This window comes from Candidatus Enterococcus testudinis (assembly GCF_002140915.1).
Lineage (GTDB): Bacteria > Bacillota > Bacilli > Lactobacillales > Enterococcaceae > Enterococcus_D > Enterococcus_D testudinis.
This window is the reverse complement of sequence record NZ_NGKU01000001.1, coordinates 3,116,674-3,174,344: the sequence shown is the minus strand read 5'-3', so window position 1 is coordinate 3,174,344 and position 57,671 is coordinate 3,116,674. Positions and strand designations below refer to the sequence as shown.

The window sequence follows — 57,671 nt, the reverse complement described above, 5'->3', positions numbered from 1 at the left end:
AGAAGCATTGGTCAAAGAAATCAATACCGGCACCTATTGTTTTGACAATGAATTGCTCTTTGATGCCTTGTCAAAATTAGACACAGACAATGCCCAAGGGGAATATTACTTAACAGATATCATCGAAATTTTAAAAGAAGACGGCAAAATCATTGCTGCTTATCAAACAGAAGATTTCAATGAGTCGCTGGGTGTCAATGATCGTTTGGCATTGGCTGAAGCCAACCGTTTGATGCGGGCGCGAATCAATCAAGCCCATATGCGTAATGGCGTGACATTGATCGATCCCGCTGCGACCTATATCGATGAAGGTGTCGTTATCGGATCGGACACATTGATTGAAGCAGGTGTTGTTATCAAAGGGCAAACAACGATTGGTGAGGACTGCGTCATCACAGCCTCTTCGCAAATCATTGACAGTCAAATCGGCAACAATGTCACCATCAAAGCATCCGTAGTGGAAGAAAGTATTGTCCATGCCAAAGCTGATGTCGGCCCGAATGCCCATTTGCGTCCGAAAGCTGAAATCATGGAAGCGGCCCATGTCGGCAACTTCGTGGAAGTCAAAAATGCGACGATCGGTGAAGGCACCAAAGTGGGGCATTTGACTTATGTCGGTGATGCTACATTAGGCAAGAACATCAATGTCGGTTGTGGCGTTGTCTTTGTCAATTATGATGGCAAAAACAAATTTAAAACGACAGTCGGCGACAATAGTTTCATCGGATCAGGTTCAAATTTAGTGGCTCCTCTGACGATTGCAGAAGAAACGATGATTGCAGCTGGTTCGACGATCACACAAGATATTCCCAAGCATAGTATGGCGATTGCCCGTGCCCGTCAAGAAAATAAAGCGGATTACGCAAAAAAACTGCCTTATCTAAATGAGAAATAGCGAAATGACTTGATTTATTTGAAAAAAATGACTACTATTTATTAGGAAGAAGATTCTAGTAAATAGTCGTCATTTTTTATTAGTTACACGTAAAGAAAGTGGAGGTTCTCATGTCAAATCATTATTTTGATCCAAGATTGAAGATTTTTTCTCTGAATTCAAATCGTCCTTTGGCGGAAAAAATCGCAGCTGCAGTAGGTGTCGAATTAGGGAAGTGTTCCGTAAAACAGTTCAGCGATGGCGAAATCCAAGTGAATATTGAAGAAAGTATTCGCGGCTCACATGTCTATGTGATCCAGTCAACCAGCAGTCCTGTCAATGATAACTTAATGGAATTGTTGATCATGATCGACGCACTGAAACGCGCAAGTGCCAAGACAATCAATGTGGTCATGCCTTATTACGGCTATGCTAGACAAGACCGAAAAGCACGTTCAAGAGAACCAATCACAGCAAAACTTGTAGCAAATATGATTGAAAAAGCAGGTGCCGACCGGATGGTGACGCTTGACTTGCATGCTTCTCAGATCCAAGGATTTTTCGATATGCCAGTCGATCATTTGATGGGTGCACCTTTGATCGCCAACTACTTTTTAGAACGCGGCATTCAAGGCGATGACGTAGTCGTTGTTTCACCAGACCATGGCGGCGTGACCCGCGCGCGCAAATTGGCAGAATTTCTTAAATCACCAATTGCAATCATTGACAAACGTCGGCCAAAAGCCAATGTGGCGGAAGTCATGAACATTATTGGTCATGTGGAAGGCAAAACGTGTGTCTTGATCGATGATATGATCGATACAGCCGGTACGATCACATTAGCAGCGAATGCTTTGAAACAAGCCGGTGCTAAAAGTGTCTATGCCTCTTGTACCCACCCCGTATTGTCAGGACCAGCCTTGCAACGCATCGAAGATTCTGCGATCGAACATTTGGTTGTGACCGATTCAATCTATTTGCCAGAAGACCGCAAATCAGACAAAATCGATGAAATCAGTGTTGGTGCTTTGATGGGTGAAGCAATCAAACGGATCCATGAGAACAAACCTGTTAGTCCATTGTTTGAATCAAAATTATCGATCTAAGCGCCCCAAAGGTGCAAACAGATCAATCGCCTCTAGCAGGAATCATTTGCTAGAGGTTTTTTGATTTTCAAAAACAAACGCCGCATACGTTTAGAAATGGATCATAAAACAGCCCCGAAATGACTGATGCCGAAAGATAAAAAAAACATGTCATAGCACCGCAGATGCGGGTCATGACATGTTTTTGTCCATAAAGCCAAAAGCCAAATCTTCTTGATCGATATCTAATGTCCATTTCTTCTGATTGGCATAGTAGCGCAAGACAGCAATTTGGTCGAGGGAACTTTTGTTGACTTGGCTGCTTTTCAAGCCAGAGTCTTCCATCAAGTAAATCGGGATCGTAAAAGTTTTGTCGATCAATTGCTCTTGGCTCAAGCAAAATAAGACGCCTTCTTGCATCACGCTGCGCAGTTCTTTCAGCAGGTTGAAATCTAATTTTTCGACAGAAACAGGTTTTTTAAAAAAAGAGAGGCGGTCATTGATTTTTTCGAGGACCATGCGGGTGATCCGATCGCCTAAAATGCGGTAATATTCATCCAAATAGCGGTAGTACACGCGGGAACGTTCGTCTTTCAAATCAAAAAAGACAAAGTTGTTTTGCAACTTATAAAAAAACGGTGAGTGCAAATGGGTTTTCATATGACCAAAATATAACAGTTCTGAGATCTCCAAGGGTGTGAGTTCTTTCAACATGTCAAAATCGTTGAAATCGATCCATTTCATTTCCTCAGATACCCGGCCTTTATTCAATTGTTGAAAGAAGAGTTGCACCTGTTCAATGCCGCGAATCACTTTGAGTCCGGTATGACCATCAAATTCACCAAAGTCGCTGGAAGGATCAAGCAAAAGCAGATTCTTGGGCTGATGCACAATGCTCTTGTTGAAATCTTGGGGGGCAAGCCCACGGGTCAAGACGGCATTGCTGGTTGTATCTATATGTACGTAAATCGTATTGGACATGCCGGTTGATCCCTCCTATGTAATAAGTTCATTCTACAACAAAGCGCTGAAAAATGCTTGTATCTTTTCGTTTAAAGTTATATTACAAAATAACAGAAAAAACAATTTTTAAGTTCCAAAGATTTTGGTGGCGGCACAATTCTTTTCTTTTGCTAAAATAGACGAGCAAAATTGGCGCTATCATGAGCTTTTTGGTATGATAAAAGGAGATAAAAATTGGAGACGAACGAGATGAAAAAAAAGAAGAGAATCAGGCGTTGGCTGAGCAATCTGTTTTTGCTGTTATTGCTTTTGGTTGGACTTGCGCTGGTATTCAATAATCAAATCAAAAATTTCTTTATCAAGCAGACTGGCGATGCTTACGCGGTCAGTGAAATCAGTCGCGCCGATGTGGAAAAAAACATGGAGGCCGATACGACATTTGATTTCGATGCGGTGGAACCTGCCAGTTCTGAAGCAGTGCTTAGAGCCCAACTCAGCAACAAAGTGCTACCAGTGATCGGCGGGGTAGCGATCCCTAGTGTGGAGATCAATTTGCCGATTTTCAAAGGATTATCCAATGAAGCCTTGTTATATGGCGCTGGAACATTGAGTCCTACCCAACAAATGGGTGAAGGCAATTATGCATTGGCCAGTCATCGGGCACAGTCGCCGGAGCTATTGTTCACCCCTTTAGATGATGTCGAGATCGGTGCAACGATCTATATCACTGATTTAGAAAATATCTACACCTACACCGCGACGTCTTCTATCCGCGTCGATCCTACAGATGTCTATCTTTTAGATGAAGTAGAGGGACGTAAGATGATCACATTGATCACTTGCGGCGAAATGGGGGGGATCACAAGGCGGGTCGTACAAGGGGACTTGCAGGATGTGACCCCGGTCGAGGATGCGACAGCAGAGATGTTGGCTGCCTTTAATATGGCACAACGGACATTTTAACGAGAAGGATAGCGAGTGGTAGGTCAACAGCCGTGTCATTCGACTATTCTTTTGTTTTCTAAGGAGGTCTTTGGTGAAAGTCAAAAAAATAACGACCGTCGATTTCGTGCCGCAGCGCAAGGCATTCCAAGAAAGTCAGCTGACCTTTTCTTTCTTTGACAGCCATTCTGCAGGAAGGACTTATTTTCAAGAACATTTAGAAGCGCAAGGTTGGCAAATCAGTACGCGACAGGGCCGTTTATACCTCAGTTGCTGCTTTGAAGAAGACCAATTGATCATTTACGCGTTACTGCATGAGAGGAATACACAGTTTTCTTGGCAAAAATATATCGGCGTGATCGAAAGCTTCGCCCGTAGTCGGTTTGTCGCAAAGGTATGCTGGCAAATACCCGACAATCCAGTTTTGTCAGATTTCTTTGCCAAACAAAGCTATCAAAAAGTCACAGACGGCTTTCAAAAAACATTGGTTTATAATACAGCGCTGGTGTTAGGTGGCGGTGGCGCCCATGGTGCCTATCAAATTGGGGTTTGGCAGGCGCTGCAAGAACGCGGCATCCGTTTTAACTGGATCACCGGTACATCGGTCGGCGCTTTGAACGGTGCATTGATTTTGATGGATGATGTGGAAGCAGCCGTCCATTTATGGGCCAATATCTCGAGCGGGCAAGTCCTGCAATACCCATTGGCAGAGGCCAAGGCGCAAACGTTGCGGGAGATGATGAATCAGACCCATTCCCTAGTGACGACTGCATTAAAGACCAATGGCGCCAGTACAGAACCATTGGCCGCTTTATTAGCAGCAACCTTTGACCAAGAGAAATTTGATCAGACTGCAAGACAGTTGCTGATTTGTACTACGCGACTGCCTGATTTCAAAGAGACAGTGCATGCCTTTGATCCAGCAGATGCTGCTGAAAACCTGCAATGGTTGCTGGCTTCTGCGTCGTTTTATCCTGCGATGCAAGCCCAGCAAATCAATGGCACCTATTATATCGATGGCGGCTACCGCAATAATCTGCCTATCGATGTAGCGATTGCACAAGGAGCCACAGAGTGTATCACGGTAGATGTCCAAGGCCCTGGGATCAACAAGAAAATAGCGGTTTCAGAAGACATTGCCCAAATCGCCCTCGGCTCCCCGTGGACCATGGGCAGTTTCTTGATCTTTGATGCCCAACGCTCTCTAGACAACATGACCTTGGGCTATTTAGAAACGTTGAAAACGTTTGGCAAATATCAAGGCTATTGGTATACCTTTGAGAAGGATGCGCCGTTTCAAAAACCATGGCGACAGTATTTGCACTGGCTCAAGCAAAACCACGAGTACCTCTATGAGGAAATCAAAAAAACAGCATTCTTAAAAAAATTGCGTAAATTTTATCGAGGGTCGATTCCGGTAGATGCTTGGGGGCGGATCTTGTTGGAATGTACCGCCAAGATCCTGCATTTGTCTCCCACGGTCATTTACGAACAGACAACGATGGTTCAAGGGATTGGCAAAACAATTGCCCAAGAAGTCATGAACGAATCTGACGCATGGTCGATCAGTGAATGGCTGACCTTTTATAAAGACCGCTTCTATCTTTTATCAGAGCAAAATCGGTTCTTGTTTTTTTATCGGACACAGACCTTATCGACACCAGCATTACAGCAAATACGCCGACGCTATCCTTTGTTGGCGACACTTGCTGCGTATAGTTATTATCTTTTGGAAGGAGAAACAGATGGATAAATTTTCGTATGAAATCGTAGAAGAAATTGCCGTTCTTTCAGAAAACCCGAAAGGCTGGCGCAAAGAATTGAACTTGGTCAGTTGGAGTGGACGCCCACCGAAGTTTGACTTGCGGGATTGGGCGCCGGATCATGAAAAGATGGGCAAAGGCATCACATTGTCCAATGAGGAATTTGAAGGATTGAAAAAAACATTGTCGGCTATGTAATAGCGGCTATCTAAAACAGCGATTGACTAGAAAAGATACAATCAAGAGAGGATGTGACAAGATGAAAAGTATGACGGGTTTCGGTAAAGGCAGCGCAGAAACAGCGGCCGGCCAAATCGAAGTAGAGATCAAAAGTGTCAATCAGCGCTTTTTTGACTTACAGTTACGCATGCCCAAACAGTTGAATACCATCGAAGGCATTATTCGGCAGCAAATCAAGCAGACCTTGCAACGGGGACGGATCGAACTGTATGTGACGATCAAAGAAGCAGTGACGCAGCAAAAACAGATCAGTATTCAATGGGATCTGTTGTCTGCGGTGATGGCTGAAGTTGAAACAGAAGCACAGCAGCGTTTTGGTCTCACAAATTTCCCTAAAGAAAAGGTATTAGAACAATTTTTGACCCATGAGGCTTTTTTATCAGTAACGGAAATCGAACCAGAGGAGAGTCAACTGGCAACGGGTGTCCTGGCTGCATTGACGGATGCGTTATCGGCTATTGAAAGCAGTCGCCAAGTGGAAGGGGCCGGTATCTTGCATGTCTTACAAGAGAACCAGCAACAACTGCAAGATAAACTGACAGAGTTGGCAGCATTTGTGGCCATCTATGAAGCCGATTATCAAGCCCGCTTTGAGAAAAAGCTAACCGCCTATCTTGGAGAGACCGTTGATCAAGAGCGTTTGCTGACAGAAATGGCTTTGTTATTGGAACGAGGGGATATCCATGAAGAAATCGATCGTTTGGGTATCCATTTGAACACAATGTCGAAATTATTGGCCACTGAAACACCGGTGGGTCGGGAGTTGGATTTTTTGATCCAAGAAATGAATCGTGAGGTCAATACTATCGGCTCAAAATCAGGTGCCATCACCATCAAGAATCAGGTGGTCCAAATGAAGACAATTATCGAGAAAATCAGAGAACAAGTGCAAAATATTGAATAGGAGGAAACAACCATGACATATTACGATATCACTTTCCATGAATTAAGCGGCAAAAGCATTATCAAACGGAGTATCCCTTCGGACAAACCAAATTTCGACGCTTGGCAAGATGCGTGTGCAGCTATCGAAGCAGATTTTTTGCATATTCTCGTGAATGGCGATGCTGTTTCACTGAATCGACGCTATATCGTACGTATCGATTGTCAAGAAGTGGCAGATCCAACTGAAAAAGCTATTACAGCCAAAGATGAGTTGGCTGGCGTCATCAATACATTGAGCAATATGGGCTTTTGATGAGAATCCTGCAGACTAGGGACTAGCTATTTCATAAAATTCCCATTATAATAAAGTAGTTCTTGAAAGTTGCTGAAAAAAAGTGCAAAATAGACGTTAAGCAAATGTCAGTGAAAGGACGTCATTATGTCAGAGCGAGGATTACTTATAGTTTTATCAGGGCCTTCTGGAGTAGGCAAAGGCACCGTTAGAAAGGCGATTTTTGAGCGTGATGATAACGATTTTCAATATTCGGTGTCAATGACGACGCGCCAACAACGCCCAGGAGAAGTCGAAGGTGTTGATTATTATTTCCGCAGCCGCGAGGAGTTTGAAGCCTTGATCGAGGCCGGCGAAATGTTGGAATATGCTGAATATGTCGGCAATTATTATGGCACACCATTGTCTTACGTCAGACAGACCTTAGACCAAGGAAAAGATGTTTTCTTGGAGATAGAAGTACAAGGGGCAAAACAAGTCAAAGACAAAGTACCCGATGGGGTCTTTATTTTCTTGACCCCGCCTGATCTGGCAGAATTACGCTCTCGTATTACAGGAAGAGGTACCGACTCTGCCGAAGTGATCGATGAACGCATGCGGGTCGCCCGCGAAGAAATCGAAATGATGGCATTGTATGATTATGCTGTTGTGAATGATGAAGTCCCTAAGGCAGTCGACCGGATCCGCGAAATTATTTCCAGTGAACATTTTCGCGTCGACCGAGTGATCGGCACCTATATCAAAATGTTAGAGGAGCTGTAAGAATAATGATGTTAAAACCTTCAATCGATTCATTGTTGGATCGTGTCAATTCAAAATATTCATTGGTGATCTTAGCCAGCAAACGTGCCCATGAGCTAGATGCCGGTGCCCAAGCAACATTAGAATCTTTTGACTCAGTCAAAAGCGTTGGCCAAGCATTAGAAGAAATCGAAGCAGAAATGGTCGTGAATGATCCGCATCCTGAAATCAAACGTGCCCGTTTGAAGATGGAACAAGAAGAACGCAAAGCGCAAAAAGATCAAGAACAAAAAGAATTAGAAGCGCGCATTCGTGACGAACAAAAGCTTTAAACAAAACAGCTGGAGCACGCCTGTGTTCCGGCTTTTTATTTGTTTTGCTGATCGTTAAATTTTTGTAAGGGATACAGACAAATAGACCGCTATTTAGTAAAATAGAGCCTAAAGGAGGAGCAGAGATGACGCACATAGCAGAAGTTATCGTGGATGTACCCACGATGCAGACCGATCAACCTTTTACATATGAAATACCCACTGAATTACAAGCTGTCATCGAAACCGGGATGCGGGTGGAGGTTCCTTTTGGCCAAGGCGATCGACATATCCAAGGATTCGTCGTCGGACTATCCGACGTATCTAATGTTGACCAGCCATTGAAACCCATTACCCGTTTATTGGATCTCTCTCCTGTTGTCAATGACGAGTTGCTCCAACTTGCGGACCACATGAAGCAAACCACATTCGCCTTCAAAATCACTTGCCTGCAAACGATGCTGCCAAGTGTCATGAAGGCCGAATATCAAAAGCAAATCGTCTTATTAGATAAAACCCATCAGATCCGCAGCTATTTTCCAGAAAGCGGCACTCTCAGCTGGCAAGAGGCGGAGGAAGCAGGTCTGCTGCCGCAATTAAAACCATTGCGGGCAGCTGCAGTAGTGGAAGTACAATACTTAGTCAAAAATAAGAACAAGGCCAAAATGATCCGCTATGTACAGCGGCAAATCGATCCAGCAACGATCCCTGAGGCCATTGATCAGTTGCGCAAGGGATCAACCCGCAAAGCAGCCCTCTTACAGATTTTGTCAAAGGAAGCCTATCTGCCGGTTTCCTTTTTTACCGAAAATGGTATTTCGACCGCTGTCTTGAATCAAGGGGAAGCAGAAGGTTGGTTGACCTTGACAGAAGTGGAAGCCTATCGAGATCCCTTCAAGGATCATGACTTTCAAAAAACCACCCCACTTGCATTAAATACGGACCAAGTGGCCGCCGTGACCGCCATTTCAACAGCGGTTCAAAACCAGCAGCCCCAGACCTTTTTGCTGGAAGGAATCACTGGCAGCGGCAAAACCGAAGTCTATCTCCAAACGATTGCTCAATTGCTGCAGCAAGGGAAAACAGCCATCATGCTGGTTCCGGAAATCGCCTTGACACCTCAGATGGTGGAACGTTTCAAAAGCCGATTAGGCGATGCGGTAGCCGTCTTGCATAGTGGTCTGTCGCAAGGAGAGAAATATGACGAGTGGCGTAAAATCGAACGGGGAGAAGCACAAGTCGTGGTTGGCGCTCGTTCAGCTATTTTTGCCCCATTAAAAAACATTGGTTTGATCATCGTTGATGAAGAGCATGAGGCAACGTACAAACAAGAAGAAGCACCTCGCTACCATGCCCGAGATCTAGCGATTTGGCGTGGGGCGTACCACCACTGTCCTGTGGTGTTGGGTAGTGCAACGCCTTCATTGGAGTCACGGGCTCGCGCGCAAAAAAACGTCTATCAGCTGTTGCGATTGAACCAACGGGCCAAAGCCAATGCGCAACTGCCGACTATTGAAGTTGTCGACATGCGGACCGAATTTGCCCAAAAGCAATACCAAACCTTTTCACGATTGCTGCAAGAAAAAATCGTTGATCGTTTGGCGCGTCAAGAACAAATCGTCTTGCTGTTGAATCGTCGAGGCTATTCTTCTTTTGTGATGTGTCGCGATTGCGGATACGTCTTACCTTGCCCGAACTGCGATATTTCTTTGACCTTGCATATGGATACCAAAACGATGCGCTGCCATTATTGTGGCCACGAGGAGCATATTCCTCATCGTTGCCCCAATTGCCAAGCAGACAAGATTCGCTATTACGGTACAGGTACGCAAAAAGTCGAAGAAGAGCTGAAGGAATTGTTTCCGGAAGCACGGGTACTGAGAATGGATGTCGATACGACCCGCAAAAAAGGCGCCCATGAGAAAATCTTGACGGCATTTGGTGAAAAGAAAGCGGATATTTTGCTGGGTACACAAATGATCGCCAAAGGGCTGGACTTTCCTGATATCACCTTGGTCGGTGTGTTGAATGCGGATACCGCCCTAAACTTGCCGGACTTTCGTTCAAGCGAGCGGACGTTCCAACTGCTGACCCAAGTCAGCGGTCGCGCCGGTCGCGCAGAAAAAACTGGTGAAGTGGTGATCCAAACCTTCAATCCAGAACATTATGCGATCCAATTGGCTCAGACCCAAGATTACGAAGACTTTTATCAAAAAGAAATGTGGGTCCGCCATCAAAGCGGGTATCCACCCTACTTTTATACCGTTAAAATCACCTGCAGCCACCCGGAAGAACAGGTAGCTGCGCAAAAAATGTTTGCTATCGCCCGCGACCTCAAACAAGAGCTGTCACCAGAAAGTGTCTTATTGGGGCCGGCACCAAGTGCGATTTTACGAATCAAAAATCGCTATTACTATCAGCTGATCATTAAATATAAACAGGAACCGCAATTACCAGCAATGTTGACCCGTCTGTTGGATCAAAGTCAAATCGATCAGCGCAAAGGGCTGTATGTTTCGATTGACCAAGAGCCGTTGAATTTTATTTAGAGGAGAAATTATGCGCTATCCAATTATTTTACATCCCGACGAACGTCTTCGTCGCAAAGCCAAACCAGTATCCGTGATCACAGACGAACTGGTCCAACTGCTAGATGATCTTTATGAAACCATGATTGCCCACGATGGCATCGGTATTGCTGCCCCCCAAGTGGGCAAAAATCTGCAAGTGGCTATCGTTGAAGTGGATGAAGAGGATCGGTTTGAATTGATCAATCCAGAAATCGTCACAGCCAAAGGAGAAACGTTAGATGTTGAAGGTTGCCTAAGTATTCCCCATACCTTTGGAACGGTGAAGCGTGCCGATGAGATCACTGTCCGCTACTATGACCGTGAAGGGGAAGAAATGGAAGTCGAAGCATTCGGCTATTTGGCCCGTGCCATGCAGCATGAAATCGATCACTTGAACGGTGTATTGTTTACCGATAAACTGATTGAACGTATTCCAGAAGAAGACCTAGAAAAATATATGGAGGAACACGACCATGACTAAAATCGTCTTTATGGGTACACCGGCTTTTTCTGTACCCATTCTTGAAGGCCTGTTAGATGCAGGCTATGAAATCGCTGCAGTTGTCACGCAACCTGATCGACCCGTCGGCCGCAAAAAAATCATTACACCAACACCTGTCAAAGCAGCAGCCCAAAAACACGGCTTGCTTGTTTTACAACCAGAAAAAATCAGCGGCTCGCCTGAAATGGATCAAATCAAAGCATTGGCGCCAGATTTATTGATCACAGCTGCCTTTGGTCAATTTCTGCCAAGCGCTTTATTAGCTGTACCGAAGTATGGTGCGTTGAATGTTCATGCGTCGCTATTGCCTAAATACCGTGGCGGCGCACCCGTCCACTATGCCATTATGGAAGGCGACCAAGAAACTGGCGTGACGATCATGGAGATGATCAAGAAGATGGATGCAGGTGGGATTTTTGCGCAAGAACGTTTGCCAATCACCCCGCAAGATGATGTCGGCACGATGTTCGATAAATTAAGTGCACTAGGCAAAGACTTGCTGCTCCAAACATTGCCAAAAATCTTGTCGAAAGAATTAACACCCACGCCACAAGATGAAGCATACGTCACTTATTCACCAAATATCAGTCGTGAACAAGAAGCCATTGACTGGAACAAAACAGCCCAACAAATCGATGCCCAGGTCAGAGGGATGCGTCCATGGCCCATCGCCTTTACGATGTATCAAGAGCAGCGGTGGAAGATTTGGTCAGTATCCCCTGTGGCTGAAACCACAACTGCTGCGCCAGGAACGATTATTGAACGCGGCAAAAAATCATTGAAAATCGCATGCGGATCAGGGAGCGTTTTAGCCATCGACTCTTTGCAGCCTGCAGGCAAAGGACAACAAGACATCGCTGCCTTTTTGAATGGTAGTGGACAACAGGTGCAAGTTGGCGAGAAGGTAGGTACGTATGAAGCGTGATGTAGGAGATATTCAATATACGGTCCGTTATGTTGCATTGGATGCTTTGTTGCGGATCGAAAAGGGCGGCGCTTATTCCAATCTTTTGTTGCGTGAATTGATCAATCAGGGGCGTTTGAACAGCAAAGATGGCCGTCTGTTGACAGAATTGGTCTATGGTACAGTCAGCCGGCAGATCCTGCTTGATTTTTACTTGGAACATTTCATCAAGGATGCCAAAAAAGTAGAAACATGGGTCAAATCTTTGCTGCGGTTGTCCTTGTATCAATTATTGTATTTAGATAAAGTACCTGATCACGCCATTATCCATGAAGCTGTAGATATCGCCAAAGCCAAAGGCAATCCGGGCACAGGCAAATTCGTCAATGGTGTTTTGCGTAATGTTCAAAGAAAAGGAGTACCAGCGGTCAAGGTGCTCAAAAAACCACTGAAACGCTTGGCAACAGAAATCAGTATGCCCAAATGGCTTACAGAACAATTGGTCGATCAAATCGGTATCGATGAGACACGAGAGTTGGGCTATTCATTATTTGAACCCAACCATGCCAGCGGGCGCATTGATTTGACCCGCATCTCTCAGAAAGAAGCCATCGCACAATTACAAGAAGAAGGCATCGATGCCCGACCAAGTGAGATCTCGCCTTATGGGATTGTCGCGGACAAAGGCTTCTTGGCCGGTTCGTCCTTGTATAAAGCAGGCTTACTGACCATTCAAGATGAAAGTTCAATGCTGGTGGCACCTGCTTTGCAGATTGCCCCTGAACATAAAGTTTTGGATGCTTGTGCTGCTCCTGGAGGCAAGACAACGCATATCGCTTCTTTCTTGTCCGAAGAAGCAGGCGGCCAAGTGACAGCATTGGATATCCATGAACACAAAGTCAAACTGATCCAGCAAAATGCGGATCGTTTGGATCTTGCTGCACGCGTCGAAGCAATGGTCTTAGATGCCCGCAAAGTTGCTGACACATTTCCAGCGGAATCCTTTGATCGGATTTTGGTTGATGCCCCTTGCTCTGGCTTAGGATTGATGCGCCGCAAGCCGGATATCAAGTACAATAAGACAGCTGCTGATTTCGCGCGCTTGCCGGTCATTCAACGGGCAATTTTGGAAAGTGTTGCCCCAACGCTGAAAAAATCGGGTATAATGGTGTACAGCACATGCACGATTCTTGCAGAAGAAAACCAACAAGTCGTGGCTGGCTTTTTGGCTGACCACCCTGAATTTGAGTTACACGAAATCAATGTGGACCCATTGGTTGCGTCATCAATCAAAGAAGGCTTATTGACGATCTATCCGCAAGATTTTATGACAGATGGCTTTTTTATCAGTTGTCTGCGCAAAAAGTAACGAGGTGAAAGAAATTGGAGATACGTTTTCAATCAGATGTCGGTAAACGGCGCAACACGAACCAAGACTTTGCAGCAACCTATGTCAACAAAGCCAATATCACATTGGCATTACTGGCTGATGGCATGGGCGGCCATCGCGCCGGCGATGTAGCCAGTCGACAAGCGGTCAGTGAGATCGGTACAGCTTGGGAACAAACGACGTTGACCGATAGTGAAAAAACTGCCCAATGGCTCATCCAAAAGATCCAGCAAGAAAGCCAGGCAATCTATCAAAAGGGCCAAACCCAAGAAGAACTCAGCGGGATGGGAACCACGATCATTGCCGTCGCCCTTTTTGGTGACCAATTTACCATCGCCAACGTCGGGGACAGTCGTGCGTATTTGCTGCGTAATCAGACGTTGACCCAAATCACCGAAGACCATTCGTTGGTCAATGAGTTGGTTAAATCGGGTCAGATCACAGCCGAAATGGCTTTGAATCATCCAAGAAAAAACGTCTTGACCCGTTCTGTCGGGATGCCTAGTGAAGTGGAAGTCGATGTGGCAATCCACTTCTTCGGGGCGCAGGACTATTTATTGCTTTGTTCCGATGGCTTGACCAACATGGTTTCCGACCAAGAAATCGCCGAGACGATCGAACAAACACCCGCCTTAGAATCTGCTGTCCAACAGTTGATCGATCAAGCCAACGCTAGAGGCGGCGTAGACAATATCACCGTGCTGCTGATCAAAGTCGGAGGAGAGGGCCTATGATAGAAATTGGCAAGAAAATCAATGGCCGTTATAAGATCATCGGCAACATCGGTAGTGGTGGTATGGCCAATGTCTTTTTGGCGCATGATTTGATTTTAGACCGCGAAGTTGCGATCAAAGTCTTGCGCTTTGACTTTCAAAATGACCAAAGTGCGATTCGCCGTTTTCAACGGGAAGCATTGGCAGCTACTGAATTGGTGCACCCTAATATTGTCACTGTCTACGATGTAGGTGAAGAAGATGGGATGCAATTTTTGGTGATGGAATATGTCAAAGGCATGGATTTGAAACGATACATCCAAACCCATTATCCAGTACCTTACTTGCAAGTGGTCGATATCGTTCAGCAAGTTCTATCGGCAGTCGCTTTGGCCCATCAGCACCGCATCATTCATAGAGACTTGAAACCGCAAAATATTTTGATCAACGAAGATGGCGTGGTGAAGATCACCGATTTTGGGATTGCGATCGCATTGTCGGAAACCTCTATCACACAAACCAACTCCATGCTAGGTTCGGTGCATTATCTGTCACCAGAACAAGCCCGAGGCAGTATGGCGACCAATCAATCGGATATTTACGCGATCGGGATCATTTTATATGAAATGTTGACAGGTAAAGTACCTTTCGATGGTGAATCGGCTGTAACGATTGCGCTGAAACATTTCCAAGATGAGATGCCTTCGATCCGAATTTATGACAAGAATGTCCCGCAATCAATTGAAAATGTCGTATTGAAAGCGACTGCCAAAGAACCAGCGGATCGCTACAAGACGGCAGACGAGATGCATGAAGATTTGGCCACCGTCTTGTCGCCAGACCGCTTGAATGAGCCTAAATGGACACCTCATGCATTAATGGATGAAACACGGGTGATCACACCGATCGAAGAAGCGGCAATCACAGCACCAGTCGAAACAGAACCAGTGGAAGAGCCTGAGCTAGAAACCAAAGAGAAACCGAAGAAGAAAAAACGCAAATGGTGGTTGATCTTCCCAATCTTGGTCGTGGCAGCCATGTTAGCAATCGGCGGATATTTTCTATTCGGCGGCGGTCGAGGCGATGTCGAGATCCCAGATGTGCGTGGAGAGACTGAAACGACTGCCCGTGCAACTTTGACGGATGCTGGATTGCAAGTGGCGGATGAAGTGGAAGAAATTGCTGACGACGAGATTGATATTGGTCAAGTCATCAAAACCGATCCGCCAGCTGGCAATGAGGTCAAAAGAAATGCGACGGTCACCATTTATATCAGTACGGGGACTCAGAAGATTGCTTTCAAAGACTATACCGGTCAAACCTTTGAAGATGTCAAAGCAGAATTAATCGATAAAGGGTTCTCTGAAGATCAAATCAAATCGGAAACCAAATCTGACGAAGAAGTAGCGGAAGGCGATATTATCAGTCAATCTCCGGCAGAAGATGAAGAGGTTTCACCGAAAGATGATACAGTCACATTTGTGGTCAGCAGCGGACCTGCTTCTTTTGAGATGGACAATTATTATGGCATGACTGAAGCCGCGGCCAAAGCGGACTTAACCTCCAAAGGTGTTGCTTCGAGCCAAATTTCGATTGTTTATGCTTCCAGTGATCAGCCTTCAGGAACTGTGATCGCACAAGCCCCTGCATCAGGGGGTGAAGTTATTGCTTCTAGAACAACGATTACTTTGACGATCAGCAGTGGACAAGAAATGGTCAATGTACCAAGGATCGTCGGCAAGAACCAAGCGGATGCTGAAGCGGACTTGAATGAAGCTGGCTTATCGTACGAGATTGAAGAAGCTTCTGATTACAGTGATACTCCTGCCGGTCAAGTAACAAAAGTTTCCCCCGGAGCAGGGACATCGGTCACTGTTGGATCAACCGTGACAGTCACTATATCAAAAGGACCAGAACCAGAAGAATCAAGCAGCAGTACCTCAACCAATTCTGACTCAACAACGGAACCCTCAACCAGTTCAACTGAATCGGATGATGAGTAACGCGTATATCGAGTGAGGTGTATCATATGTCGATCGACAGCTTCGGATCATCATCCGTGGCGTCGATCGATTTTTTTCGGTTGAACAGACCCAAAAGCAGCCAATCTGTTGTTTGACTTTAAAGATTCCTTTAGTAAACGTCTTCTAAAAGGCGTACGTCTTTGCAAGTGACTGAAATTTGGGTATAATGAAGGTCAGAATTAGTCAAGGGAGGGAAATGAATTGAGTCATCATAACACTTCCGATTTGATTGAGGCCTATTTGAAAAAAATCCTTGAAGACAGCGAGATCATCGAAATTCGCCGTGCAGAAATGGCCAACCTTTTCAATTGTGTGCCCTCACAAATAAATTATGTCATCAATACCCGTTTTACCGTGCAGCGGGGTTATACCGTTGAAAGCAAGCGAGGCGGGGGCGGATACATTCGGATAGAAAAAGTCAAAATCACAGATAGTCATCATTATCTAAAAGAAATCAATCAATTATTTGATGAAACGATTTCGGAAAAAGATGCGTATGCGATTATTCAAAAGCTGTATGAGGAAGGAATCCTGTCCAAGCGAGAAGGCAATTTATTATTGACTGTAATCGCGAAAGCAGTTCTAGGACGTTCTCCTTATGAAAATAGAACACGAGCAGATTTGCTCCATGCAATACTAGAACGATTAAGTTACGAAGACAGGAAGTGAAAGAGATGGATGAACTATTCACCCAACGCGCGAAAGCCGTTTTGGCGATTGCGCAAGAAGAAGCGAAATACTTTAAGCACCAAGCCGTTGGTTCAGAACACATCTTGCTTGCCTTAGTCATTGAACAAAATGGCATCGCCGGCAAAACCTTGCGGGAAATGAATATCGCGGAAAATGATATCCGGGAAGAAATTGAACATTTGACCGGTTACGGTACTGTACGCCACTATCCAGAAAATGCCTATTTGGCCTATTCTCCAAGAGCAAAACAGACCTTTGCATATGCTGGCGATGAAGCCAAACGCCTTGGCGCACCACAAATCGGTACGGAGCATTTGCTCCTCGGTCTTTTAAGAGATGAAGATATTTTGGCTTCTCGCATCATGCTGAATCTTGGCTTGAGTTTGGCCAAGATGCGCCAACTCTTAAAGAAAAAAATGGGTTTCAATGAAGCCAAGAGTGGTTCCGCTGGTCGGCGCCGTCCAGCACAAGGCAAAGCACAAGTACAAGGGACACCAACCCTAGATTCATTGGCGCGGGATTTGACCAAATTGGCCCGTGACAAACGGTTAGATCCGGTTGTCGGTCGTGCAAAAGAAGTCAAACGCTTGATTCAAATATTAAGCCGCCGCACCAAAAACAATCCAGTATTGGTAGGAGAACCTGGTGTCGGTAAAACGGCAATTGCTGAAGGGTTAGCCCAAAAGATCATCAACGGCGAAGTACCAGAAGATATGCAAAACAAACGCTTGATGATGTTGGACATGGGCGCATTGGTCGCAGGCACCAAATACCGCGGCGAATTCGAAGACCGGATGAAGAAAATCATTGATGAAATCTATCAAGATGGTCAAATCATCCTATTTATTGATGAATTGCATACATTGATCGGTGCAGGTGGTGCAGAAGGCGCAATCGATGCCTCCAATATCTTGAAGCCAGCATTGGCCCGTGGAGAATTGCAAACCATCGGGGCAACCACATTAGATGAGTACCAAAAATATATCGAAAAAGATTCCGCATTAGAACGTCGTTTCGCGCGGGTGCAAGTGGATGAACCAACGCCAGAAGAAGCAGAAGAAATTTTGCGGGGCTTACGTCCACGTTACGAGGAACACCATGGTGTTGAGATTTCTGATGATGCGTTGCACGCTGCTGTTCAATTATCCGTACGTTATATCAATTCTCGCCAATTACCTGACAAAGCGATTGATTTGATGGATGAATCAGCAGCCAAAGTCCGATTAGACCGTACAGATGAAAGCTCAGAACTGGTAGAGTTGCAAAATGACATTGCCAATTTGATTGAAGAAAAAGAAGCCGCTATTCGTCAACAAGACTTTGAAGCAGCCGCGCGTTTGCGGATCAAAGAGAAAAAGCTGACACAACAGCTGACCGAAGTGGCCTTCATGGAAGTCAAAGAAGCCTCAGGATACGCTGATAGCGTGACGGCTGAAGACGTCGCATCTGTCGTTTCACAATGGACCGGTGTGCCGCTGCAGCAAATGGAGAAAAAAGAAAGCGAACGCTTATTGGATCTGGAAAAGATCTTGCACCAACGTCTTGTTGGTCAAGAAGAAGCCGTTAAAGCCGTCGCCCGATCGATTCGTCGTGCGAGAAGCGGGTTGAAAGATCCAAATCGTCCCATCGGTTCCTTTATGTTCTTAGGACCAACTGGTGTCGGTAAGACAGAACTAGCCAAAGCATTGGCTGAAGCGATGTTTGGCAGTGAAGATGCCCTAGTACGGGTAGATATGTCCGAGTTTATGGAAAAATACAGTACCAGTCGTTTGATTGGTTCACCGCCAGGCTACGTCGGTTACGACGAAGGTGGACAATTGACCGAGAAAATCCGTTCTAAACCTTATTCAGTGATTCTGTTAGACGAAGTAGAAAAAGCCCATCCTGATGTCTTCAATATTTTGCTGCAAGTCTTAGATGACGGTCATTTGACGGATGCCAAAGGCCGAAAAGTCGATTTCCGCAACACGATCTTGATCATGACCTCAAACATTGGGGCTCAAGCCATTCGGGAAGAAAAAAGCGTCGGCTTCAATGTCACCGACTTAACAAAAGACCATCAAGCGATGCAAAAACGGATCCTTGAAGAGTTGAAAAAAGCGTTCCGCCCAGAGTTCTTGAATCGGGTCGACGAAACCGTGGTTTTCCAATCGTTAGGCGAAGGGGAAATTCATGAAATCGTCAAAATCATGAGCAAATCGATCATCAAACGATTGGCGACACAAGATATTCAATTGAAAATCACTCCATCAGCTATTGATGTGATCGGTAAAGCCGGCTTCGATCCAGAATATGGAGCACGTCCAATTCGACGGGCCTTGCAAAAAGAAGTGGAAGATCGCCTAAGCGAGGCGTTGCTCTCAGGACAAATTCACTTAGGAGACAAAGTCACTATTGGTGCTTCTAAGGGAACGATCACCTTGAATGTCAAAGAAGGCCAAGCCAAAGTCTTACAACAAGTATAATCAAAAAAAGGCAGCAGATAATCCTGCTGTCTTTTTTTTGCTGCTTATGTATGATTTGTATCAAAGGAATCTCACTTAAATTGAATGAATATTCACAGATTTTTTACCAGTAAAAACCTTATGATTAAGTATGTTAAGGTAGATATTTCTTTTTTTCGTGAAATAAAGACTAGGTCATACTATTGGAAACTACGGAGGTATGTGATACTATGAATGAGTTGAAAAAAGGAGGCGCACTATGGTCGAGATTATTGCAACGGTCGAATCGATCGAACAAGCGACGGCACTTATGCCCTATATCGATACTTTATTTTTCGGAGAAGAAACATTTGGACTGCGTTTACCAGCATCCTTTACCCGTGAGGAACAAGCCACACTGATTCAAATGGCGCATCAAGCTGGCAAAAAGGTGACGATTGCCGTCAATGGCATAATGCACCCAGAAAAAATGACGTTGATTCCTGAATATTTACGTTTTTTACGCGCACAACAGGTGGATCAGATTGCGATCGGTGATCCAGGTATCATTTATCGCATGCAACAGAATCCCGACTGTGCATTGCCATTTATATATGCAGGGGAAACTTTAGTTACCAGTGCCCGCCAGATCAATTTTTGGGGCCGCAAAGGTGCAATCGGCGCTGTGTTAGCCCGTGAAGTCCCTTTTGGCGAGATGAAAGTTCTGGCACCGCAAGTGGATCTGCCAGTGGAAGTTCTGGTTTATGGTGCAACGTGCATCCATCAGTCGAAACGTCCATTGCTGCAAAATTATTATAACTATACTCAACAAACAGAAGCCAAAGACCATGATCGCGGGTTGTTCCTCTCTGAGCCCAAAAAAGAAGAGACCCATTATTCTATCTATGAAGACAGCCATGGTACGCATATTTTTGCCAACAATGATCTTAATTTGATGGCGCAATTGCCTGAGTTAACAGCGCACGGTTATCATACATGGAAATTGGATGGCCTATACACCCGTGGTACAGCCTTTGTCCAGATTGCGGCTTTATTTGCCCAAGCGAAAGCAGCCATCGAAGGAGAACAATTGTCTCCAGCAGATGCAATCGCACTCAGTGACAAGGTCCAAGCCCTGCATCCGGAAAATCGCGGGTTGGATACTGGATTTTATCTCATCGATCCAGATGATATCAAGTAAGGAGCAAGCAGAAATGACAGTCAAACAAGCATTGAAACGACCAGAAGTCTTAGCACCTGCTGGTACGTTAGAAAAATTAAAAACAGCGATCCATTACGGTGCAGATGCTGTCTATATTGGTGGGAATGCCTATGGTCTGCGCAGCCGTGCCGGTAACTTCACTTATGAAGACATGGCGGAAGGTGTTGCTTTTGCCAAAGCCCACGATGCAAAGGTCTATGTGGCAGCAAATATGGTGACCCATGAAGGCAATCAAGAAGGCGCGGGTGAATTTTTCCGGGAGTTACGGGATGTCGGTATTTCAGCTGTTATCGTATCAGATCCAGCTTTGATCAGCATCTGTGCAGCAGAAGCACCAGGTTTGCCAATCCATTTGTCGACACAAGCCAGTGCCACCAATTATGAAACCCTTGAATTTTGGCGTGAAGAAGGACTAGAGCGTGTGGTTTTGGCACGGGAAGTCTCTATGGCAGAAGTTGCCGAGATCCGCAAACACACCAGTGTTGAGATTGAAGCTTTCATCCATGGTGCTATGTGTATATCATATTCAGGCCGTTGCACCTTATCTAATCATATGTCGATGCGCGATGCCAATCGCGGCGGCTGTTCACAGTCTTGCCGTTGGAAATACGACTTATTCGATATGCCTTTTGCAGGAGAACGCAACAGTTTGACCAAAAACGGTGCTGTGGAAGAAGAATATTCCATGAGTGCAGTAGATATGTCAATGATCGAACACATTCCCGATTTGATCCAAAATGGCGTCGATAGTTTCAAAATCGAAGGCCGCATGAAATCGATCCATTATGTATCAACAGTAGCCAATGTCTATAAAGCAGCGGTTGACAGTTATATGGCCGATCCCGATAATTATGTCTGCAAGCAAGAGTGGATTGACGAGCTTTGGAAAGTGGCGCAACGAGAATTGGCTTCCGGTTTTTACTACGATACACCAAGTGAAAACGAGCAATTGTTCGGCGCCCGCCGCAAAATTCCGCAATACAAATTTATCGGTGAAGTCATGGCATATGACCCAATCACTGAAACAGCCACGATTCGCCAAAGAAATCACTTTTCCGTAGGAGATGAGATCGAATTCTATGGTCCCGGATTCCATCACTTTCACCAAACCGTGGAAGTCATGTATAATGAAGACGGTGAAGCTATCGATCGGGCACCTAACCCTATGATGCTCTTAACGATGCCGGTCAAAGAACCAGTAGCTGTTGGAGATATGATTCGGAAGAAAAAATGAGGTCGAGCGCATTTCTCGGCCTTTTTGCTTGAGTAAAAATAGCAAACCAACACGTGATACATAGAAGAAGGAGGACATAAAATTTGGAAACATATGATTACATAGTGATCGGCGGCGGCAGCGGGGGAATTGCGTCTGCCAATCGTGCCGGTATGCATGGCGCCAAGGTATTATTGGTGGAAGGTAATGAATTAGGAGGCACCTGTGTCAATGTCGGGTGTGTACCCAAAAAAGTCATGTGGCAAGCCAGTGAAATGCTAGAGATGATCAAACGGGATGCACCAAGCTACGGTATTTATCCACATGTGGAAACATTTGATTTCGCTGAACTTGTGGATAAACGAGAATCATATATTGATTTTCTGCATACAGCCTATCAAAAAGGCTTAGACAGCAATCATATTGAAGTGGTTCGAGGTTATGCACAGTTTGTGGATAACCATACTGTAACAGTGAATGGCACCGCGTATATCGGGAAACATATCTTGATTGCCACCGGAGGCAAGCCAAGTAAAATGAGCATACCGGGTGGCGAATATGCGATTGATTCAAATGGATTCTTTGCGTTGAAACAAGCACCTAAGCGGATGATCGTCTTAGGCGCTGGCTATATCGCAGCGGAAATCAGTGGTGTCAGTCAACAACTAGGCAGTCAAGTGGCGTGGGCCTATCGTAAAGAACGACCATTGCGGACTTTTGACCATATGTTGGCGGATAACTTAGTAGAGATGTATCAAGAAGCAGGCATCGAGACATACGCGGGTTACACTGCATCTTCAATCAGCAAAGAAGAAGAAACCTTTACGGTGACTTTTGAAAATGGCGCTACATTGACAGGGGATTGTGTTTTATTCGCTGGGGGACGGGTACCGAATACCGATCAGCTAGGTCTTGACAATACCGATGTCACGCTAGATGAAAAAGGATTCGTTGTAGTCGATAAGTACCAAACGACAACCGTTGATCATATTTACGCTGTCGGGGACGTGATTGGCAAATTAGATCTGACCCCCGTGGCCATCGCAGCTGGACGTCGTTTGTCTGAGCGGTTGTTCAATGGACAAACAAATGCCTATTTGGATTATGATCTCGTACCGACGGTCGTCTTTACTCATCCACCGATTGCAACGATTGGTATGACCGAAGAAGCAGCCATTGCGGCACATGGAGAGGCAATCAAAGTCTATCGATCACGCTTTACGCCTATGTACTTTGCCCTAAATGACTATCGTCAAAAGTGTGAAATGAAATTGATCTGTCTAGGCAAAGAGGAAAAAATCATCGGCTTGCATGCCATTGGTGTCGGCGTTGACGAAATGCTGCAAGGCTTCGCAGTCGCAATCAAAATGGGCGCAACGAAAGCTGATTTCGATCAAACAGTCGCGATCCATCCGACTGGTTCAGAAGAATTTGTGACCATGCGCTAAACAAAAAAAGTTGTTGAGGATGATCCTCAGCAACTTTTTTTAATTTGTTCGCCCTAAGATTTGTTCTGTGATGCGATAGAGGTATGCTTTGCTCTGATCTTGGGTTTCAGGTAGCTTTTTGATGGCTTGCAGCGCGTTGTCCGTATACTTGGCGGCTAATGTTTGCGCTTCGATCAGTCCCTGGCCATTTTGCACTAGTTGATAGACTGCTTGGGTATCCGCATCAGTCATCATTTCTTTCTTGGCTAAGAGTGGCAGTAAGCGCGCGCGGTCCGTTTTTAATGTCATCAATAAAGGCAATGAATAGACCCCTTGGCGGACATCTTCTAACACTGGCTTACCAAGATGGTCGGCAGCTTGACTATAATCAAGGATGTCATCCATGATCTGAAAAGCCAGACCGATCGATTGGCCGATTTCTTTGGCTTGATTGGCAAAACGTAATGAAGCGCCGCTTTCGTAAGCACCAATGAAACAACTCAAAGCAAATAATTCCGCTGTTTTGCCGCTGATATTTTCTAAGTAATCCGCAACAGTCACATCAACATCGTAGCGTTTGCTCATTTGGCCCAGTTCACCAGACAATATTTTTTCCATACTGCGGGAATTCATTTGCAGACTTTTCATTGAGCTGGCATAATCCGCCATTAATTTGAAACAGCAGACGAATAAGTAATCACCTGCATAGACCGCTACGTCATTACCAAAAGTCGCGCGAATCGTGGGTAAGCGTCTGCGGGTATCTGCGTGATCGACGATATCATCATGAATCAATGAGGCGGTATGCAGCATCTCGATCGATGCCGCCAACGCGACTGCTTTTTCATGGTCTTTGTCACTGCCAAAAGAAGAGAATAAGAGCTGGTAGGCGGGACGTAATAACTTGCCCCCAGAATGAATCATAGCCAAAATCGCGTCTTCTACAGCTTTATTTTTTAATTTTAGAGATTTTTCCATCAATTGCAAGGAGGCAGACAAGTCAGCTTGCAGTGCTGGATATTCTTGCCACATCGGATGAAGTTTCATAATTCGCTCCTTTATTTTGAATCCGTGCTGCGCCATTTGACCTTTGTCTGACGCTCATAATCCAGTTGAAATCGCCGAAGTGTTTCAACCCGTTGTAATAAATAATTGGCGGCGATCCCGATGGCGATCCCGGATAAGATGCCAAAGAAAGACAAGACTGGCAGATAGAGCATCACACTCCATGATTGCGCAATCCAAGAGGCAGTCACCAATTGGCCCACATTATGCAAAAAACCGCCGGCAGCGCTGATCCCTATAATGCTGACTCGTTTAGGTCCGAGTTGTTTTACTAGCAGCATCCCGAAATAGCTGAGCAAAGAACCGCTCATGCTATAAAGGAAAGTGGAAACAGTTCCGCCGAGCAACGTCGTAAGGATCAGCCGCAACCAAATCAACAAAAAACTGTCTTTTTTTGGCATCGTGAATAAGGCAATGATCGTGATCAGATTTGCCAAACCCAGCTTGGCCCCAGGGGCAAATGCGAAAGGATACGGAATCATGTTTTCCACTAAACCAATCACGACACCTTGTGCCACTAAGAGGGAAATGAAAATTATTCGTTGTAATCGACTCATAAGCAAACGATCAATAAATCAGATCGTCGGTTTCACTCCCATCTGAAGCTTGGATTTCTATCACCATTTTGTGGGGCAGACAAACGATGGTCTCACCATTTTTGCTGGCCCAGCCGCGCCGGACACAGATTTGATCACCGCAATTGGCTTCTTTGATCCGGATTCGGTCACCATCTATTTCAAGTAAATTATAATCTCCATCTTCATCTTCATAAAGATAGGTATAGCTTTGTTGTCCTTCAACGAGATCAAAACGTGTGATCTCCGTGCCATCGACCCGCAACACCGCTTCTTTGGTTGCTGTTTGTGTTTGCCCAAAAATTAAAATCGGCAAAAACGAGCTAAGAATCAATAGGAGGATGATTACACCGTCCCATGGTTTCAAGTGGGCATTGCGGATAAATGTTTTTAAGTTTGTCATCATAAGACTCCTGTTCTGACATGGGATCTGTTTCATTCTAGCACAATCACCCATTCTTCTACTAGGTTTATCCACCGATTTATGTGCAGGAGTTTGGCAACGATCCGTTGCTTTGAAAAAGACTGAGACACTGATCGAAAATCAGGCTGCCTCAGTCTTTTCTCGTGCTATTGAAATGATCCGGAATGGATTATTTTTTGCCGTATAATGAACGCGGTGTACCGTACCACCACTTACCGACAGTTCGTTGCAACCATGGAATCACCCAACGGTCTAACCCAACCGCGCGCCCTGAACCGTTCATTAGGGCAAAGGCAACTGGAATGAACCAGATGTTGACCCAGTAGAACATGCCGGACATACAGAAAGTGATCACCAAGATGATGGTTGTTGCATTGACTAACCAAGTGAACAAACCAGCCATCAAAGCCAAAGCCAAAGCAATTTCAGCAAAGACCATGAATTTTTGGAAGAACATCGCAACATCGTTGTTTGGCATCATAAATTGCATGACTTTAGTAAACCAATCAGGTGATTTTTCGATCACGATCATTGGTTGTTCGCCGTAAGCATAGCTTAAACCGAAATGCGCAGCTTCACCAGCAGCTTCGCCGGCACCACTCGCAGCACTTGCAGCATCAGCGGCTTCACTTGCACCACTTGCTGCATCCGCAACAGTCTGATATTCCCATGTCCAAGGGAAAACACTGTTTCCTTGGAACCAAGAACCTTCACCAAACCAAGTGCCTGGTTTAAAGACTTCGCCATTATCGCCTAGGATTTTCGTGAAGGCTTCAATGAACCAAACCAAGCCATAGAAAATACGCAGAGGGACACTCCACAAGACATTCCCGTAACGAGAAGTATGGCCGCGAGCCACTGTCCGGTCGTCTTTGATGCGGAAAATTTCGTGCATCAAGTATTGGAACATGTAGTAACCTGAACGAATATCAAAGAAATATTTCAAGTTGACGATATGTTTCATAATGATAGCTAAGAAACCACTTAAATGAATCTTGTTGAATAAGTTGGCCACGCCCCATTTCGCGCCGATAGATACCATAAATCCTTGGTAGTTTCCCTTGAATGTATGTTTTTCGCCGCCTTTGATGGCTGCAACGATATTGCTTGCTGCTGTGTGACCTGTTTGTTCAGCTGCTTGCACGATTTGCGGTGTCGGTGTATTTGGGAATTCTTCAAAGTAGACCAAGTCACCGATGATATACATATTTTTGTCTTCATAGCCTTTGGCTTCCATATATTCATTGGCAACCAAGCGGAATCCACGAGCTGTTTCCAAACCAAAGTCTGCAGCATCGCTGGTACCTTTGACACCGGCAGTCCAGATTAAGGTATGGGTTGGAACAGTTGAACCATCTTTTAGTTTGATATGGTCAGGTGCGACTTCAACGATAGGCGCATTCAGTACCAAATCAACATTGTTTTTCTTCAAGTAACGTTCAGCTTTCGCAGCATCGTTACGATCCAACATGTTCAAGATCGTTGGCATTGCTTCAACGACTTTCAGACTGATTTCGCTAGGATCTAATTTATAATCCTCGGCTAAACGGTCTTTCCAATCAATCAGTTCGCCGATCATTTCGATCCCAGTAAAGCCAGAACCACAGACAACGAATGTCAACATAGCTTGACGCAATGCTGCATCAGGCTCGATGGCTGCTTTTGCCACTGTTTTTTCGATATGTTCGCGAATGCGGACCGCATCATCGAATGACCAAAGTGTAAAGCCATTTTCTTTGACACCAGGGGTACCAAAGTCATTTGGTTCGCCACCCATACCTAAAACAAGGTAGTCAAATGAATAGCTGCCTAATTTTGTTTGGACGGTTTTATTTTCTTTATCGATGCCAGTAACGGTATCGGTAACCAAGCGGACATTTTTCTTACGGGCGAACAAGCGTTGCAAGTCGTACTGGATCGCAGTTGGTTCAACGCGGCCCCCAGCGACTTCATGCAGTTCAGTCATCATCGTATGATAAGAGTGACGGTCGATCAATGTTATCTCAACATCATTGTCTTTTTTTAGCTTTTTTGCCATGTACTTTGTTGCAGAAACCCCTGCATACCCCGCACCGACAACGACAATGTTTTTCTTTGCCATTGCAAATCTCTCCTTAATAAAAAATAATCTATGATAATAATTACACAATCGCTCCTATTATATAGAGAAAAGTTCCATTTGTCTAACTATTATAGTGAAAAAAATGTTGATTTAATGAAATTCGTGAAAATTTACGGAAATCAAAAAAGAAAGTAAACTTATGTGAAAAAGCGTAAAGGAAGCGGTTGACATATAGTTATTTTCCGTTACAATGTTATATATATCACAAACTTTTTTGTGGAGAAAATAAATTAGTAAAAGGTGGATAATTATGAAAGCAAAGAAACTGATTGTAGGTATGGCAACATTTTCATTCGCAGTGTTATTGTTAGGGGGATGCGGATCAGACAACAGTAGTGCCGATTCTTCGTCAACTAACGAAAAAACATCACAAAGTTCTACAGTAGCGTCATCAACAGCAACAAGCGAAAGTGAGTCGACAGTGGTGGCTGGCGAACCGATGCAAGATGGCACGTACAAATTAGAAGAAAAGAACTATAAGAACGATTACCGTGTATCATTTGAGATCACAGTCGTTGATGGAAAAATCACTGAATCTAAGTATGACAACATCAATGCCGATGGCGAATCAAAAACAGAAAACACCGAGTACAATGAAACAATGAAAGAAAAAGCAGGCATTAGCCCAGAAGAATTCATTCCAAAATTCAACGAAGAATTGGTTGCAGCCCAAAGCCCATCTTCAATCGAAGTTGTATCTGGTGCGACTCATTCATTTGATTCATTCCAAAACTATGCACAACAATTGATTCAAGCAGCACAAGCAGGCAACACAGATACGATTGAAATCGACAATGGCGCTGACTTGCAAGATGGTACGTACACATTGGAAGAAAAGAACTATTCTAATGGCTACCGCGTGGCCTTCTCAATCACAGTTGCTGATGGGAAAGTATCAGAATCAAACTATGACTATGTTAATGAAGCTGGCGACTCCAAGAAAGATGACGCTGACTACAACGAAAACATGAAAGCAAAATCTGGTACCAACCCAGAAGAATTCATTCCGAACTTTAACGAAGAATTCGTGACGGCAGTGAATGGCGAAGACGGTTCTGTTGCTGACATGGATGTTGTATCAGGCGCAACCCACAGCTTCCACAGCTTTGTGATCTATGCACAACAATTATTGAATGCAGCTGAAAAAGGCGACCAAACACCAATCGAAGTGGACAACTTTGTCACTGAATAAATCTAAGTACAAAAAACGGCATCCTAAGGGGTGCTGTTTTTTTGTTCCTAGGAAGAAAGCCTTCTACATCAAATAGTTCACTAATAAGTGAATATCTTGATTTCCGCTTCATTTTTGTGGCGTGGTACATTATTCGTATGAAATATCCAGGGTATTATGTCTTTATACGTAAAGAATATATTCTAATTTGACTAAAAATGAAGATATGGCTATAATGATGTCAGATCTGCATATTCTTAAGACTAGTATTGGCCGTTAGTGAAGTTTCAGCCAATACTTTCTTTTTTTTATATAGGCCCAAATTAGTTGATTTATATAGTCGGGAGTCGCTATAGAATAATCAACAAGAGAAGGGCAGCAATGCGGATCGGATGTGAGAAAGACAAATAAATACCGGGAAAAGTGAACAACTTTATGCCGGAATAAATATACGAATATGCGCGAGCAGCATCCTAAGGGATGCTGTTTTTTTGTCTATCCAAAGCACGTAAGCAACGTTTGAGTAGGCCTAAACGTTGTCTTGACCCATTTGAACGACGTTCATGATTGAAACTAGATGTTTGACGAAAGAAACGCGTGTATTGAATGAACTTATATACAATAGAAGTAGTTAGGCAGATAAGAAAGGAGGTACGCATGGATGTTGTGCAAGTTTGAAGACAAATTAACAAGTATTCCTTTTACGTCATTTGAAATGATCGAACAGGCAAATGGTGAGCCAGTTGTCATACACGAAATTTTTAAGTTGCTTCATTGTAAGTATCAGAATAGGCAAGATAACATACAAGAGTATGATGCGGCACTCATCATCGTTGTAAACAACCAATTATTCATCAAGCAAAAAGTAAATGATCAGGTAGATGTTTTCTCCAATAAGCTTTTCAATCATTTAGATGGAAAAGGCCATTTCTTATTGTTCATTGAATCTGAGACTTCCAAAGAACGTATCGTGCTGCTAAAAGAACAGGTGAAGAATCTGTTGCGTGTCATGGATCGAAAATGGGTTGAAATACCGGATATGGAAGGTCCAGTGAGCGGACTGATTGTCGATAGGGTGATTGAGACAGAACTAGGACATTAGGATAGAGGGGAAAAGAATGGAAGAGAAGGCGCAATTACTAAACCTATGGCATATTGAAAAAAGAATGAGCTCATGGCTAGTTGGAAAATTACCCATCCATAAAGAGCATGATCAGCACTTATATATCAAAGTTTCATTTGGAGCAGATGTGTTGATGAACAACTTACTGAAGACATTGATTATCTATGGAATGGCGCTATATTTCGAGTTGTTTATGGTCACGCTGATCTTTCATGTGAGCTTTCTTCTGATACGCAGACATGCTTATGGCAGACATGCGAAAAATACGTTTCATTGTGTTTGTATCAGCATTCTACTGTTCATATGCATCCCCTATTTGATTCGCCAATGGGTTCTGCCATTGCCTATAATCATGATCCAAAATATCTTTTCACTTACGATTCTTGCAATATTTGCGCCTGGAGTGACAGCAAAAAATAAAATTCGTGATGAAAAAAAGAAGCAAGAATTGAGAAAGAAAGTAGGAATAACTGGAATAGTATTAATAGTCATTCAAATATTTTTACCACTCCTAATAGCTAATTTAATTGCAAGCGGAATGTTTCTTGCAACATGCCTAACAATAAAAAAGAAAGAGGTACAATACGATGATGTTAAAAGATAAGCTGATAGAGGCAATTATTTTCACTTTAAATAGAATTGGAGGTTTTGCTGTTTTGAGTTGTTGTTATGGGTTCGCAGACGAATATGAAGTGCCAGATGAATTATTATAGATATTTATCAAAAAACATATTTTAGATATGTTTTTTTTTTGCATTTTGCATTTTTGCAGATGTTTAATGATATAATGGATGAAATTATAAATGAAAGAGAGGTATATGACCTGTCTCTTATACACATCTAGATGTGTATAAGAGACAGGTATATGACTATGTGGCATCTCTATACATTCTATCAGTCGTTTTTATTATTTCTGATTTGTTATCTCTTAGATAATGATAGTCTTAAAAAAATGCCTTCAAAGCAAATATTTCTCGCCGTTATCCTGTGTGTATGTTCAGCGATATCAGGAATATTTCTCGGGATTTATGGCGCTTTATTTATGTTAATGAGTATATATTTTATAAACGTTCAACGAAATAAAAATTGGGTTCGATCGCTGGGAGTTACCTCGAATGCGTCAATCTTACTCATTATTTCGGATCATTTAACCTCCACATTAGGGATGCTTTTAGGAAGAGGCGATTCTAATTTTTTTTTATTTTCTAATCAAATGCACTACGGTATTTTCTTTGGTATACTCACAATGACTTTAGCAGTGCTTGTTTCTTCTATTGTAATTTATTTTAGAATAAATAAGCAGATTGATTTATTGAACAACACAATCTTCATTTTCGTCAATTTTTTCATTCTCATTACTTACTATTGCAATATTTTTTTGGTTTCTTTCCTTGGTAATACACCAGACTTGATTCGGATGAATTTCTTCTTCTTTTTATTATATCTGTGTTTATCTATCATGGCATTCAGTTTCTACTATCGAACAATGAAAGCGAAGGTTGAAATGATCAAAAAGGAGTCAGATTACCAAGCGTTGATGGAGTATACAGAATCAATGGAAAATCAGTACAAAGAAGTTCGAAAATTCCGACATGATTTTCAGAATATTTTAAATTCTCTGGATGATTATGTCTTATCCGAAGATTTTTCAGGGTTAAAGAATTACTACTTAGATGAAATCAAACCAACATCTGAAGAAATCACAGATATGAACTTTAAATTAACTGAATTACAAAATATGAAACAAAGAGAGATAAAAAGTGTTCTTGCTTTGAAGTTGATGACTGCTCAAAATGCTGAAATCGAAGTCGATCTAGAAGTAAAAGAAGTGATTGAGGATATTCCCTTGGATGCGATTGTTTTGGTTCGCGCGTTGGGTATATTGTTGGACAACGCCATTGAAGCATTAGAGGAATTGTCAATTGGCAAGTTGACGGTGGCCGTTTTTAAGAATAAACAAGAAATACAATTCATTATTCAAAATGACTGTAAAGATCATATGCCATCCATTCAACAGCTAAAAAAAGAAGGTTTTTCTACCAAAGGAGAAAACCGAGGACTTGGGCTTAGTAATGTGAAAGAGATGTTAACCAAATATCCAGACGTCGTGCTAAAAACAACCATTAAAGACCAATTATTTACTCAGCAGCTCATTATTACGAGGAGTGATTTGTGATGCTATCCGTTTATATATGTGAAGACAACAGTAACCAAAGAAAGAAAATGGAGCGGTTTGTAACCGAATTCATCATGATCGAAGCGCTAGATATGGAATTAGTGTTATCCACTGATGATCCGGAGGAAATGTTGACGTACGTCCAGCAGAATCCTGAAAAAGTTGGCTTATACTTTTTAGATATAGATTTAGGTCATCAAATGAACGGCATGACGTTAGCCTCTGCCATCAGAGAAATCGATGATTTAGGGAAGATTGTGTTTGTGACCACCCACGCTGAGATGTCTTTTTTGACGTTCACTTATAAAATAGAAGCGATGGATTTCATTATTAAAGAAGAAACTGATCAATTGCAGGCAAAAGTTCAAAGCTGCATCAAAACAGCTTACCAAAGATATATGACTGATCGTAGTGGTAAGAAAAAGCTGTTTCAATTAAAAATAGGTGACACCCAGCAAAGCTTGCCGATAGCTGACATTATAGCTTTTGAAGCCTCAACGTCAGCGCATCGGTTGATTTTATACACCCAGGACAGCGAAATAGAATTTTACGATACAATGAAAAATTTAGAAAAAAGACTGCCAAATTTCTTTAGGAGTCATAAATCCTTTCTCATTAATCTAGATCATGTGTCTCAGTTGAAGAAACAAGAGCGAGTAGTGGAGATGTCAAATGGGATGGAATGCTTTGTGTCCGTAAGAGCGATTCCTAGATTAGCCAAAATCTTGCGTCAAGAAAAATGAATAGGATGTGCGAAACCAAATAGAATAATAAAAGCAAAAGAGAAAGTCTTTTGCTTTTTTAGTTGGCATACCTATCAACTGTTTTTAATAAACAGATTAAGAATGGCGTTGAAGACGTCGTGACTGTTTTTAATTGAAAGCAATAAAGCGGTTACGCATATAATTATGGGTTTGAAGAAGGAAACGTATCTTGTGCTGATATCTAAGTATACTAATAAGTGTAAAGAAGAAATAAAAAAGCCAAACATTAAAAGTATATCTGCTAAAAAAATTTAATGTATAGCTTTGGAAGGAGGAACGGATAGTTACTAAGAGCATGAACCCTATTCGACAAGCAGAGTTGAATTGAAGATTTAATGAATGAAAACTAAAAAATATATAGTGAGGAGAAATATTATGAATAAAACAAGAAAAAAAATTATGGCATTTGCTTTTATGCTAACTTTAATCGGCGGTCCTATTGCTTCAGCACAAACATCATTGTCATCGTTTAGTACCACTACAGGTAAGCTCAATGGAAGTGGCTATACGGCATATCAAAAGAAAACAAATGCTAGTAACTCAGGGGATGTACAAAAATTTTATAACGGAGGATACAATGCAGACATCCGAATGAATAGTAGTGTAGGGAGTGGTACATGGAGACGCCAAATCGGAAGTCAATCTACTACAACTACTATTGCACCACATTCAAGTGTGAAATCAGGGACAAGTGTTAGAATACAGGTTTCTAATAATTTAACAACGACTGTAAACACACAATCAAGTGGGTCGTGGAGAGCGAGATAGAGTTAAAAGAATCGTTAGAAAAGAAAAATAAGGCAAATAGGATTTTATTTGCCTTATTTTTTTAAACCAAATATAAGTGAAGGCAGGAGCGATGATTTTATGATGAACGAAATAAAACAATTAAGATGGATAGCATTGATTTCCTTTTTCTGTGGTCTAGCAATAATTTTGATTTACTCTATGATTGTCAATAATAATTCAATGTTCGAAAGTAATCTGCAATTATGGGAAGTCAGTCAAGATTTTTTCAACTTTTTGTTTCCTTTATTTGCCACAATTCCTTTTTGTACGCTGCTTTTCTTAGAAGTCAAAGGGGGGTATCTAACCTTTGTACATAACAGAATAAAAATAAAAAAATATTTGAAGGTAAAATATCAAGCAGGAGCATTGCTTTGTGGCTTGAGTATTTTTCTCATTTCGTTTATCAGCTTCATTATCGTTGTCTATCTTATTCATATTCGCTTTCCAGCAACAGATGCTGAAGTTGAAATGAGGTACTTCTTTGATGGCATTCGACTGAATCAGCCGTTGATTTATGGTTTCTTATTATCATTGTGGCGCGGGTTACTTGGTATAGTGTATTACACGTTGACATTTCATTTAGTATTTTTTACGTCGAATATTTTTATTGTGTCAACAGGTGGGTTTATCTATTCTCTTATCGAAAACTTCATTTTTTCAATTTTGGGTAGACCACAATATTCGATGACTTCTTCACTTATCCCTACACGTGTGAACCCTGAATGGACGACGATTCCAAGCTTGCTGATTGGTCCTTTGATCCTTGTTCTTTTCATTGCAGCATTCATGCTCTTGCAAAGGAGAAGAGGGGTCTTCAATTGATGACAAGGAGTAGTCGATTTATGAATCATTCTATTTTTCGATATGATTTAGTCAAAGAATTGTATTCATGGAAAACCATATTCGTGATGATTCTTTTTTCCTTTTATGTGTCAACGTATATAAGTACAGGCTACCAATTAGAGTTAACGGCAATTGAATTTATGATTTTGTTGATCACAGACCATTATTATATCTTATACATTTTCCTTGCACTCTATATTTTTGCAGCAAACAATGTCAAAAAAAAGCAGAGAGCACTTGTAATGATGCGTTGTAAAAACTATCTATACTTTTGGCTCCAAGAATTATTGAATAGTGTTTTACTAGCAATTTTCATGGTTAGTATTCATTTGTTCACTATTGGTATGATCGGCTTCCTGCTCTTTCCGGCAACATTTGAGTTCAGAGGAATTCCATCGCCTGAGCTGCCATTAGATGTGTACCGAGAGACCTTTTCTGCACCAATCATTACCCTGGCTATTGTATCTTTGTTTTTGATTATGGGGCTGATTTTTTTCACTATCATCATTAGATGGATAGAACACTATATCTCCCAACGTAGTATTCATATAGTAACCTGGACCATTTATCTTACTGGTGTGATTGGGTTGCAAATGGGTTGGGATGAATACCTCCCTTATCTATTCATCAATAATTATTTGGTTCTACATCACGCGATCGCGAAAAATGCGCTTTTTAATATACTGATTGTTCAATTACTTGTCGTGGGACTTGTGCTCTATTGTGTAAAAAATGGTAAGGGGATAAAAAGCTATGAGTAAGGGTTTATTCTGGTATTTCACTCATTTTACGTCTAAAAAAATCATCATGATAACACTGATCGTACTTTCAATGCTCACAATATTAGATGCTTTGTATGTAGGTGTCTTCTCTAAAGAAGAGTTGATTATACATTCAGGGCTTGGTTATGGCCAAGGATATGTACATTTACTTGATTTTGTGAAGATATTGATTTTACATTGTACGCCAATTTATTTTATCAGCATGGTGATGGCAGAGGATGCGTTTAGCAATAACGCACTGATAATTCGGCTTGGAAACTTTCGTAGGAGTTTTAGGCAAATGCAAATAGTTCATTTTTTCGTCATAACCGTCTATGTTCTTCTGTATGCCATCTTCGTTGCAAGTATCACATTTATATTTTCTACAGATACATCTTACTTCTCTGTTACGGACATTCTTGAGACGAATCAAGGTTTTTTTATTCATGTACCTGTCTTACAGCTTCTCTTTATCACAAGTATCTTGAAAATCTGTGAACTCATGACGTTACAAATGTTTTATTTGATGATATATGCTTTTAGTAAAAATACAGTAGTATCCTTTTTATCTTGTATAGGATTGTATAGCCTCTTGTTTTTCAATCTGTCTATATACTTGCCAGTGGGCATATCATCGATTCAAAGATTGGTCATGCTCGGTCAGAAATTTGTGCCAGCAAGTGTTGTCGCGGCAGGTATATTACTAGTCTCATTTGTTGTTGGCTATTTTATCATATGGAAAAAAGGCTTCAGACATGTTTTTTCTCGTTAAAAAAATTAAAAATAGGAGTGATATACAGTGAATCATATTATTGCATTAGAAAACATTGAAATGACCTTTAAAAAGCGATCTATCTTTTCAGATTTACAGTTAACCATTGATAGACCTAAAATAGTGGGCTTTATCGGAGAGAATGGTAGTGGAAAGTCGGTATTGTTTAAAATCATTGCTGGCATTTACCATGCAGATAAAGGGGGCGTCTTTATTCGTGATGTGAAACTAGGCGATGGGGGAATAGATTTTGCAACAGACTTAGGACTTTTAGTGGATAGCCCAGGCTTTATTGGCGTGTATACTGGACTAGCAAATTTAAACTATCTTGCTGGTATTCAGAACAAAATCAATGAAGACAGAATTATTGAGCTGATGCAGTTAGTAGGATTAGATCCTAATGATAAGACATTGGTGAAGAACTATTCATTGGGGATGAAACAAAAATTGGGTATTATTCAGGCAGTAATGGAAAATCAGGATATTATTATTCTGGACGAACCCTTTAATGCTTTAGATGCCAAATCGGTTTCAATCGTAAAAGAACTCGTCATGACATTATATAAAGAAGGAAAAACAATTCTTTTGACAAGTCATAATCAAATCGATCTAGATGATTTGTGTCATGAGATGTATCTGATAGAAGATCGCAGGCTTAAACCAGTTTCTAAAGAATAAGCGTTAGATTTTGCATTGTTTGAGTTTGCACAAAATTAGACATATCATATGCTTACTATCAAGGTATCTTCGGATGCCTTTTTTATCTGTTCATACATTGACCCATTCCTCTTCTATCCTTTTTGGACATGTAATTGGTATTTGCCATAGTTTTTTACCCTTAAAGAATCATAAAACCACTGCCAAATCATAGAAAAACCCTTTTCATCTTTCCCAAAAAAGGCTATGATATGGTGGTTGAAGTCAATAGAAAAGAGGAAAATGATGAAAAAGAAATTACCGTTTTTTCTGATGATTGTTTTATGTGTCACAATGTTGGCAGCATGCGGCAGCAATAAGGAAACAACGACACTGCGAGAAGATCCTTACTATCAAGAAGAATTTTTGTTAGGCACTTATACCCGTATCCGTATTTATGATGAAGGCAAAGAAGCGGCGATGGAGCCGGCTTTTGCACGGATCAAAGAATTAGGTGACAAGATCACCATTAATCAATCGGGCTCTGAAATAGATGATATCAATGCACAAGCTGGGATCAAACCAGTCAAAGTGTCAGATGATATTTATTCCTTGCTAAAAGATGCCTATGCCTATAGTGAAAAATCCGATGGCGGGTTCAACATGGCAATTGGAGCCATTACCCAATTGTGGCGCATCGGCTTTGACGATGCCCGCAAACCAGAACAGTCTGAGATCGATGACGCCTTGCAGCATATCGATTACAAAAAAGTTGCATTCAATGATGATGACCAAACGGTTTATTTGCCTGACAAAGGGATGATCCTTGATTTAGGTGCGATCGCCAAAGGGTATATCACGGATGAAGTGGTCAAAGTATTGAAAGACAATGGCGTGACGTCGGCTATCGTAGATTTGGGTGGCAATGTTTATGTATTGGGTCACAGCAATCGTGGCGAAGATGAGCCTTGGAATGTCGGTATCCAAGATCCGAATAAATCCCGCGGTTCGATCATTGGCAGTATCAAGGAAACCAATAAAACAGTGGTGACCTCAGGTATTTATGAACGCTATCTTAAAGTCGGCAATAAGACGTATCACCATATTTTTGATTCCGAAACTGGTTATCCCTATGACAACGATGTGGCCAGTGTCACCGTGATCACTGACAAATCAATTGATGGCGATGGCTTAACGACAGTAGCATTCGACAAAGGTGTCAAAGAAGGACTGGCTTATATCGAACAACATACAGAAGATGGTACCGATGCGATTTTCATTACCAAAGAAGACAAGGTCTATGTCACGGACGGTATCAAAGATACTTTTGAACTATCCGATGAATCAGGTTATACAATGGGCGATCGTTCAGATTTAGAGTAGGAGGAGTCAAATGTCCCTTTCGGTGTTTTTAGAAGTTGTCGAGCTTCGGACCAAGGTAGCAAGTGTGTTCCCGTTTATCATGGGGGTCTTGTTTTCGCTGGTGTACTTTCATGAATATCATCCCCTGAATACCTTGATTTTCTTTCTGGGGATGTTGGTCTTTGATTTGACCACGACCTCGATCAATAATTATATGGATTTTAAAAAAGCCAAATCAGATACCTACAAGTTTGAGCACAATGTCATTGGACGAGAAAAAGTACCGGAAACAGTGGTCCGCAATATGATTTTTGGGATGCTGGCTCTGACCTTTGTGATTGGCTTGTATCTGACTTATGCCACTGGCTGGTTGCTGCTGGTCATGGGTGGAGTGGTTTGTTTTATTGGGGTCTTTTATACCTTTGGGCCGATCCCGCTGTCGCGGATGCCTTTAGGGGAAGTCTTTAGTGGGTTCACGATGGGACTGGGGATTTTTGCGATTACGATCTATATCAATACCGTGGAGCAAAAGGTCTTTTATTTGGCCTTAGACTTTGCCAGTGGCACCTTCGGCTTGGTCGGCAATCTGTGGGCAGTCTGCGCTATTGTATTGGCCTCGTTGCCGCTGGTCTTTACAATTGCCAATATTATGTTGGCCAATAACTTGCGGGACTTAGAAACAGACATTGAGAACCATCGCTATACGTTGGTTTATTATATTGGTCGCCAACATGGGATCCAATTGTTTCAAGGGATGATGTTGGCTTCTTATGTCGTCCTGTTGCTAGGCTTCTTGTTTGGTATTTTTCAATGGCCGATCTTACTGGTCTTCTTATCGTTGCCAAAAATCCGTCAGAATTTGAAAGCCCATCAAGCCAGTTTGCCGCAGCCAAAGAGTTTTGGCTATTCAATCAAAAACATGATTTTATTCAATAGCTGCTATGCACTCGGCTTGTTCCTTTGTTTCTTGTGGCAAATGGTCTAAAAAAACAGCGTCTGCGCTGATCACCAAAGAGTGGATCAGCAGCGGACGCTGTTTGTTTGTGTTTAATATTTTTCTAAACTGATTTCACCTGAAGACAGGATTTTTTGCTCATGGGCGGTTTGTACCACCAATTCACCGGTGGCCGTGATATCTTGGGCGATGCCCGTATAAGTCACCCCTTGTTGGGTAAATTGGACAGTGCGACCCAAGACAAAAGATTTCTGACGGTAACGATCTAGATAGTCATCGTTGGGTAATTGCGCCAATAAAGCGAAAAAGCGCGTCCAGATTTCCGCAATCAATGCACTACGAGAAAATGGCGGTGTTTCGCCACCGGCAAACAAACTTGTCGCCTTGTCGCGAATCTCAGCGGGAAAGTCGGTCTGCGGAATCGAGAAGCTGATACCAACGCCAATAATGATCGAAGTGATACGGCCGCTTTCGAAATCGCTGGTGGCTTCAGATAGAATGCCGCAAATCTTCTTGCCGTCTAGATAGATATCGTTGACCCATTTAATCGCCGTTTTTTTACCCAATAATGCATCGATTGCCTCAGAAACTGCTACAGCTGCCAACACTGTATATTGTGGCAATTCTTGGAAAGATTGGTTGGGCTTCAACAGCAGACTCATGTAGATTCCTTGTTTTTTTGGCGAAAAGAAAGGACGATTGAAGCGTCCGTGCCCGCCAATTTGGGTTTCCGTCAGAAACAAGGCAGGTGTCGCCACGGTAGGATCAAGGGCGGCAAGTTTGGCTTCCTTCATGGTTGATTCGGTGGCATCACTGGCTTCGATGGTAGGAATCATCGGCAACTCTTTCTGCAAGACTGCGGCGTTGTATAAATCAGTAGAAAGATAGCGATAGCCATTGGCCAGATGATCAAATTGATAGCCTTCTTTTTCCAATTCTTTGATGGCTTTCCAGACTGCTGTCCGGGATATGGTCAATGATTGAGCGATTTTTTCACCCGAGAGGACGACGTCTGATTGCTGCAATAATAGGAGGATTTTTTCTTTGGTTGTCATAGCCGGTTTCCTTTCAATTGTTTCACGTGTAACGTTTTCGTAAGCATAGCAAGAAAATAAGAAAAAGCAAAGAATTTTTACATAAAATCACAGGTACAGCGCCCCCAAATATTCTTTAGGAATTCTTAGTATTTGCGGTTGGTAGAAAAGGACTGGAACTTCCAATGAAAGCTTGACAGAAAAGTGTTTCATCTGTATAATAAGGAGTTGCAAAAACTATCTGAACGAAAAAAGCAGAAACGAAATATTGTCCGTTTCGGCGTAGGAATAGCAAAACAAAAGTAGAAAATGCCCAATGCATCCGTTCTATTTTTGGTTTTTTTTTGCCTAAATGCCGCAAAAAATGCTTTCTGTTACATATACTTAATATTTGTAATAGTTTTGTAAATAATCGGATAGCCTTTTTGAAAGACTTTATGAAGAGGTGAAGAGCTTGGCTGGACACGTAGTAAAATACGGAAAGCACCGCGAACGTAGAAGTTTCGCACGGATCAGTGAAGTATTAGAATTACCGAATTTGATTGAAATTCAAACCGACTCTTACCAATGGTTCCTTGATGAGGGCCTAAGAGAAATGTTTGAAGATATTTTGCCGATCGAAGGATTTAATGGCAACTTGTCCCTTGAATTTGTTGATTACGAATTGAAAGAACCGAAGTACACAGTAGAAGAAGCCCGTGCCCATGATGCGAACTATTCAGCACCATTGCACGTGACATTGCGTCTGACAAACCGTGAAACTGGCGAAATCAAATCACAAGAAGTCTTCTTTGGCGATTTCCCATTGATGACAGAACAAGGCACATTCATTATCAACGGAGCAGAACGGGTTATCGTTTCTCAGTTGGTTCGTTCTCCAGGTGTCTATTTCCACGGTAAAGTGGACAAAAACGGAAAAGAAGGATTTGGCTCAACGGTCATCCCTAACCGTGGCGCATGGTTGGAAATGGAAACAGATGCCAAAGATATCTCTTACGTACGGATCGACCGTACCCGTAAAATTCCTTTGACTGTCTTGGTCCGTGCTTTAGGGTTCGGTTCAGATGACACCATCTTTGAAATTTTCGGTGACAGTGATTCATTACGCAATACGATCGAAAAAGACTTGCACAAAAACGCAAGCGATTCTCGTACAGAAGAAGGATTGAAAGATGTTTACGAACGTCTGCGTCCAGGCGAGCCCAAAACAGCAGACAGCTCAAGAAGTTTGCTGAATGCCCGCTTCTTCGATCCAAAACGTTACGACTTAGCAAATGTTGGTCGTTACAAAGTCAACAAAAAATTAGATTTGAAAACACGTTTATTGAATCTTACTTTAGCAGAAACATTGGTTGATCCTGAAACAGGCGAAATCATCGTTGAAAAAGGTACTGTTTTGACACACCAAGTTATGGAAACATTGGGCGCCTTCATCGACAATGGCTTGAACAGCGTGACGTACTATCCTTCTGAAGATGGTGTCGTGACTGAACCAATGACAGTACAAGTGATCAAAGTCTTTTCACCAAAAGACCCTGAACAAGAAGTCAACGTCATTGGTAATGGCTATCCAGATACAGCAACACGGACTGTCCGCCCAGCGGATATTATTGCATCAATGAGTTATTTCTTCAACTTGATGGAAAATATCGGCAATGTCGATGATATCGATCACTTAGGCAATCGTCGGATCCGTTCAGTCGGTGAATTGTTGCAAAACCAATTCCGTATCGGTTTGGCGCGGATGGAACGTGTGGTTCGTGAACGGATGTCTATTCAAGACACGGAAACATTGACACCACAACAATTGATCAATATCCGTCCTGTTGTAGCAAGTATCAAAGAATTCTTTGGTTCTTCTCAGTTGTCACAGTTCATGGACCAAACAAACCCACTGGGTGAGTTGACCCACAAACGTCGTCTATCTGCCTTAGGACCTGGTGGTTTGACTCGTGACCGTGCCGGCTACGAAGTTCGAGACGTTCACTATTCCCACTATGGCCGTATGTGTCCGATTGAAACACCTGAAGGACCAAATATCGGGTTGATCAATAGCTTGGCGTCATATGCGAAGGTCAATAAATATGGCTTTATCGAAACACCTTACCGTCGTGTTGACCGCGAAACAGGTCGTGTAACAGACAAAATCGATTACTTAACAGCCGACACCGAAGACCATTACGTTGTTGCCCAAGCAAATAGCTTGTTGAACGAAGATGGATCATTTGTAAATGATGTCGTGATGGCCCGTGCTACTTCTGAGAACTTGGAAGTAACGATCGATAAAGTCGATTACATGGACGTTTCACCGAAACAAGTAGTTGCTGTCGCGACTGCATGTATTCCTTTCTTAGAAAACGATGACTCCAACCGTGCCTTGATGGGTGCCAACATGCAGCGGCAAGCTGTACCGTTGATCAACCCTAAATCCCCTTGGGTCGGTACTGGTATGGAATACAAATCAGCCCATGACTCAGGTGCTGCATTGCTATGTAAACAAGATGGTGTTGTTGAATATGTGGATGCTTCTGAAGTACGCGTTCGTCGCGACAATGGTGCATTAGACGTTTATTCAGTGACAAAATTCCGTCGTTCAAACTCAGGTACAAGTTATAACCAACGCCCATTGGTTGCCCTTGGCGAAAAAGTAGAAAAAGGCGATATCTTAGCAGATGGCCCTTCTATGGAAAATGGCGAAATGGCCCTAGGTCAAAACGTCTTAGTCGCATTCATGACTTGGGAAGGGTACAACTATGAAGATGCCATCATCATGAGCCGTCGTTTGGTCAAAGATGATGTCTACACCTCTGTCCATATTGAAGAATATGAATCAGAAGCCCGTGATACAAAATTAGGACCTGAAGAAATCACCCGCGAAATCCCGAACGTTGGGGAAGACGCATTGAAAGACTTAGACGAAATGGGAATCATCCGCATTGGTGCTGAAGTCAAAGATGGTGATTTGCTTGTCGGTAAAGTCACGCCAAAAGGTGTAACTGAACTGTCCGCTGAAGAACGCTTATTGCATGCAATCTTTGGTGAAAAAGCCCGCGAAGTCCGCGATACGTCATTACGTGTCCCTCACGGCGGCGGCGGTATCGTCCATGATGTCAAAATCTTTACTCGTGAAGCTGGCGATGAATTGTCACCTGGTGTCAATATGCTGGTTCGCGTATATATCGTACAAAAACGTAAAATCCATGAAGGCGATAAGATGGCCGGACGTCACGGAAACAAAGGGGTCGTTTCACGCATCATGCCTGAAGAAGACATGCCTTTCTTACCAGACGGCACACCAGTCGATATCATGTTGAACCCATTAGGGGTACCTTCTCGGATGAACATCGGACAAGTATTGGAATTACACTTAGGAATGGCTGCTCGCCAACTAGGTATCCATGTGGCAACACCAGTCTTTGATGGTGCCAGCGATGAAGATGTTTGGGCAACCGTTGCAGAAGCTGGTATGGCCAGCGATGCCAAAACTGTCCTTTATGATGGCCGTACCGGAGAACCATTTGATGGTCGTATCTCTGTTGGTGTCATGTACATGATCAAATTGGCCCACATGGTCGATGATAAATTGCATGCCCGTTCTATTGGACCATACTCATTGGTTACACAACAACCATTGGGTGGTAAAGCCCAATTTGGTGGACAACGTTTCGGAGAAATGGAAGTATGGGCACTGGAAGCATATGGTGCTGCGTATACATTGCAAGAAATCTTGACATACAAATCTGATGACGTTGTAGGTCGTGTGAAAACATACGAAGCCATCGTCAAAGGTGAACCAATTCCAAAACCAGGCGTACCAGAATCATTCCGCGTATTAGTCAAAGAATTGCAATCATTAGGTCTAGACATGCGTGTCTTGGATATCGATGATGCAGAAATCGAATTGCGCGACATGGATGATGACGATGATGACTTGATCACCGTCGATGCCTTAACAAAATTTGCTGAACAACAAACTGCTCGCGAATTAGAGCAAAAAGCACAAACAGAAGCTAAAAATGCCGACGATGCGTTGAACCAACAAATCGAAACAGCAGAAGATCGCTTGCAATAATAGTCAAGCGCCACTCTATTTTCGCCTCTGCGGAAATAGAGGGCCCTTGCTATCGGACATGTCCATGAAACGAAATGGAGGGAACCTTTTTTGATCGATGTAAATAAATTCGAAAGTATGCAAATCGGTTTGGCTTCTCCTGAAAAAATCAGAAGCTGGTCTTATGGTGAAGTAAAAAAACCAGAAACCATTAATTACCGTACGTTAAAACCTGAACGCGAAGGGTTGTTTGACGAGCGTATTTTCGGTCCTACCAAAGACTGGGAATGTGCTTGTGGAAAATACAAACGGATCCGTTATAAAGGAATCGTTTGTGACCGATGCGGCGTCGAAGTGACCCGCTCTAAAGTGCGTCGTGAACGCATGGGCCACATTGAATTGGCTGCACCAGTATCACATATCTGGTACTTCAAAGGCATTCCTTCACGGATGGGTCTTGTCTTAGACATGAGCCCCCGCGCATTAGAAGAAATCATCTACTTTGCGTCATATGTCGTGATCGAACCAGGCAATACTAGCCTAGAGAAAAAACAATTATTGACTGAACGGGAATATCGTGAAAAACGTGACCAATACGGCCAAGAATTTTCAGCAGCGATGGGTGCTGAAGCCATCAAACAATTGTTGGATGGTGTGGATCTAGAAGGCGAAGTTGCTGAACTAAAAGAAGATTTGAAAAACGCAACTGGTCAAAAACGGACCCGTGCGATCCGTCGTTTGGATATCTTAGAAGCCTTCCGTGCTTCAGGAAACAAACCAAGCTGGATGGTCATGGACGTTATCCCAGTTATCCCGCCTGATTTGCGCCCAATGGTGCAATTAGAAGGTGGCCGTTTTGCCACAAGTGACTTGAACGACTTATACCGTCGTGTAATCAACCGTAACAACCGTTTGAAACGCTTGTTAGATTTGAATGCACCAAACATCATTGTTCAAAATGAAAAACGGATGCTTCAAGAAGCAGTCGATGCATTGATCGACAATGGCCGCCGCGGCCGTCCAGTCGCAGGTCCAGGTAACCGCCCATTAAAATCTCTTTCTCACATGTTGAAAGGGAAACAAGGACGTTTCCGTCAAAACTTGCTAGGTAAACGGGTTGACTACTCTGGTCGTTCTGTTATCGTCGTAGGTCCATTCTTGAAGATGTATCAATGTGGTTTGCCAAAAGAAATGGCGATCGAATTGTTCAAACCATTTGTGATGCGTGAATTGGTTTCTCGCGAAATCGCATCAAACATCAAAAATGCCAAACGCAAAATCGAACGCCAAGAAGATGAAGTCTGGGATGTCTTAGAAGACGTTATCAGAGAACACCCAGTTCTATTGAACCGGGCACCTACGTTGCACAGACTAGGGATCCAAGCATTTGAACCTGTATTGGTCGAAGGCCGTGCGATTCGTTTGCACCCACTGGTTTGTGAAGCCTACAATGCCGATTTCGATGGAGACCAAATGGCCGTTCACGTACCATTGAACGAAGAAGCGCAAGCAGAAGCACGTATGTTGATGCTAGCAGCGCAAAACATTTTGAATCCAAAAGATGGTAAACCAGTTGTAACCCCATCTCAAGATATGGTCCTAGGGAACTACTACTTGACGATGGAAGAAGAAGGCCGTGAAGGGGAAGGCATGATCTTCCGCGACATGGACGAATCTGTCACTGCTTGGCGCAATGGCTACGTGCATTTACACTCACGTATCGCTGTCAATCCAAACACATTAGGCGAAAAACCTTTCACAGCTGAACAAAAAGAGCGTTTGATGGTAACGACTGTCGGTAAAGTGATCTTTAACTCGATCATGCCGCCTGAATTCCCATTCTTGAACGAACCAACGGACTTCAACTTGACTGTGCAAACACCAGACAAGTACTTTGTGGATGCCGGTACTGACGTACCAACCTTTATCAAAGAACAACCATTGGTCTTGCCATTCAAGAAGAAAAACTTGGGAAATATCATTTCTGAAGTCTTCAAACGTTTCCGTATCACAGAAACATCACGCATGCTTGACCGCATGAAAGACTTAGGATACAGCCATTCAACGATGGCCGGTATCACTGTTGGGATTGCCGATATCATGAACTTGCACGAAAAACATGACATCATTGACAATGCCCACAAACAAGTTGAAACCATCACCAAACAATTCCGTCGTGGATTGATTACAGACGACGAACGGTATGAACGTGTTATCGGTGTTTGGAATGCAGCCAAAGATGAGATCCAATTGAAACTGATGGAATCATTGGAAGCCAAAAACCCAATCTTCATGATGTCAGATTCTGGTGCCCGTGGGAACATCTCCAACTTTACACAGCTTGCTGGTATGCGTGGATTGATGGCCGCACCGAATGGCCGTATCATGGAATTGCCGATCATCTCGAACTTCCGTGAAGGTCTATCTGTCTTAGAAATGTTTATCTCTACCCATGGTGCCCGTAAAGGGATGACCGATACCGCCTTGAAAACAGCCGATTCAGGTTACTTGACTCGTCGCTTGGTTGACGTGGCCCAAGATGTCATCATTCGTGAAGACGATTGTGGTACAGACCGTGGTTTAGATATCCAAGCAATTCGTGAAGGCAATGAAATCATTGAATCACTTGAAGAACGTTTGGTTGGTCGTTATACACGTAAATCTGTCATCCATCCTGAAACAGGTGCAGTGATGATGGGTGTCAACGAATTGATTACTGAAGATTTAGCCCGTGCCATCGTGGATGCAGGCATTGAAACAGTTTCTATCCGTTCCGTCTTTACATGTAACACCAAACATGGTGTATGTAAACATTGTTATGGCCGCAACTTGGCAACTGGTTCTCAAGTTGAAGTTGGTGAAGCAGTTGGTACCATCGCTGCCCAATCTATCGGTGAACCTGGTACTCAGTTGACCATGCGTACATTCCATACCGGTGGTGTAGCCGGAGACGATATCACACAAGGTTTGCCTCGGGTCCAAGAAATCTTTGAAGCCCGTAATCCTAAAGGGCAAGCAGTCATTACTGAAGTAACAGGTGAAGTGATCGACATCTCTGAAGATCCTTCAACGCGTACCAAAGAAGTGACGATCAAAGGTGAAACTGATACACGTACTTACACAGTACCGTATACAGCCCGCATGAAAGTGGCAGAAGGCGACTTCATCCACCGTGGTGCACCATTGACTGAAGGGTCTATCGATCCAAAACAATTGTTGCAAGTTCGCGATGTCTTGTCAGTTGAAAATTACCTATTGCGTGAAGTCCAACGTGTATACCGGATGCAAGGGGTAGAAATCGGCGACAAACATATCGAAGTAATGGTTCGTCAAATGTTGCGTAAAGTCCGCGTCATGGATCCAGGTGATTCAGGTATCTTACCAGGTACATTGTTGGATATCGCAGACTTTACTGATCAAAACTACAATACATTGATTGCTGGTGGCGTTCCTGCAACAAGCCGTCCTGTATTGCTAGGGATCACCAAAGCTTCCTTGGAAACAAACAGCTTCTTATCTGCTGCGTCCTTCCAAGAAACAACCCGTGTCCTAACAGATGCAGCGATCCGCGGCAAGAAAGATCCATTGCTAGGATTGAAAGAAAATGTAATCATCGGTAAAATCATCCCAGCTGGTACTGGTATGGCTCGTTACCGTGAAATGGAACCAAAAGAAGTTTCAGTAGTAAGCGAAAATGTCTACAGCATTTCTGACATTGAAGCCCAAATGGCTGCTGAAGATGCGTTGAATAACCAAAACTAAGCGTCGCTTAGCGGTGGTCATACGCAAAATACCCGTGAAATCAAGCTTGATTTCACGGGTATTTTTTTGCATGTAAGAAAACGAAAAGATATACGATGCACAGACAATGAAACTGTACCGCTCAAAAATAGCCAAAGCGCACAAGATATAAACTAAGGCTCAAAAAAGGAACAAATGGCAAGTGTATCAACTTTTTCCTCCACAGTAAGCGGCTGCAACCAAACACCAACATTCCAAAAAAACTTGCCAATAGCAGCAAAAATGCCAGTTCTCGCACATGCAGCCATGGCGCCCACCCCAGCAAAAGTAAGACATCTCCGCCACCCAATGTTTGCCGCCAAACAAACCCAATCAGGGGTACGACAAAGAGCAGAGACAGCCATTGAATGGGCTGACCGTACCACAAATGCCAAGCAGCCAATAAGATATGTCCCGGATAAAGCACTAGCCCAGGGACGCTATAATCAATGATGTCCGTCACACTTAGCCAATAGCTGCTTGTCAGCCAAATGATCGCTAACAGCTGCTCTGATGCCGGCACAAAGTTGACGATAGACCAAATGAGTAGGCTGTAAAGGAAACCAATAAGAAGCATATTGGCTGGGAAAAATCCGTCCATGCCTCGCAGTCTATCCCTTACGATCGGTGCAACGGCATGCTTGGTTTGCATAAATGGGTGTAGGCTATCGCGATATAGCCAGCAGAGCGCACTCAGGCTGAATATCCAGCCAAACACAAAGACAAGAAAGGGTTTCATATAATCACCTCATAAAGAAATACGTAAACATGTTGAGAAATTTTCTCATGTAGAGGATTTTAGTGTACTTTTTCTCTTATTCGTACTATGCTTAAAATAGAAAATTTAAAGGAGGAATCGTTATGAAATTTGAACAAACAAAAGAAGTTTTGAACCAACTCGTTGCTGATTTGAGCCAAATGGCAATGGTCGTTCACCAAACACATTGGTATATGCGTGGACCAGGATTTTTGACTTTACATCCGATGATGGATGATTTTATGGATGATTTGAACGATCAATTGGATGAGATCTCAGAGCGTTTGATCACATTGGATGGTTCACCTTATTCAACATTACGAGAAATGGCTGACAATACACAAATCCATGATGAAGTAGGCAATTGGGACCGTACGATCCCAGAACGCTTAGCGACATTAGTGGAAGGCTATCGCTACTTGGCTGACTTATACCAAAAAGGCATCGAAGTCAGTGGTGAAGAAGGCGATGATCCAACACAAGATATCTTTATCGGCTTCAAAACAGCCATCGAAAAACGCATTTGGATGATCCAAGCGCATCTAGGCGAAGCGCCACTGATCGATCCAGCGAAATCACGCGTACGTCATTAATCATAAAAAAACCTGCGGAGAGTCAATTCTCCACAGGTTTTTTTTATTGCTTAGCCAATGATTCTTTGGCTACGCTGATCTGGTGCATAACTTGATCAAACCCAGTCCCACCATAAGAGTGACGATTTTTGACAGCCGCATAGGAATCAAGTTTGTCATAGATGTCCGCTTCGATCACGTCATTGATGGCTTGGTATTCCTCCAACGGAATATCTTGTAGATAGATGCCTTTGCTGAGGCAATCACTGACCAACTTCCCAACGATCTCGTGGGCTTTTCGGAATGGAATGCCTTTGGTTGCAAGGTAATCTGCCAATTCTGTCGCATTGGAAAAATCTTTCTCTGTTGATTCTTTCATCCGGTCTTGATTGACCGTCATGGTTGCGATCATTCCAGTCATGATCTGCAGGCTCTTGGTGATGGTCTCAGCGCTGTCAAACATGCCTTCCTTGTCTTCTTGGAAGTCTTTGTTGTAAGCCAAAGGCAAGCCTTTCATCACCGTCAAAAGACCAAAGAGGTTCCCATAGACACGTCCTGTTTTTCCGCGGATCAATTCCGCCATGTCGGGGTTTTTCTTTTGGGGCATGATCGAGCTGCCAGTGGAGAATGTATCAGTTAGCGCCACAAATTGATATTCGTGACTGCACCATAGAATGATCTCTTCACAAAAACGTGACAAATGCATCATCAAGATCGATGCGTTGCTTAAGAATTCAACAATAAAGTCACGGTCGCTGACTGCATCCAGGCTATTTCCATAGATGTGTGTAAAACCCAATGCTTCAGCGGTAAAGCTTCGATCGATAGGGAAAGTCGTACCAGCTAATGCAGCACTGCCTAATGGCATGATATCGATCCGGTCCAAGCTTTCAGTGAAACGAGCTTGATCCCGCGTCAGCATACTGTAATAGGCCAATAGGTGGTGGGCAAAAGAAATCGGTTGTGCATGTTGCAAATGGGTATAACCAGGCATCACAGTATAAATATTGGCTTCCGCTTGAGCCACTAATGCACCGCGCAGCTCTTCAATCAATGCAATCACTTCAACAACGACTTCCTTTAGATAAAGGTGCATATCCGTCGCCACTTGATCATTCCGACTGCGGGCAGTATGCAGTTTGCCGGCAGTTGGCCCAATCAGTTCATGCAAGAAGGTTTCGATATTCAAATGAATATCTTCATTCTCCACAGTGAAGGTCAATTCGCCAGCGGCCACTTTCTCCTGGATCGTCGTCAGTCCGCTAATGATCAATTCGCTATCTGCTTGGCTGATGATTCCGGTATGCGCCAACATCTTTACATGGGCCAAACTACCCATGATATCCTGTTTCGCTAATTTTTGGTCAAAGGAAATCGAGGCACCAAATGCATCGATCCACGCTTCATTTTTGCCATCAAAACGGCCACCCCATAATTTTGCCATTTGTCACACTCACCTCAAAAAAAGAGTACGGCTGAAGCGGCACCTGCGTGTCTTTTCAGCCGTCTTGGATTTTCAAATCAATGTTTCTGTTAACTTTTGTTGCGCTTGGATCTCTGCATGGACTTTGCTTGGCAGTCCCCATAGTTTGATGAAGCCAATCGCTGCATGCTGATCAAAGGTATCTGCAGATGTATACGTCGCTAGGTTTTCATCATACAAACTATTTTCCGATTTCCGACCTTCACAAATCACATTGCCTTTGAATAATTTCAAACGGACGATTCCATTCACGTAGACTTGCGTACTCTTTAAGAAAGCAATCAAGGCATCTGTGATTGGATTGAACCATAGACCGTCGTAGATGATTTGTGCCAGTTGTTGCTCGATGATTGGTTTGAAATGGGCCAATTCACGGACAAAGACCAAATCTTCCAATTCTTTATGGGCAGTCATCAATGTGATCGCACCAGGACATTCGTAGACTTCCCGAGATTTGATGCCCACTAACCGGTTTTCGATATGGTCGATCCGACCGATACCATGTTCGCCAGCCATCCGATTCAATTTCAAAATCAATTCAGCCAGATTCAACGTTTCGCCATCGATTGCTGTCGGTACGCCCTGATCAAACGTAATCTCAACGATCGTTGGTACATCAGGGGTGTCTTCCAACTCCTGTGTGATGGCATAAGCTCCTTTAGGCGGTGTTGCCCAAGGATCTTCTAAGACGCCACATTCGCACGCACGGCCCCACAAGTTTTGGTCGATGGAGTAAGGATTGTCCAAATCAGCCGGGATCGGTACCCCTTTTTCAGCAGCGTAGGCAATCTCTTCTTCCCGCGACCATTTCCATTCCCGGACAGGTGCGATGACTTTCAAATGTGGTGCCAGAGCCGAGATCGCCACTTCGAAACGCACTTGGTCATTGCCTTTGCCGGTACAACCATGGGCAACCGTCGTTGCGCCAGTCGCCAAAGCCAACTCCACCAATTTTTTGGCAATCAATGGTCGAGACAAAGCTGAGACCAACGGATAAGAGTTCTCATAGAAAGTGTTGCCTTGTAAAGCAATCAACGCGTAATCTTGCGCAAATTCTTCGCGGGCATCGATGGCATATGATTCAATGGCCCCAACTTCTAAAGCCTTGTTCTTGATCGACTCAGTGTCACGGCCTTCACCGATGTCCAAACAACAAGCGACCACGTCGTAGCCTTGATCAGTTAACCATTTAATTGAGACAGAGGTATCTAAGCCTCCAGAGTAAGCCAAAATTACTTTTTCTTTCATATTTATGAACTCCTTTTCTAAACTGTAGTCATGTGATTGAAGTTATCTTAACAGAATAAAAATAGAAAATCAAGCATAAAATTAAATATTTATACATAAAGTGACGAAATGATTTACTATTATACGTTGCGCATCTTATATATAGCAGAGAATTCGTCCTGTTTTTAAAGGGTAAATATACACTATATTCATTTTTATATTCAATTTTGTAGGCGCCGTTTATAGAGAAACAAGAAGGGAAAGTCTCAAACCCAAAAGAGAAAAAGAAAATTTTTGAAAACACGTGGAAATACGTTGACATTAGGCATTTAAGAAGGTATTATGTTAGATGGTATTGTTTGCCCCACAAGAGCCCCGGAAACTCAAGTGTATGTCAAACATTCGTGAAATTGAATTGGAGGAAAAAAATCGTGCGTACAACATATATGGCCAAACCAGGCGAAGTAGAACGTAAATGGTACGTAGTAGATGCAACAGATGTTCCTATGGGTCGTCTTTCAGCAGTCGTAGCATCTATCTTACGTGGTAAAAATAAACCAACATTCACACCTAACGTGGATACAGGCGATTTCGTAATCGTCATTAATGCAGAACAAATCAAATTAACAGGTAACAAAGCAAGCGATAAAATTTATTACCGTCACTCAAATTTCCCAGGAGGATTGAAATCAATCTCTGCTGGTGAATTACGTGCTAAAAATTCTCGTCGTTTGATCGAAACTTCTGTTAAAGGCATGCTTCCTAAAAACACTTTAGGCCGTAAACAAGGAATGAAACTTCATGTTTATGCTGGCGCTGAACACCCACATGCTGCTCAACAACCAGAAGTATTGGATATCACAAACTTAATCTAATTCATTAGGAGGGAATTTCATTGGCACAAGCTCAATATATCGGCACTGGCCGTCGTAAAAATGCAGTAGCCCGCGTACGTTTAGTACCAGGTACTGGTAAAATTACTGTTAACAAAAAAGATGTTGAAGAATACATCCCACACGCAGACTTGCGTGAAGTTATCAACCAACCATTCGGCGTTACAGAAACTAAAGGTTCTTATGATGTTTTTGTAAACGTAAATGGTGGAGGATATGCTGGACAATCAGGTGCAATCCGTCATGGTATCGCACGTGCATTGTTAGAAGTAGATCCTGACTTCCGTCTAGCGCTTAAACGTGCTGGCTTGCTTACACGTGACGCTCGTATGGTTGAACGTAAAAAACCAGGTCTTAAAAAAGCGCGTAAAGCTTCACAGTTCTCAAAACGTTAATCTTTTTTATACAGATATCGAAAGGCATTCTCCATTGGAGGATGTCTTTTTAATACTTAAAATGAAAATGGGCCTGATGAATCAATTCTGATTCATCAGGCCCATAAATTAGAGAGCCGCTATGAGGGGCATTTGTCCTATTTTTGTTTAAAGAAAGACATAAGTATTTCTAACGATTCTATTGAAAATAATAAAGGACTGACGTGCCAGTTAGATTGTTTCTTGCACTTTGTTTGTCATTATGGGTATTATAAAAATGTAGTAAAACTGTTAGAAATATAAATGAATTAACATCTTTTTGAGTAAATCATTCATGAAAAGAGGGATGAAAGTGGCAGGGTTGGAGAAAATTCAAGTGACAAATTATCTAAATGTCGATAATGTCGGACGTTATCGACTGATCATGCGCTTCTTTTACAAACGCCATCGACAGATGCAAGGTACATTGTATCGGCCGCAAATTTTTAAAATGATGAAAGAAGAGTACGCGGAAGACTATTCAGAGTTGGACCTAGACAATGATTTAGAAAATCTTGTCTCTTGGGGCAATTTACAGAAACAACAAGAAATGCTCCGACCAAAATCCATTGAAGAATACAGAAACAAAAACTTTCGGTATCAAATTTCAGAAGATGGTGTTTTGGTAGAAGAACTTGTTTATCAAATCACCCATCGTGAACATTCGGTTCGTGGTGCTTTGAATGAACAAAGCTTTAGACGATTGCTCGAATTATTAGCGTCTTTGATTGATTGCCAAGGACCCTACATCGATATTTGGGGGCAAATCAGAGCGGAGTTCAAAAGAATCGGTGAAGATACATCGAATTATATTGGTTATATCACGAGTCCTGAAGTCGATAGTCGAATGAAAACAGAAGAATTTTTGATTTACAAAGATAAATTTGTCAACTATTTAAGAGAATTTATCAGCAGTGTTCAGAATCTCTACTTTTCGTTTGTGAAAGTCATCAAAAAGTTAGAACTGATCGATCGCGAACGATTGATCGAAGAGGCCTACCAAAAAGAACAAGAAGTGCCGACGATGAATAGCATAAGCAAAGCGGATATCGCAGAACAAATCGAGGGCGAAATGATAGCGCTATATTATTGGTTCATCGATAGCCAGGAAAGACCCAGTGAATATGAAAATTTGATCAAACAAACGGATCAGATGATTTCCAAAATAACAGGACTAATCTATTACTTCAGTCAAGAAGTGCATCAGTATCAAAGTCGAAAAAAAGACTATCAGCACATAGCCAAATGGTTTGCAACAGCTTCGGACCTCGATCAAGCAAAAAAAATGTATGCAGGGATCTTTGGTATCGAACACACACGTCATTATTTTGTGACTGATGCCAGTGAAGCTACTAGCACAAGGGAAAATAGCTGGACATTGGCGCCGGCTGTGCTTCCGCTAAGGCATCGCGGCAAAGGAAGCAGAACTGAACGAAGAGTGTCAAGTGTCAAACTTAACCGTAAAACACAAGCAGAACAGATTGCACAATATCAGCAAGAAATACAGCAACAACAACAAAAGGTTGCCAGTTATTTCGTACAAGGCACATTGGATTTTCGTGATATTAAAGTACTGGATACTTACTCACGAAAAGTCTTTTTAAAATGGATCAGCCAAGCTATTGCAATCAAACAGACAACTGATCAACAAGAGAAGCATCATTATCAGCAAAAGATCACAACAGAGTTTGATTATTTAGTGACAGTTTTCGTTTCGCAAAAGGAACGCATTCAAATTATCTGTGAAGACGGAGTTCTAGAGATGCCTACAGTGAGGATGGTGAAAGAATGAACGGCGAACAAATGAGTCAAGCTATGCAATTGTTATTTGAACATTTTTGGATTATTCGTGAAGACGCACCAGAGCAATATTCTTTTCTTCGCCGTCATCAAGGACAGCTGCAAAAAGAGTTGCGTCAGCGGTTTGGTATGAATTTGATTATTCGTCCGCAATATATCCAGCTATTGAAACGTCCCCATCGCCTCGCTCCATGGATGGGAGATATCGGATTTCAAGAACCTGCAGACTATGCTTTATTTTGTCTTGCGATGGCCTATGTGGAAGATTTAGAAGCAGAAACTCCGTTTATGCTGGATGAACTCATTCGGAGCCTTGGCTTATTGGCCCCTGAAGAACTATTGCTGGATTGGACAAATTATAATCAACGCAAAAGTTTAGTCCGTGTCTTAAGAAAATTGATTTCTTTACGTTTGATAGAAACCATTCAAGGAGATACTGCGTATTTTGAACATAGCGAAGCGAATCAAGAAGTGTTATTTGCGACAACAACACAAGCCCGTTCTTTTTTGGCCAGAGCGCCACAATCATATACACAATACTCGGATTTTGCCGCTTTTTGGGCAGATTTACAAGAAAGTCGTGGTTTAGAAATAAATCAGTTGCTTTATCAACGATTGATGATGGAGCCAGTTTTGATGAGAAGTGAGGAGACAGAAGAAGAATTTAGTCGACTAAGGAATTATGCCCGATATATGAAAGATTTTTTAGAAGAAAATACCGAGTTTAGCTTTGAACTATATCGTGACTATGCCGCTTTTACGACAGAGGGCAGAGATGCTGCGAAGGCAGTTTTTCCTAGTCGACAAGTGATCGATGACCTATTGATCCAAACAGCTACGCTTTTGCGGCAATCTACGCTACAAGAAGATTATCAAGGCATCGTGCTGTTGCATGAAGAACAATGGGAGTCTCTAATCAAAACACTTCAAGAGAAATATCAAGCCTTTTGGTCCAAAGAATTTAAAGAAATGAGTTGCGCACAACTAAGCCAAGTCATTCTTCATCGTGGAGAAAATTGGCAGCTGCTTGAAAAAGCAGAGAACCAAGTGAAGATTTATCCGGTTTTTGGACGAATGATTGCAGAAATGAGGACAGAGAATGAATAAGTGGATACTCAATCGTGTAGGACTGATCAACTTTTGGTATTATCAAAATCAAGTTTTTGAATTTGCAAACGGACACATGCTGCTTCGAGGCACCAATGGCTCTGGCAAGTCACTGACGATGCAAAGTTTGTTTCCCGTTCTATTTGACGGAGATACAAGTGCCTATCGCTTGGATTCGTTTGGTTCAAGAGACCGCAAAATGGAAGACTATTTGTTAGGTGAAAAAGGTGTTTCCGATCGTGATGATGGAACGGGGTACCTATTTTTAGAAGTCAAACGCAGCAATCGGCAAGAATACTTGACGATTGGTATCGGCTTATCGGTATCCAATCGAGGGAGCCGCTTGAACAAATGGTTCTTTGCTTTGGAAAACAATCAGCGAATTGGGATCGATCTAGAGTTGTTTGAGGTACCCAGAGCAGACGAAATCCTGCCTTTATCCAAGAAAAAATTGAAAAATCGTCTTGAAGGAAAAGGGAAAGTTTTTGATTCACAAAAAGAATACAAACAGTATGTCAATGAACATATTTTTGGCTTTGAAACGATTGAGCAATTTGATGAGTTGATTGCTTTATTGATCAATCTGCGTTCCCCAAAACTGTCGAAAGATTATCGTCCTTCTGTGATCTATGGTATTTTAAGAGATTCATTGCCAAAGCTCAAAGAAGATGACCTTCTATCCTTGTCGCGCACCATTGAGCAGCTTGACGGCCACCGGGAACGCTTGGAAGACTTGCAAAACGAAACCCGCGAATTGACCCGCTTTTCCCGTGTCTATCAAGACTTAAATAGTGAACTTATCGGTCAAGTGGCCACCCATTGGTACACTGTATATGCACAAAAGCGGCAGCTAGAACAGAGCCAATATCAGTTGAAACAAGAAGTCGATCAATTGCAACGAAGCATCAGTGAGAATCAAGAACAATTAGCCGCCAATGAGCTCAGGATAGACATACTCGAGAGAAGTATCCAAGAATTGACTCAACATGAAGGCTTTCATCTGGTTGCCCGAGGCCAGGAGTTAAAAGAACAATTAGACAAAATCGCGCAACAAATTAAGGGGAAGCAAGAACAACTGCAAAGAAAACAACAAAATTTATCCAAACAAAAAAAAGACTTGGAAAGCTACATTATCGAACAAGAAAGGTTACAAAAAGAGTTCGATGGAGCACTGGAAGACAACCAACAATATGTCGCTATTTTAGGCTTAGACGCCATTGATAATCAGTATCCAGAAAAACTAAAGCAAAAACCTGCAGAGCAAGATATCCGTTACTGGAAATCAGAAATAAATAAAAAGAAACAGCATTATGCACAAGTCTTGAAAGACTTGGAAAAAAAGACTGCACTAGCGAAGGAGGTACAACGACTAGACCGAGAGTTGGGAGACAGCCAACAAACAATCGATAAGTTGTTGCGAGAAATTCGGCAGTGGCAACAAAATCGACTTGTTGAAATTGAAAAATGGAAAACAGCGACGGATAAGTGGCGCCAAGATGTGCACTTTAATGTTACGGAAGAAGCCTATAAGCAATTATTGTTTCTAATGGATCGCTTAGGGGAAGAAGAGCTGCCAGAGCATGAAGTCGTTGAACCACTTTATCAGAGTTTTCAACAAGCATTATTAGCAAACCAACGCCTTCGTGTACCAATCGGCAATCGCCAAGAGGAGTTAAAAGAAGCCTGTCAGGAAATAAAAGCAGACATTCGTAACTGGCAAGCACAAAAAATGCCTGAACCAGCGCGCGTCAGTGGACGAATAGCCAACCGTCAAAGGCTGGAAGATTTATATATCCCTTTTTACCAAGCTGTTGATTTTAAAAAGGAAGTCGATCAGCAATC

At 42.7% G+C, this 57,671-nt stretch carries 49 protein-coding genes (2 of these 49 only partly in view); 40 read left to right on the top strand and 9 right to left on the bottom strand.

Annotated features, from left to right (window positions below):
- Nucleotides 1-895: the 3' portion of a bifunctional UDP-N-acetylglucosamine diphosphorylase/glucosamine-1-phosphate N-acetyltransferase GlmU gene (gene glmU / locus A5886_RS15425; protein WP_086275923.1), read on the top strand. 485 nt of this gene lie to the left of the window's left edge; the window shows 895 of its 1,380 coding nt (coding positions 486-1,380); its start codon lies beyond the left edge, outside the window; the stop codon is at nt 893-895.
- A gap of 110 nt (nt 896-1,005) precedes the next feature.
- Nucleotides 1,006-1,980, top strand: coding sequence for a ribose-phosphate diphosphokinase (locus tag A5886_RS15420; protein WP_086275922.1), 975 nt, complete (start codon nt 1,006-1,008; stop codon nt 1,978-1,980).
- A 171-nt stretch (nt 1,981-2,151) separates the two neighbouring features.
- Here the strand turns inward: A5886_RS15420 and A5886_RS15415 are convergent, their stop codons facing one another.
- Nucleotides 2,152-2,940, bottom strand: a complete 789-nt coding sequence (locus A5886_RS15415) for a hypothetical protein (RefSeq protein WP_086275921.1) — start codon at nt 2,938-2,940, stop codon at nt 2,152-2,154.
- A gap of 231 nt (nt 2,941-3,171) precedes the next feature.
- Between A5886_RS15415 and A5886_RS15410 the strand changes: the two genes are divergently transcribed.
- The 18 genes from A5886_RS15410 (at nt 3,172) to gor (ending at nt 23,195) form a co-directional block, all read left to right on the top strand.
- Entirely contained in the window at nt 3,172-3,885 is a 714-nt protein-coding gene (locus A5886_RS15410) for a class A sortase (RefSeq protein WP_086275920.1), read from the top strand.
- Between the two features lie 73 nt (nt 3,886-3,958).
- The gene (locus A5886_RS15405; RefSeq protein ID WP_086275919.1) at nt 3,959-5,617 is read left to right on the top strand and encodes a patatin-like phospholipase family protein; all 1,659 of its coding nucleotides are present in this window, start codon (nt 3,959-3,961) and stop codon (nt 5,615-5,617) included.
- Nucleotides 5,610-5,825: a YdbC family protein gene (locus A5886_RS15400; protein ID WP_086275918.1), complete on the top strand. Its 216-nt coding sequence runs from the start codon at nt 5,610-5,612 to the stop codon at nt 5,823-5,825. The genes A5886_RS15405 and A5886_RS15400 overlap by 8 nt, the downstream gene beginning before the upstream one ends.
- Before the next feature lie 61 nt (nt 5,826-5,886).
- Nucleotides 5,887-6,771 (top strand): YicC/YloC family endoribonuclease, encoded by an 885-nt coding sequence (locus tag A5886_RS15395; RefSeq protein ID WP_086275917.1) that lies wholly within the window; start codon nt 5,887-5,889, stop codon nt 6,769-6,771.
- 12 nt (nt 6,772-6,783) lie between these two features.
- Nucleotides 6,784-7,065, top strand: coding sequence for a hypothetical protein (locus A5886_RS15390; RefSeq protein WP_086275916.1), 282 nt, complete (start codon nt 6,784-6,786; stop codon nt 7,063-7,065).
- A gap of 126 nt (nt 7,066-7,191) precedes the next feature.
- Complete coding sequence (gene gmk / locus A5886_RS15385) at nt 7,192-7,806, top strand: guanylate kinase (RefSeq protein ID WP_086275915.1); 615 nt, start codon at nt 7,192-7,194, stop codon at nt 7,804-7,806.
- Nucleotides 7,807-7,811: 5 nt separating this feature from the next.
- Nucleotides 7,812-8,117, top strand: coding sequence for a DNA-directed RNA polymerase subunit omega (rpoZ, locus tag A5886_RS15380; protein ID WP_086275914.1), 306 nt, complete (start codon nt 7,812-7,814; stop codon nt 8,115-8,117).
- Nucleotides 8,118-8,242: 125 nt separating this feature from the next.
- The gene (priA, locus tag A5886_RS15375) at nt 8,243-10,645 is read left to right on the top strand and encodes a primosomal protein N' (RefSeq protein WP_086275913.1); all 2,403 of its coding nucleotides are present in this window, start codon (nt 8,243-8,245) and stop codon (nt 10,643-10,645) included.
- A 10-nt stretch (nt 10,646-10,655) separates the two neighbouring features.
- Nucleotides 10,656-11,147, top strand: coding sequence for a peptide deformylase (gene def / locus A5886_RS15370; RefSeq protein ID WP_086275912.1), 492 nt, complete (start codon nt 10,656-10,658; stop codon nt 11,145-11,147).
- Entirely contained in the window at nt 11,140-12,093 is a 954-nt protein-coding gene (gene fmt / locus A5886_RS15365) for a methionyl-tRNA formyltransferase (protein ID WP_086275911.1), read from the top strand. Before def ends, fmt begins: the two co-directional genes overlap by 8 nt.
- On the top strand, nt 12,083-13,441 hold the full coding sequence (gene rsmB / locus A5886_RS15360; protein ID WP_086275910.1) for a 16S rRNA (cytosine(967)-C(5))-methyltransferase RsmB: 1,359 nt from the start codon (nt 12,083-12,085) through the stop codon (nt 13,439-13,441). Before fmt ends, rsmB begins: the two co-directional genes overlap by 11 nt.
- Nucleotides 13,442-13,455: 14 nt before the next feature.
- Nucleotides 13,456-14,196, top strand: coding sequence for a Stp1/IreP family PP2C-type Ser/Thr phosphatase (locus A5886_RS15355; protein WP_086275909.1), 741 nt, complete (start codon nt 13,456-13,458; stop codon nt 14,194-14,196).
- Complete coding sequence (pknB, locus tag A5886_RS15350; RefSeq protein WP_086275908.1) at nt 14,193-16,178, top strand: Stk1 family PASTA domain-containing Ser/Thr kinase; 1,986 nt, start codon at nt 14,193-14,195, stop codon at nt 16,176-16,178. The genes A5886_RS15355 and pknB overlap by 4 nt, the downstream gene beginning before the upstream one ends.
- 222 nt (nt 16,179-16,400) lie before the next feature.
- Nucleotides 16,401-16,868: a CtsR family transcriptional regulator gene (locus A5886_RS15345; protein ID WP_054114856.1), complete on the top strand. Its 468-nt coding sequence runs from the start codon at nt 16,401-16,403 to the stop codon at nt 16,866-16,868.
- Between the two features lie 5 nt (nt 16,869-16,873).
- Nucleotides 16,874-19,354, top strand: a complete 2,481-nt coding sequence (locus A5886_RS15340) for an ATP-dependent Clp protease ATP-binding subunit (RefSeq protein ID WP_086275907.1) — start codon at nt 16,874-16,876, stop codon at nt 19,352-19,354.
- Between the two features lie 238 nt (nt 19,355-19,592).
- Nucleotides 19,593-20,513 carry a peptidase U32 family protein gene (locus tag A5886_RS15335; RefSeq protein WP_086275906.1) on the top strand — a complete coding sequence of 307 codons (921 nt, stop codon included), beginning with the start codon at nt 19,593-19,595 and terminating at the stop codon, nt 20,511-20,513.
- A 13-nt stretch (nt 20,514-20,526) separates the two neighbouring features.
- Nucleotides 20,527-21,768 (top strand): peptidase U32 family protein, encoded by a 1,242-nt coding sequence (locus tag A5886_RS15330; RefSeq protein WP_086275905.1) that lies wholly within the window; start codon nt 20,527-20,529, stop codon nt 21,766-21,768.
- Between the two features lie 83 nt (nt 21,769-21,851).
- On the top strand, nt 21,852-23,195 hold the full coding sequence (gene gor, locus A5886_RS15325) for a glutathione-disulfide reductase (protein ID WP_086275904.1): 1,344 nt from the start codon (nt 21,852-21,854) through the stop codon (nt 23,193-23,195).
- 39 nt (nt 23,196-23,234) lie between these two features.
- Here the strand turns inward: gor and A5886_RS15320 are convergent, their stop codons facing one another.
- From A5886_RS15320 to A5886_RS15305, 4 genes are all read right to left on the bottom strand, one after another.
- Nucleotides 23,235-24,221, bottom strand: coding sequence for a polyprenyl synthetase family protein (locus A5886_RS15320; RefSeq protein WP_179190063.1), 987 nt, complete (start codon nt 24,219-24,221; stop codon nt 23,235-23,237).
- Nucleotides 24,222-24,232: 11 nt separating this feature from the next.
- Entirely contained in the window at nt 24,233-24,796 is a 564-nt protein-coding gene (locus A5886_RS15315; RefSeq protein WP_086275902.1) for a Gx transporter family protein, read from the bottom strand.
- Nucleotides 24,797-24,806: 10 nt separating this feature from the next.
- The gene (locus tag A5886_RS15310) at nt 24,807-25,217 is read right to left on the bottom strand and encodes a NusG domain II-containing protein (RefSeq protein ID WP_086275901.1); all 411 of its coding nucleotides are present in this window, start codon (nt 25,215-25,217) and stop codon (nt 24,807-24,809) included.
- A gap of 190 nt (nt 25,218-25,407) precedes the next feature.
- Nucleotides 25,408-27,339: an NAD(P)/FAD-dependent oxidoreductase gene (locus tag A5886_RS15305; RefSeq protein WP_086275900.1), complete on the bottom strand. Its 1,932-nt coding sequence runs from the start codon at nt 27,337-27,339 to the stop codon at nt 25,408-25,410.
- A gap of 271 nt (nt 27,340-27,610) precedes the next feature.
- On the opposite strand from A5886_RS15305, the gene pplA reads away from it, so the two are divergent.
- The 12 genes from pplA (at nt 27,611) to menA (ending at nt 38,742) form a co-directional block, all read left to right on the top strand.
- A complete protein-coding gene (pplA, locus tag A5886_RS15300) occupies nt 27,611-28,552 on the top strand; it encodes an extracellular electron transfer flavoprotein PplA (protein ID WP_086275899.1) in 942 nt (313 codons plus the stop codon).
- A 640-nt stretch (nt 28,553-29,192) separates the two neighbouring features.
- Nucleotides 29,193-29,633, top strand: coding sequence for a hypothetical protein (locus A5886_RS15295; RefSeq protein WP_086275898.1), 441 nt, complete (start codon nt 29,193-29,195; stop codon nt 29,631-29,633).
- A 16-nt stretch (nt 29,634-29,649) separates the two neighbouring features.
- On the top strand, nt 29,650-30,258 hold the full coding sequence (locus A5886_RS15290) for an accessory gene regulator AgrB (protein ID WP_086275897.1): 609 nt from the start codon (nt 29,650-29,652) through the stop codon (nt 30,256-30,258).
- A gap of 261 nt (nt 30,259-30,519) precedes the next feature.
- On the top strand, nt 30,520-31,830 hold the full coding sequence (locus A5886_RS15280; protein ID WP_179190062.1) for a sensor histidine kinase: 1,311 nt from the start codon (nt 30,520-30,522) through the stop codon (nt 31,828-31,830).
- Nucleotides 31,830-32,573 (top strand): LytR/AlgR family response regulator transcription factor, encoded by a 744-nt coding sequence (locus A5886_RS15275; RefSeq protein WP_086275894.1) that lies wholly within the window; start codon nt 31,830-31,832, stop codon nt 32,571-32,573. Before A5886_RS15280 ends, A5886_RS15275 begins: the two co-directional genes overlap by 1 nt.
- Before the next feature lie 396 nt (nt 32,574-32,969).
- Nucleotides 32,970-33,362 carry a hypothetical protein gene (locus tag A5886_RS15270; RefSeq protein ID WP_086275893.1) on the top strand — a complete coding sequence of 131 codons (393 nt, stop codon included), beginning with the start codon at nt 32,970-32,972 and terminating at the stop codon, nt 33,360-33,362.
- A gap of 99 nt (nt 33,363-33,461) precedes the next feature.
- A complete protein-coding gene (locus A5886_RS15265; RefSeq protein ID WP_086275892.1) occupies nt 33,462-34,205 on the top strand; it encodes a hypothetical protein in 744 nt (247 codons plus the stop codon).
- A gap of 20 nt (nt 34,206-34,225) precedes the next feature.
- A complete protein-coding gene (locus tag A5886_RS15260) occupies nt 34,226-34,987 on the top strand; it encodes a hypothetical protein (protein ID WP_086275891.1) in 762 nt (253 codons plus the stop codon).
- Nucleotides 34,980-35,759, top strand: coding sequence for a hypothetical protein (locus tag A5886_RS15255; protein ID WP_086275890.1), 780 nt, complete (start codon nt 34,980-34,982; stop codon nt 35,757-35,759). The genes A5886_RS15260 and A5886_RS15255 overlap by 8 nt, the downstream gene beginning before the upstream one ends.
- Nucleotides 35,760-35,786: 27 nt before the next feature.
- Nucleotides 35,787-36,437: an ATP-binding cassette domain-containing protein gene (locus A5886_RS15250; RefSeq protein ID WP_086275889.1), complete on the top strand. Its 651-nt coding sequence runs from the start codon at nt 35,787-35,789 to the stop codon at nt 36,435-36,437.
- Between the two features lie 264 nt (nt 36,438-36,701).
- A complete protein-coding gene (locus tag A5886_RS15245; protein ID WP_086275888.1) occupies nt 36,702-37,778 on the top strand; it encodes an FAD:protein FMN transferase in 1,077 nt (358 codons plus the stop codon).
- 10 nt (nt 37,779-37,788) lie between these two features.
- Complete coding sequence (menA, locus tag A5886_RS15240; protein WP_086275887.1) at nt 37,789-38,742, top strand: 1,4-dihydroxy-2-naphthoate polyprenyltransferase; 954 nt, start codon at nt 37,789-37,791, stop codon at nt 38,740-38,742.
- Between the two features lie 62 nt (nt 38,743-38,804).
- Here the strand turns inward: menA and A5886_RS15235 are convergent, their stop codons facing one another.
- Nucleotides 38,805-39,767 (bottom strand): biotin--[acetyl-CoA-carboxylase] ligase, encoded by a 963-nt coding sequence (locus A5886_RS15235; RefSeq protein ID WP_086275886.1) that lies wholly within the window; start codon nt 39,765-39,767, stop codon nt 38,805-38,807.
- 433 nt (nt 39,768-40,200) lie between these two features.
- On the opposite strand from A5886_RS15235, the gene rpoB reads away from it, so the two are divergent.
- Entirely contained in the window at nt 40,201-43,818 is a 3,618-nt protein-coding gene (gene rpoB, locus A5886_RS15225) for a DNA-directed RNA polymerase subunit beta (RefSeq protein WP_179190060.1), read from the top strand.
- A gap of 90 nt (nt 43,819-43,908) precedes the next feature.
- Nucleotides 43,909-47,559, top strand: coding sequence for a DNA-directed RNA polymerase subunit beta' (gene rpoC, locus A5886_RS15220; RefSeq protein ID WP_086275883.1), 3,651 nt, complete (start codon nt 43,909-43,911; stop codon nt 47,557-47,559).
- A gap of 121 nt (nt 47,560-47,680) precedes the next feature.
- On the opposite strand, the gene A5886_RS15215 is transcribed toward rpoC, so the two are convergent.
- Nucleotides 47,681-48,316, bottom strand: coding sequence for a prepilin peptidase (locus A5886_RS15215; protein ID WP_086275882.1), 636 nt, complete (start codon nt 48,314-48,316; stop codon nt 47,681-47,683).
- Between the two features lie 122 nt (nt 48,317-48,438).
- Here A5886_RS15215 and A5886_RS15210 point away from each other — a divergent pair, with 122 nt between their 5' ends.
- Nucleotides 48,439-48,927, top strand: coding sequence for a Dps family protein (locus A5886_RS15210; protein WP_086275881.1), 489 nt, complete (start codon nt 48,439-48,441; stop codon nt 48,925-48,927).
- Nucleotides 48,928-48,970: 43 nt separating this feature from the next.
- On the opposite strand, the gene argH is transcribed toward A5886_RS15210, so the two are convergent.
- Nucleotides 48,971-50,350, bottom strand: a complete 1,380-nt coding sequence (gene argH, locus A5886_RS15205) for an argininosuccinate lyase (RefSeq protein ID WP_086275880.1) — start codon at nt 50,348-50,350, stop codon at nt 48,971-48,973.
- A 72-nt stretch (nt 50,351-50,422) separates the two neighbouring features.
- Nucleotides 50,423-51,637 (bottom strand): argininosuccinate synthase, encoded by a 1,215-nt coding sequence (locus tag A5886_RS15200; RefSeq protein ID WP_054114883.1) that lies wholly within the window; start codon nt 51,635-51,637, stop codon nt 50,423-50,425.
- A 407-nt stretch (nt 51,638-52,044) separates the two neighbouring features.
- Here A5886_RS15200 and rplM point away from each other — a divergent pair, with 407 nt between their 5' ends.
- From rplM to A5886_RS15175, 5 genes are all read left to right on the top strand, one after another.
- Nucleotides 52,045-52,491: a 50S ribosomal protein L13 gene (gene rplM, locus A5886_RS15195; RefSeq protein ID WP_306297907.1), complete on the top strand. Its 447-nt coding sequence runs from the start codon at nt 52,045-52,047 to the stop codon at nt 52,489-52,491.
- Nucleotides 52,492-52,511: 20 nt separating this feature from the next.
- Entirely contained in the window at nt 52,512-52,904 is a 393-nt protein-coding gene (rpsI, locus tag A5886_RS15190; protein WP_054114885.1) for a 30S ribosomal protein S9, read from the top strand.
- A gap of 313 nt (nt 52,905-53,217) precedes the next feature.
- Nucleotides 53,218-54,714 carry a TIGR02677 family protein gene (locus A5886_RS15185; RefSeq protein ID WP_256926243.1) on the top strand — a complete coding sequence of 499 codons (1,497 nt, stop codon included), beginning with the start codon at nt 53,218-53,220 and terminating at the stop codon, nt 54,712-54,714.
- A complete protein-coding gene (locus A5886_RS15180; protein WP_086275878.1) occupies nt 54,711-55,829 on the top strand; it encodes a TIGR02678 family protein in 1,119 nt (372 codons plus the stop codon). Before A5886_RS15185 ends, A5886_RS15180 begins: the two co-directional genes overlap by 4 nt.
- Nucleotides 55,822-57,671, top strand: the beginning of a protein-coding gene (locus A5886_RS15175) for a TIGR02680 family protein (protein WP_086275877.1). The gene runs 2,212 nt beyond the window's last position; the window shows 1,850 of its 4,062 coding nt (coding positions 1-1,850); its start codon is at nt 55,822-55,824; the stop codon falls past the right edge of the window. Before A5886_RS15180 ends, A5886_RS15175 begins: the two co-directional genes overlap by 8 nt.

What these genes read in the sequence shown, in the direction of transcription:
- def (WP_086275912.1), top strand. Translation starts at nt 10,656, where the DNA reads ATGCGCTATCCAATTATTTTACATCCCGACGAACGTCTTCGTCGCAAA.
- A5886_RS15320 (WP_179190063.1), bottom strand. Translation starts at nt 24,221, where the DNA reads ATGAAACTTCATCCGATGTGGCAAGAATATCCAGCACTGCAAGCTGAC.
- priA (WP_086275913.1), top strand. Translation starts at nt 8,243, where the DNA reads ATGACGCACATAGCAGAAGTTATCGTGGATGTACCCACGATGCAGACC.
- A5886_RS15255 (WP_086275890.1), top strand. Translation starts at nt 34,980, where the DNA reads ATGAGTAAGGGTTTATTCTGGTATTTCACTCATTTTACGTCTAAAAAA.
- A5886_RS15400 (WP_086275918.1), top strand. Translation starts at nt 5,610, where the DNA reads ATGGATAAATTTTCGTATGAAATCGTAGAAGAAATTGCCGTTCTTTCA.
- A5886_RS15330 (WP_086275905.1), top strand. Translation starts at nt 20,527, where the DNA reads ATGACAGTCAAACAAGCATTGAAACGACCAGAAGTCTTAGCACCTGCT.
- A5886_RS15275 (WP_086275894.1), top strand. Translation starts at nt 31,830, where the DNA reads ATGCTATCCGTTTATATATGTGAAGACAACAGTAACCAAAGAAAGAAA.
- gmk (WP_086275915.1), top strand. Translation starts at nt 7,192, where the DNA reads ATGTCAGAGCGAGGATTACTTATAGTTTTATCAGGGCCTTCTGGAGTA.
- A5886_RS15280 (WP_179190062.1), top strand. Translation starts at nt 30,520, where the DNA reads ATGACTATGTGGCATCTCTATACATTCTATCAGTCGTTTTTATTATTT.
- A5886_RS15215 (WP_086275882.1), bottom strand. Translation starts at nt 48,316, where the DNA reads ATGAAACCCTTTCTTGTCTTTGTGTTTGGCTGGATATTCAGCCTGAGT.
- pplA (WP_086275899.1), top strand. Translation starts at nt 27,611, where the DNA reads ATGAAAGCAAAGAAACTGATTGTAGGTATGGCAACATTTTCATTCGCA.
- A5886_RS15410 (WP_086275920.1), top strand. Translation starts at nt 3,172, where the DNA reads ATGAAAAAAAAGAAGAGAATCAGGCGTTGGCTGAGCAATCTGTTTTTG.
- A5886_RS15270 (WP_086275893.1), top strand. Translation starts at nt 32,970, where the DNA reads ATGAATAAAACAAGAAAAAAAATTATGGCATTTGCTTTTATGCTAACT.
- A5886_RS15295 (WP_086275898.1), top strand. Translation starts at nt 29,193, where the DNA reads ATGTTGTGCAAGTTTGAAGACAAATTAACAAGTATTCCTTTTACGTCA.
- A5886_RS15415 (WP_086275921.1), bottom strand. Translation starts at nt 2,940, where the DNA reads ATGTCCAATACGATTTACGTACATATAGATACAACCAGCAATGCCGTC.
- A5886_RS15200 (WP_054114883.1), bottom strand. Translation starts at nt 51,637, where the DNA reads ATGAAAGAAAAAGTAATTTTGGCTTACTCTGGAGGCTTAGATACCTCT.
- menA (WP_086275887.1), top strand. Translation starts at nt 37,789, where the DNA reads ATGTCCCTTTCGGTGTTTTTAGAAGTTGTCGAGCTTCGGACCAAGGTA.
- A5886_RS15245 (WP_086275888.1), top strand. Translation starts at nt 36,702, where the DNA reads ATGAAAAAGAAATTACCGTTTTTTCTGATGATTGTTTTATGTGTCACA.
- A5886_RS15260 (WP_086275891.1), top strand. Translation starts at nt 34,226, where the DNA reads ATGAATCATTCTATTTTTCGATATGATTTAGTCAAAGAATTGTATTCA.
- A5886_RS15305 (WP_086275900.1), bottom strand. Translation starts at nt 27,339, where the DNA reads ATGGCAAAGAAAAACATTGTCGTTGTCGGTGCGGGGTATGCAGGGGTT.
- A5886_RS15335 (WP_086275906.1), top strand. Translation starts at nt 19,593, where the DNA reads ATGGTCGAGATTATTGCAACGGTCGAATCGATCGAACAAGCGACGGCA.
- A5886_RS15395 (WP_086275917.1), top strand. Translation starts at nt 5,887, where the DNA reads ATGAAAAGTATGACGGGTTTCGGTAAAGGCAGCGCAGAAACAGCGGCC.
- fmt (WP_086275911.1), top strand. Translation starts at nt 11,140, where the DNA reads ATGACTAAAATCGTCTTTATGGGTACACCGGCTTTTTCTGTACCCATT.
- A5886_RS15210 (WP_086275881.1), top strand. Translation starts at nt 48,439, where the DNA reads ATGAAATTTGAACAAACAAAAGAAGTTTTGAACCAACTCGTTGCTGAT.
- A5886_RS15420 (WP_086275922.1), top strand. Translation starts at nt 1,006, where the DNA reads ATGTCAAATCATTATTTTGATCCAAGATTGAAGATTTTTTCTCTGAAT.
- rsmB (WP_086275910.1), top strand. Translation starts at nt 12,083, where the DNA reads ATGAAGCGTGATGTAGGAGATATTCAATATACGGTCCGTTATGTTGCA.
- A5886_RS15390 (WP_086275916.1), top strand. Translation starts at nt 6,784, where the DNA reads ATGACATATTACGATATCACTTTCCATGAATTAAGCGGCAAAAGCATT.
- A5886_RS15185 (WP_256926243.1), top strand. Translation starts at nt 53,218, where the DNA reads ATGAAAAGAGGGATGAAAGTGGCAGGGTTGGAGAAAATTCAAGTGACA.
- A5886_RS15315 (WP_086275902.1), bottom strand. Translation starts at nt 24,796, where the DNA reads ATGAGTCGATTACAACGAATAATTTTCATTTCCCTCTTAGTGGCACAA.
- A5886_RS15290 (WP_086275897.1), top strand. Translation starts at nt 29,650, where the DNA reads ATGGAAGAGAAGGCGCAATTACTAAACCTATGGCATATTGAAAAAAGA.
- argH (WP_086275880.1), bottom strand. Translation starts at nt 50,350, where the DNA reads ATGGCAAAATTATGGGGTGGCCGTTTTGATGGCAAAAATGAAGCGTGG.
- rpoZ (WP_086275914.1), top strand. Translation starts at nt 7,812, where the DNA reads ATGATGTTAAAACCTTCAATCGATTCATTGTTGGATCGTGTCAATTCA.
- A5886_RS15265 (WP_086275892.1), top strand. Translation starts at nt 33,462, where the DNA reads ATGATGAACGAAATAAAACAATTAAGATGGATAGCATTGATTTCCTTT.
- pknB (WP_086275908.1), top strand. Translation starts at nt 14,193, where the DNA reads ATGATAGAAATTGGCAAGAAAATCAATGGCCGTTATAAGATCATCGGC.
- A5886_RS15310 (WP_086275901.1), bottom strand. Translation starts at nt 25,217, where the DNA reads ATGACAAACTTAAAAACATTTATCCGCAATGCCCACTTGAAACCATGG.
- A5886_RS15340 (WP_086275907.1), top strand. Translation starts at nt 16,874, where the DNA reads ATGGATGAACTATTCACCCAACGCGCGAAAGCCGTTTTGGCGATTGCG.
- A5886_RS15180 (WP_086275878.1), top strand. Translation starts at nt 54,711, where the DNA reads ATGAACGGCGAACAAATGAGTCAAGCTATGCAATTGTTATTTGAACAT.
- A5886_RS15235 (WP_086275886.1), bottom strand. Translation starts at nt 39,767, where the DNA reads ATGACAACCAAAGAAAAAATCCTCCTATTATTGCAGCAATCAGACGTC.